Origin of the sequence: Halpernia frigidisoli, from assembly GCF_900113805.1 — a bacterium.
In the GTDB taxonomy this organism is placed as follows: Bacteria; Bacteroidota; Bacteroidia; order Flavobacteriales; family Weeksellaceae; genus Halpernia; species Halpernia frigidisoli.
The window spans coordinates 288,358-346,028 of sequence record NZ_FOQT01000004.1; the positions used below are offsets into that span (position 1 = coordinate 288,358).

Consider the following 57,671-nt stretch of genomic DNA (forward strand, 5'->3'; position numbering starts at 1 on the left):
TTTCTAACATTAATTTTTCTTAAAATATTATAAAATTTCAATTAGAGAAAAATTCTAATATTCAAAAAAATAAGGTGATTAAATTTTTGATATTTGAAGTATTTAATGTGATATGCTTATATTTTCTAATTTTAGCTATATTATTTATTAATGTAATAAACTTTATACTAAATTAAGCTAAAAAAATAAAGGTTTAAGAGTATGATTGATTTGCATTTTTAAAAATTTTAACTTTAATTTACATCTTCAAACAATTAAAATAACAATTTATAATTTAGTTAAGTATGGAAATGAATGTTTCAAACAACGAAGAGCAATTAGTCGCTAAAAAGGCAGGCGGTCTTAATCCTGCATTTATTATTCCTATTCTATTATTGGTGGGAATTGGTATTTATCTATTTATTTTTGGAAATCCAAGCAATTTTAAAGATCCGGAGCAGTTCCAAGGTGCAATGTCGGTGGCTTTTTCAGATGTTGAGTCTAAAAAAATTGAACCACCTCAAGGCGGAATTATTGGAACAATTTACAAAGGTGGATTTATCGTTCCTATCTTGATCACATTCATGATTACAGTGATTGTATTCTCTATTGAAAGAGCTTTAGTACTAGGAAAAGCGTCTGGAAAAGGTAACATTGATACATTCGTATTAAAAATCAGAAGTTTATTGAACCAAAATAAAGTTGATGAAGCATTAGCAGAATGTGATTCTCAAGAAGGTTCTGTAGGTAATGTTGTAAAAGAAGGGCTTACAACTTATAAAGCTTTGGCTCATGATACTACTCTTAATAAAGAGCAAAAAATGGTAGCATTAAACAAGGCAATAGAAGAAGCAACTACATTAGAGATGCCAATGTTAGAAAAAAACATGATGATTCTTTCTACTTTAGGTACAGTTGCAACATTAGTAGCGCTTTTAGGAACAGTAATTGGGATGATTAAAGCATTTGCTGCTTTAGGTGGCGGTGGAGGTACTCCGGATGCTGCTGCACTTTCTACAGGTATTTCTGAAGCATTAATTAACACTGCTTTGGGTATTGGTACTTCTGCAATCGCAATTATTCTATATAACTATTTTACTTCTAAAATTGACGGATTAACTTACAAGATTGACGAAATCGCAATGAGTATCCAGCAATCATTTGCAGAATTTCACTAAGAATTTAGATCGAATTTTGATTTCGTTTTTATTTAAATGGAATTTAGCAAATTAAGAGTTTAATTTAACAAATAAAGAACGCAATGGCGAGAATAAAACCAAAAAGACACGGCGTAGTGACTGACATGACAGCAATGTGTGATGTCGCGTTTCTACTCCTTACATTCTTTATCTTGACAACTCAGTTTAAAAAACCTGATGTTGAACAGATAAAACCGCCGTCATCCATATCAGAAAAATTATTGCCAGATGCAAGTTTGATGACAATAAATATTACTCCAGCAGGAAAATTTTATTTTCAGCCTGTGACGAACGCTTCAGAAAGACTTCAGTTGCTGGATAACATGGGTAAGAAATATGGTTTGACATTTACTGATAAAGAAAAGGCATCTTTCCAGAAGGTACAGGCGATAGGGACACCGATGACAAGATTAAAAAGTTATCTTGACCTTACTGACGATAAACAAAAGGAATATAAAGATCCAACCGGAATTCCAATTGATAGTATTGACAAGCAGATGATTGATTGGGTACAGCAAAGTTTGGCCGTAAATCCAAATTATAAATTAGCAATCAAGGGTGACGTAAGTACGAAATATCCTAAAGTGAAAGATTTGTTTGAAGGTTTAAGAGATATTGATTTTCTTAAATTTTGGCTGATCACTTCACAAGAAAAAAGTAACGAATAAACCGACAAAAGACATGGCAGAAGTACAGGTAAAAGAACAGGGCGGAAAAGGTGGCAAGGTTCGGTCGAAAAAGCAGAATACCAGAGTTGACATGACACCCATGGTTGACTTAGGATTTCTTTTAATAACATTTTTTATGTTTACCACGACATTTAGTAAACCTAATGTAATGGATTTAGGTCTTCCAGCAAAACCTAAAAAAGAACAGAAGCAACCGGATACTGAGATTAAACTTTCTAATTCGATTTCTCTTTTAATAGGGAAAAACAACAGAATATTTTGGCATCAGCAAGACAATACAAGTCTTACAGATGAAACACTTAATGAAACTACTTTTGACAGAGAAGGAATCAGAAAAATTATACAGCAGGCGAAAGCCAGAGCAGCAGATCAAAGTTTGTTTACTGTGATTATCAAGCCTACTGACGATGCTGTGTATAAAAATTTTGTAGATATTCTGGATGAAATGGCCGTTACAAAAAGTGAGCGATATGGTGTGACCGATGTTAAACCATGGGAAAAAGCTATATATGAGAAAAAAGTAGGTGGTTCAGCTCCTGCTGCAGCTCAAACAAAATAATTTATAAAATTAAATTAATTATGTCAGATGAATCTTTAAATCAAAATTATACTCGTTCACTGGATGAGATTGTTTTTGAAAATAGAAATAAAAGTTATGGAGCTTATGATTTAAGAACCTCCTATTCAAGATTACTTACAAGATCTTTCTTAATTGGAACTTCTCTATTTTTAGTTGCTGCTTTATCACCATTTATTTACCAAAAAATTAAAAATGCATTTGCTCCACCAAAGACTGAGGTAAAAGCTGAATTGGTTAATATTATTCAGGAAGATAAAATAATTGAGCAACCAAAAGAAAAAGAACCACCTCCACCTCCGCCTCCAAAAGAGGAAAAGCAGGAAGTAATTCAGAATGTTGTTCCTGAACCAAAAAAGGCACCGAAGATTGAGACTCCACCGCCACCAATTTCTAAACAATTGGAAACGACAACTGGGCTTCAAAATCAGGAAGGTATAAAAACACCAACTTATACGCCACCTCCGCCGCCACCGTCTTCAGGTAAATCTAACACGGTAGAAGTAAAACCACCATCTAATGAAGTATATGAAACGGTTGATCAAACTTCTGAATTTCCAGGAGGTATTAATGCATTTAGAACTAAGGTTTCAGGTGGATTTGATACATCTGTAATGAGTGGTGATGAAGGTACTGTGAAAACTGATATTACATTTGTTGTTGAAAGAGATGGAAGTATCACTGATGTGAAAGCAAGTGGAAAAAATTCCGATTTTAACGCAGAAGCGGTAAAAACTATCAAAGGAATTAGAAGCAAATGGACACCAGCAAAAATAAATGGACAGCCGGTTAGGTCTCGATATAGACTGCCATTATCAATGCAGTTTGCTTATTAAAATTATTGAATTTTCTAAAAGAGAGGCTTTTGCTTCTCTTTTTTTTTATATTTTTGTGTACTATGATTTCAAACTGGATTTCTTTTGTAACGGGTTTTTTCTACATTGCTTTAGGCATTGTAGTAATAATCTACAAATTTTTCATAATTACATTGGAGCCAAATGTGGCATATCCTCTAGGTGGACTTTTGGCTATTTATGGAATTTTTAGAATTGTAAGAGCGCTGATAAAAATTAAAAATATTAAAAATGAAGAATAGTTTTTTTTGTATGATTTTTATTTTTTTGGCTTTTTCCTGTAATAAAAAAGCAGAAAAGCCTGTAGATGACCCACATCGGGGTTACATAAAGATTGAAGCCGACGAGTCTTTTAGTAGCGTTATACAGTCTCTTACGGAAGCTTACACAAATCAATATCCATCAACGAAAATTGATTTTGTAACAAAAAAGGAAGATCTCGGTTTTATGGATCTTTTAAACGGAAAAATCCGAGTTGCAGTAATGTCCCGGGAATTATCACCAGCCGAGAGAGCAGCTTTTGAAAAGAAATTTGAATGGCAGCCTGCTAAATTTGCAGGTGATGGAGTTGTATTTATTGTTCCTAAAAATTCAGAAAAAAGTTCAATAACTTACGAAGAGATTCAAAATGAATTAAATTCAGAAAAGAAAAATATCATATTTGATGGAACCAACAGTAGTAATTTAAATTTTGTGGCGCAAAATCTGGGTAAAAAACCATCAGAGCTTCAATTTTCAGTAATTTCAGGTAACACAAATCTTATTGAGCAACTTAATAAATTTCCTGATAAAATTGGTGTAATAAGTTTAAATACCATTAGCAGACCTTATGGAGCCGAAGCTGAGAAGTTACGTGGTTTAATAAAGATCCTTCCTGTGGTGAAAGATGGAAAGACCTATGAACCAAGTCTTCAAAATATCAAAAATATGTCTTATCCCTTTACAAGAATTTTATATTTTCTGACAAATGAACCTTATTATGGTTTGGGGAATGGATTTATAAGATTTTCTTGTACTCAAATAGGTCAAATTATTGTTGATAAAGAAGGTCTGCAACCATATAATACTTATAAAAGGGAAGTTCAGATGAAGTAAAAATTTTAAGAGTAGATTTATTTGGTCTAAAAATTGATTTTAAGCTGGTAGTATTATTTAATTTAAAAATTTTAAAATGAAATATATAATGAATGTAACGAAGAAATCAGCGATAGGTATTGCTGCAGTATTTTTAGTAAATTTTTCTTTTGGACAGTCAATTGAACAGGGGATTGCAAGTGTAGATAGTCAGAAATATGCGAAAGCAAGAGATATCTACAATCAAATGATTACTCAGGCACCTACTGAAGCAGAAAATTATTTTTATTTAGGTGACACATATTTAACGCAATTTGAGCCAAATTTTGAAAAAGCATCTGAATATTTTAATAAAGGGGTGACTTTAGATAGAAAAGCTTATTTAAATAAAATTGGTTTAGCAACAGTAAAATTAGGTAAAGGTGATAAATCTGGGATTACAGATATCCAGGCCATAGTCTCAGACTCGAGAGAGAAAGATGCTGAAGTTTTGTATAGATCTGCAGAAGCATTAACTATGTTTGACGCGACGAGTGCGCCTGATCTTGCTATTGATTATTTAAATAAAGCGATCGCGAGAGCTGATAGAAAAGGTGTTCCCGCATATTATTATTACACTTTAGGTGATGCTTACAGAATTAAAAAAATTCCTGGTGATGCTATGAATGCTTATGATAAAGCTTCAGCAGTTGCTCAAAATAAAGCTTCAGTTTTCACAAGAATGGGAACATTATGGATGGCTGCAAAACAGTGGAAATTAGCAAAAGAAAAGATCGATCAGGCAATTGCCGTAGATCCAACATATGCTCCGGCTTACAGAGCTTTGGCAACTTATGATATATTTTATCAAAAAAACGCTGAGGCCAACGCTGCTTTAATTAATTATGCAAAATACGCAGATGAAGATCCTTCTACGCAGTTAGAAATTGCTAAATTGTATTTTACAACAGATGATTACGCTAACTCGAAAATGACTTTAGATAAAGTTTTTGATAAAGTGGAAGATCCAATTAAATTTAAATTAAGAGCTTACTTATTGTACCAGGAAGCAAATTATGCAGGTGCAAAACAAGATCTTGATGTGTTCCTTCAAAAAGCTGAAAAAAGCAGAATTCTAGATGCTGATAAAGGTTTGTCAGGTTTAATTGATGCAGGTTTGGCTAAAACAGAAACTGATCCAACTAAAAAAGCAGCATTACTTGCCAGTTCTGCTAAAAACGTTGCGGCTGCAGTTGCTGCCAAAGATGAAACATTAGACTGGAATTTAGAACTTGCTAAAATTAACGGTACGGCGATGGCTGCCTCCAGTGTTGATGAAGGTGCAACTACCCCTGCAATTGAAGCTTTAAAAAAACAAGTACAGGCAAATCCTAAAGACACTGATATTTTATTCAAACTTGCAACAAGTTATCAAGAGGCAAAAAACTGGACAGGAGCAGTTCTAACTTGGCAGAAAATGAGTAATTTGATTCCAGATTGGGCTCCGGCATATTACAGTCAAGCGTATGCTTACCAGCAGGCAGAGAAAAATGATCTTGCGGCAAATTATTATCAAAAATATATTGACAAAGTGAAACCGGCTGAAGTTGAAGCTAATAAACAAACTTTATCATACGCTTATTTTGCGGTTGCTTTTTTCGATAAAGATTCTGATCTTGCAAAAGCAAAAGAGTATGCGGCAAAATCTGTTCAGTTAAATCCGAATTATGAAGATGCAGTAAAACTTAATGCGCAATTGAATGCTGGTGGTGCTTCCACAAGCGGTACAATGCAAAGTACAGATACTACTAAAAAAGCAATGGACTCTACTGTTGCTAAATAGAACAATAAATTATTTTCAAAAAATCCCGGATTTTTATCCGGGATTTTTTTGTTTTATATTCTCATTTTTAATTTTCTCAATCTATTCGTATCTTTGCAATCCAAGAAAAATTTATGTCAAAATCACTTATACCAAAATTAGAAGCAATTAAACAACGTTACAATGAAGTAGCGGAATTAATTATTCAGCCTGACATTATTTCAGACCAAAAAAAATACTCCACATTAAATAAAGAATACAGCGATCTGGGAAAAATTGTGGCTGTGTTTGATCAATATCAGCAGGCTTTAACCACAATCGAAGAATCTGACGAAATCATTGCCGATGGATCTGATAAAGAATTCGTTGAAATGGCGAAGGCTGAAAAAAATGAATCTATAGAAAAGATTCCAGGTTTAGAAGATGAATTAAAAGTTTTACTCATTCCAAAAGATCCTACCGATGATAAAAACGTCATAGTGGAACTTCGTGCTGGAACTGGCGGTGACGAAGCCGCAATATTCGTTGAAGATGTTTATCGTGCTTATGCCATGTATTTTAAAACAAAAGGCTGGAAACATGAAATTACAGATTCAAGTGACGCATCAAAAGGCTACAAAGAATTAATCGTTCGCGTTGAAGGAACAGGCGTTTACGGAATTATGAAATTTGAATCCGGCGTTCATCGCGTTCAACGCGTTCCGGAAACCGAATCTCAGGGCAGAGTTCATACTTCCGCAATTACAGTCGCAGTTTTGCCCGAAGCCGAAGAAGTAGATTTTGAACTAAATCCTGCTGATGTAGAAATGCAGACTTCCCGTTCCGGTGGAGCAGGTGGGCAAAACGTAAATAAAGTAGAAACAAAAGTGCAGTTGACGCACAAACCGTCTGGAATGGTTGTAATTTGTCAACAAGCACGTTCTCAGCTTGCCAACCGTGAGTTAGCAATGGAAATGTTGCGTACTAAATTATATGATATAGAATTACAAAAAGCAGTCGGAGACATCGCCGCCCAACGTAAAACAATGGTTTCTACGGGTGACAGATCTGCGAAAATCAAAACATACAATTATCCGCAAGGTAGAGTGACCGATCACCGTGTTGGAAAATCTACTTATAATTTGGATGCTTACATGAACGGCGATATTCAGGAAATGATCGACGCTGTAATTATGGCAGAAAATGCCGAAAAAATGAAGGGCGAGGAAGAAAGTGTTTAATATTTGGGCGCCAATTTCCGTCTTCCGTTCCCGCTTTTTTAAGATTATAGCGGCGCCAAAGGCGCCGCTATAATCTTAAAAAGAGCTCCACTCAAGCCGGGGCGCGTCACCATTTTTTTCCTTCGTGAAAAATTTAATTGGGTGAAATCAAAATTGTTTATCTTTAAACTAAAATTAAAACTCTTATTTATGAAAAAGACATTTATTTCAGCACTACTTTTTAATCTTTTGCTAATGACTTCCTGCACAAAAGAAACCACCACTATAAACTCGACAGGAGATTCTACAACAACAGTAACAAAAATTGGAATTGACAATCCAAAAGTTGATTCAGCAAAAATAAAAGTCAATAACGGAATTGACAAAACTGGTGATGCCTTAGAAAAAGGTGCCAAAGACGTAAAAGAAGGTTTAAAGAAAGTAACGGCAGACGCCGCAGCTGCAGTTGAAAGAGGTGCAAAAGATGTAAAGGAAGATGCAAAAAAATAAAATTTTGTCTACAACTCGTTTTAGGTAAAAATTTTGCAATGAAATATTTATGTAATAAAATATAATTTTATTTAGTAATAATTTAGATCAAATTGTTTTTAAAAAGTTCGAGGATTTTTTGCTGGTAGATAAATTTGCTCAAAATATTATTTTCATTTGGCAACTGCAACTTTCTAATAATATTACTCCTGTGGTTTTCTACCGTTTTCTCACTAATAAACAATTCTTTTGCAATATTTTTTGTGTTAAAATCTGAGGATATTAAGCTTAATATTTTCTTTTCAGAACTACTAAGAAGTGCAATATTATGCACTTCTTTTTCATATTTTCCTTCCACTGTTTTTTCCTCTAAGCGCGGACTGAACCAATTCTCATTTTTCAAAATTTTTTCTATGCAAACTGCAATCTCTTCCAGCGCAAATTCTTTTAAAAGATAGCCGTTCACCCCCAAAGTTTTTGCCTTTTCATAGATGAATTTTTCATTATGCATTGTGTAAACGATCACTTTTATCCCGGGTTCTTCTTTCTTAATTTTCTAAAACTTCCAATCCGGAAAGTATGGGCATGTTAATATCCAAAATTTGAACATCTGGCTGCATTTTTTTGGCGTTCAAGTATGCAGATTCACCATCGGTGTAAGCACCAATAACTTCGTAACCAATATCTTTTAGATAATTTTGCATTCCCAAAAGCGTCATCGAGTGGTCATCTGCAATAATAATTGTGTTCATTAGTTAGCCATTTTTATTAGAATTTCAGTTCCGGAATCATCAGATTTTAAATCCAAATTTGCACTCATTGCCTGAGCTCGTTGTTTAATTCCCTGCAAACCGAAAGAATCTTTACTTTTTGTTTTCGACGCAACATCAAAACCTTCACCGTTGTCTTTTACACTTAAATGTAAAAAATTTTCATCACTTACTATTTTTATTTTTGCAATAGTTGCATTTCCGTGTTTCAACGTGTTATTTAATGCTTCCTGAATAATTCGGTATAGATGCAATTCTTTATTTTTCTCAACTTTATTTTGGTAATTGATTTCTGTGGTTACGAATAAAGTAGTTTCATTCGAAAAATTTTCAGCCAGACTTTTCACGCTTTCTTCCAAACCAACTTTTTCTAAAATAACGGGATAGAGATTTCGGCTAATTTCCCGTACTTCTTCTATAATATTGGAAACAGATTCGCTTTTAATTTCTTTTTTACTTATGATCGAATTTTTTAAAGTTAACAAAGAATGGTTTACACTATCATGGAGTTCGTAAGCAATTCGGTTTCATTCAACTTCTACATTTTCCAATAAATCAAATGTAAACTGCTCATTTTTATTTTTTTCTTCAATTATTTTTCTTCGTTTAAGTTTATTTAAATATAACCAAACCGATAATATTAAAACTGCTAAAAAGAGAAGTAATGCAATGATGTTAAAATAGTTAGTTTGAATTTCGCTTTTTTGTGCTGCAATCTGTTTTTCGCGTTTTTCACTTTGATACTTTTTATCAAACTCAAATAATTTTCCGTCTGCATTTTGTTTTTGAACAATTTCCAAATATTTAATTTCCAGATCTCTAAACTTAATGGCGTTCTGATAGTTTTTATTTTTTAAAGCATCCTGATAAAGGAGATTATACATTGTTGCAGCTATCTGATGATCATCATTTTCAATGGAAATGTCTGCCAGTTCTTTGGTCCGTTTTGAGTTTTGTAAATAACCGTATTTATAAAAAAAAATTCTTTCTCCCGTTGTTTTATAATTTTCTAAAATTTGTTTATTATCTATTTTTTTAAAATAATCTATACCCAGTTCATTAAAAAATTTTGCAGAATCGTAATTTTTTTTCAGTATATATTTAAAGGTGTAAATATCATTGACGTACGCCTGTGTCATTTCTGAAGGATTTTTATATTTTTTAAATATCTGATCAGTTGGTACTATTAGGTTAAGGGTTTTTAGCGTATCGTGCTCAGTTTCAAAATTATTTAGGATATAATTCGCCCTTATTGCCAGATAATTGGCTGTATCTTTTCGAAGTAAAAATTCGTCACAAGCTTTTACATAAAATTTTTCTGCCTCTTTGTAAGCGTAAAATGACAGATAGCAAGAGGCCAGATTATTATATAAAGAACCTAATCTACGATGATTATTATCCTGCTCTGCTTTTCTAATTAATTCAATAAATATCGGCACGGCTTTTTTGTATTCGCCAGTGTACGTGTAAGTTGTGCCTAGCAAATTTTGTGAATCCGTGTAAACATCGCTGTCAGGTGAGTATTTTGAAAATTCAATTGCTTTTTTTGCGTAGATAAGGGCGCTGTCCAGATTGTAGTTATATTGTAATTGTAAGCCGTTTAATAAATACAAATTTGCATAAAGAGTATCTTTTTTAACTGGATATTTCATTTTTATAAACTGTAATGTCTTGGCGTAAATGAAAGAATCCAAAGCATCCTGATCTATTATTGTTTCTCCATATTTTATAAGTGTCTCCTCAGCATTTCTATATTCCTTTTTCTCAATATAATTTTTATAATTTTTCTCAAAAAATAAAACGTACTCTTTTTTATTTTGATAATTATCTTTAGAGCTTAAATATTTTAAAACTGCAGAATGTTCTTTATTATCAACGATTGGCTTTTTGTTACAGCTCCAGCTGCTGAAACTGATAATAAATAGGACTATAATATATTTAAACATCTGGAAAATTTTGTCTAAAGTAATTATTTATTTCGTTCTTAAGTTATCTTTTTATTTAATAATGTTTTAGAAAATTGAGGGGCAGCCCCTATTGTATTGGCATTTCTTAATATTTAAATTTGTATCAGAATAAAAACAGAATTAGAAAATTTTTAAGAATTATGAATTTTATCGATAAAAGTTGATTAGAAAATTTATTAATATTTCAAAATTCAAAAAATTACTTCAAACTAAACTTATAAATTCAGAAATAAAACACAAATGATGAATTTAGGAAACGGAAATCTATATTTCCGTTTTTTTTTGCTTTTGAAGTAATAATTTAAATTAATTCAATATATATCTTACGATAAATATACTTTATCAGTTATTTTATTATTTTGTTAAAAAGATAAAAATGGGGGTGAATACCTATTGATTAAGTCCCATTTATTCTATATGTTTGCATTTAAATAAAAACTAGTTAACTATGAAAAAGTATTTACTACTTGTGCTTACAATCCTGATTTTTTCCTTTGCAGGTGCTCAGGAATATTGCGCGTTTGATCAAAATCAGGCAAAACTAGAAAGAGCAGATCCTGCTGTGAAAAAAGCACGTGAAGAAGCAGAGGCTAAATTAATGGCAATGGATATTCAAAAATTTCTGCGCGAGAATGGTCATGGTTCTAATCTTGGAAGAGCAGAAACTATTTATGAAATACCTGTAGTTGTTCATTTAATGAATGATGGCACTACGCCAATGAGAACTGATGCAGAAATTATCACCTGGATAGATAACTGTAATAAGTTTTACAGCACTACTTTCGGGGGTGCCTGGTACACAACTGCCCAAGGTGGAACTGTTATTCCATTCAAATTGGTTTTAGCAAAAAGATCGCCTTCATGTACTGCAACTACAGGTATAAACCAAATAAATGTAACAGCTACTTATCCTGTGTATTCAACTAAAGGACTAAACAGCTCGAATTCAGATGGCGTTTCTGCAGATCAATTAAGAGCATTATCGAGATGGGATCCACAATCTTATTACAATATCTATGTTGTAAATACTTTTGACTCTGTCGCTTTGGCACAGACCGGTGGTTTACAAGGTTATGCGAGTTTTCCTACGAATCCGGATGCGTCTTACGATACCTTTATGAAAAAATCAGTCGTAATTAATACTAATGATCCAACTACATTGCCTCATGAATTTGGGCATTCTTTAGGATTAAATCATCCATTTAATACGGGTAGCGAAACAGCTTGTCCTACTGTAACTTCTGGGGGATGCTCCGCAGATAATGATATGGTTTGTGACACGCCATCTACAAAAAGTCTTCTAGGAGTAAATCCATTACCATCAAATTCAGACACAAATCCTTGTGATGCAGCAGGTTGGAATAATGTGCAATATAATGTGATGAATTACACAAATTCTAATAGATTATTTACTCAAGGGCAAAAGGATAGAGGTTTAGCGATGTTCTTACAGAGCAGAAAAGGTCTTACAACTTCTTTGGGTGGCACAGCTCCGTCGGGTAATCCTACTACACTTGTTGCGGCATCTTGTACGCCAAATGCAAGCAATACAACAACTGGAAACTTTAATTTTGGACCTACTTTGGTTAAAATAGGAACTATTGATAATGCCTCGGAAGGAAGTAGCGTATCAAATGGAAATAAAACGTATTACGATTATTCTGCTTTAACTTGCAGTAATACAAAATATTCAACAAATTTATCCTTAAGCCAAAATCCTCAGACTATCAGTCTGGCTTGTCTTACAAATCAGAATACTTTTAATGTTTATATCGATTATAATAACGATGGTGTTTTCAATGAAACAAATGAAAAAGTTGTTACATCATTCGTTGTCGCTGCCAATGCCACAGGAAATACTACTTTTACTATTCCGTCAAGTGGTGTAACATTAAACACAACTTTAAGAATGCGGGTTGTAGCTGGATATGTTAATTACATGAGCTGTTCTCAAAACGTTCAATATGGACAGATTGAAGATTATGCAGTCAATATTTCTAGTGCAACTTTAGCGGTTTCAAATGAAGTGGCTAACGATAAAAAAGTTTCAATTTATCCTAACCCGTCTAAAGATGGCGTATTTAGTATCAAACTTAATGATGCATCTTCAAATGAAGTTAAAGTTGAGATCGTTGATATGGCAGGAAGAGTTGTTTATCAAACTAAAGGATTAGTTAATAATAAGACTTTAAATATAAACTCCAAACTAACTAAAGGTACTTATATTGTGAAAGTGAATTCCGGTTCGAATGTATCAACAGAAAAATTAATTATTAAATAAATTAACTTAAAATATTTTTAAATTTGGGTGATCTATTTTTAGATTACCCATTTTTTTTAAAACTAATTAAATATGTAAATTGCCTATCTAATTAAAATAATTATGTTTAAATCTTTGCTCTACCTTTTTGTATTTTTATTATTTACACAATGTAATTCGCAGAAAACAGTAAAACTCATGCAGCAAATCCCATCATTTGAAAATATTGAGCAACTTGAAGGCAATTGGTATTTGATTAAAAAAACAACGCAACAAAATGATGTTGTAAATAGCTTAGAAATTCAATGCTTGGGGAAATTATACTGGGAGATCTCAAAAATTAATGGCAACTACAATCTTAAAAAACATTTTGCCAGTGGTAAAAATTGTGAAACACATGTCATAAAAACAGACGGTTTGAATTACGCAAACGGAAGACTTAATTATAGGGAAGGAGACATTGTGAAAAGTGAATTGCTGGAAAAATTAAATGAAAAAGCATTTAAAATTACAGAAAAAAGTTTTGCAAATGGCGAAACCATTTTGATAGAAACCTTTTACGAAAAACGATAACGTAAGTTTTTTTTAAATTTTTAAAAATTTTCTTTTAAAGATTTACTTTCATTTTCGTGTTTTAAGGTAAATTCCTGAAATTTTGTAACTTCACGTTCTACAAAAAATGCACAATGCGCCAAGAAATTCAAAACACAAATCCTGATTTTTCCTTAAATTTTCCTGAAAATATTCCTTATTTTTTTGAAAAAGATGGACTGGAAATGAAATCTTCGTACACCGAAAAAGACGAGATCAGAGAAGATATTAAAACTACTTCAGCGGGAATTGTGCCTTTTTTACGCGGTCCATATTCTACCATGTTTGTTCAAAAACCTTGGACGATACGTCAATATGCTGGTTTTTCTACGGCTGAAGAATCAAATAAGTTTTATAAAAAAAATCTTGCTGCCGGACAAAAAGGTTTGTCTGTTGCTTTTGATTTGGCAACGCATCGTGGTTATGATTCTAATCATCCAAGAGTGGAAGGTGATGTGGGAAAAGCTGGTGTTGCAATTGATTCCATTGAAGACATGAAGATTTTGTTTAATGAAATTCCATTAGATGAAATCTCCGTTTCGATGACGATGAACGGCGCAGTTTTGCCAATTTTGGCGTTTTATATTGTCGCTGCAGAAGAACAAGGCGTTTCGCAGGAAAAATTATCCGGAACTATTCAGAATGATATTTTAAAAGAATTCATGGTGCGGAATACTTACATTTATCCGCCAACGCCTTCTATGAAAATTATTGCGGATATTTTTGAATACACTTCGAAAAATATTCCGAAATTTAATTCGATCTCAATTTCCGGTTATCACATGCAGGAAGCTGGCGCCACGCCTGTTTTAGAAATGGCTTATACTTTAGCCGACGGTTTGGAATATGTTCGCACCGGTATAAAAGCAGGAATGAACATCGACGATTTTGCCCCAAGATTATCATTTTTCTGGGCAATCGGGATGAATCATTTTATAGAAATTGCAAAATTACGTGCTGCGAGATATCTTTGGGCAAATCTTTTAAGTCAGTTTGAACCAAAAAATCCAAAATCTTTAGCCTTAAGAACACATTCCCAAACTTCCGGTTGGTCTTTAACGGAACAGGAACCATTTAACAATATAACAAGAACGACGATTGAAGCCTTATCTGCCGCACTTGGTGGAACACAATCTTTACATACCAATGCTTTAGACGAAGCCATCGCTTTGCCGACAGATTATTCCGCGAAAATTGCCAGAAATACTCAGATTATTCTGCAACAAGAAAGTGGCATTTGTAATGTTGTCGATCCTTTTGGCGGAAGTCATTTGGTAGAAAGTCTGACGCAACAAATGATTGATGAAGGCATGAAATTCATCAACGAAATTGAAGAAGAAGGCGGCATGACAAAAGCCATCGAAGCCGGAATTCCTAAAATGAGAATTGAAGAAGCAGCGGCAAAAAAACAGGCAAAAATTGACAGTGGTGAAGAGTTTATTATCGGTGTAAATGCTTTTAAATCCGTTCAAAAACAAATCGATTTGGATATTTTAGATATCGATAATACAGAAGTTCGCAGGTCTCAAATTGAAAGATTAAACAAAGTAAAATCTGAAAGGAATCCCGATTCTGTGATAGAAATTTTAAATAAATTAAGAGATTGTGCTAAAACCGGCGAAGGAAATCTTTTAGAATTGTCCATTGAAGCCGCGAGAAGAAGAGTGACTTTGGGCGAAATGAGTGATGCTTTAGAAGAAAGTTTTGGCAGATATAAAGCGAATATTAGAACTATTCAAGGAGTTTACGCTATGAATGCAAGCAAAAATGAATATTTTGAAAAAGCCATTTCTTTAACCCAAATGTTTGAGGAAAAAGAGGGACGCAGACCGAGAATTATGGTCGTAAAGATGGGACAAGACGGTCATGATCGCGGTGCAAAAGTAGTTGCGACGGCGTTTGCAGATATGGGTTTTGACGTTGATGTTGCGCCACTTTTCCAGACACCTGAAGAAGTTGCGATGCAGGCAGTGGAAAATGACATCCATATTTTGGGCGTTTCTTCTTTGGCAGCAGGACATAAATATCTCGTTCCGGAAGTTGTTTCAGAATTAAAAAAATTAGGCGCAGAAAATATTACCATCGTTGTTGGCGGCGTAATTCCGAAACAGGATTATGATTTTCTTTACCAAAATGGGGCGGAGTTTATCTTTGGTCCTGGAACTAATTTACCGAAATCTGCGTGTGAAATTTTGGAGAAAATGTTGAAATGATTTTCAAATTAATTTCCCAATTCAAAAAATATCCTATATTTGCACGCAATAATTTTGTAAAAATTTAAAAAAAGAAGTCATGTTCAAAGTTAATTATAACATAAAAAACAAATTACCGCTTTCTGTGGTAAGGCTTCGCGTTTTTGCATTTTCTTAAAAAGAATTTTTTCTAATGAAATATCAAAACCCGAAGTTGCAAAATTTCGGGTTTATTTTTTGATATTTTATCAGCACTTATAATTTCCCCGAAATATTAAATTTAAAAAAGTCTCAAATTATTGTGAGATCGGTTTTACTGCATTTTGCAGATTTAAACCAAGAAAAATTCTATTAAAATTAAAAAAATTATGGACACCATAAAAAATAAATACTATTTCACGGCTTTAGACAATTTTCCTTATAATATGGAAGAATGTATTGAAGCCTTGCAATATGCCCTATCTTATGATTCTTGCGATGTTGACGCATTGTGCTTGATGGGAAGGGTTTACAGCGAATTACTCACCGATTATGAAACGGCAAAACTATATTTTCAAGAAGCCATAAATTGCGATGTTACCAATTTAAACACGCCGAAATTCTACATAAAATGCCTTTTAGATAATGAAGACTTTGCAGAAGCAGAAAAACTGATCAACTATTCTTTAAACATTAAGGGTATTGATAAAACAAGAATTCTTTTGCATAAATCTTTGTTTTTCGAAATCCAACTTGATTATGAAAATGCTTTAATACCTTTAAAAGAAGCGATCCATTTTAGTTATGATAAGGAAATGCTGGATTATTTGAAGCAAAGGCAAAAATTTATTAAATCTAAAATGCCGAAAATCGACAAAGAAAAGAAGAGTAAAAAAGTCGTTTTAAAGGCGAAAAGAAATAGGTTTTCGCTTCATACAATATTTGGCAGAAAAAAAACAAATTAAACAAATTTTAAAATTATAATTTTTACCTATTTTTGATTAAAATATTTTTTAAAAATAGAGAAACTTAAGGAATAGGTAATTTTTTAATTTAATGATTTTAGACAATGAAACTTTAGTAAAAGGCATAAAATCCGGCGATAAAAGATTGCTCGGTAAAGCCATTACTTTGGTGGAAAGTAAAAAACCTGAACATAGAATTCAAGCAGATTTATTATTAAAGGAAATTTTACCGTTCAGCGGAAATTCGATTAGAATTGGAATAACCGGGGTTCCCGGTGCAGGGAAATCTACATTTATAGAAAATTTTGGAAAACTTGCGATTGAGAGTGGAAAAAAAGTCGCTGTATTGGCAATTGATCCAAGTTCATCTTTAAATAAAGGAAGTATTCTTGGTGATAAAACCCGAATGGAAGAATTGGCGCGGGAGAAAAATGCGTTCATCAGACCAAGTCCAAGTTCGGGATTTTTGGGCGGCGTTGCCAATGCGACTTTTGAAAGTATGTTGCTTTGTGAAGCGGCAGGTTACGATTTTATTTTAATTGAAACCGTCGGCGTTGGTCAAAGTGAGGTTTTAGTTTCAGATATTACGGACGTTTTTTTATTTCTAAAAATAATGGGCGGCGGTGATGAATTACAAGGCATAAAACGTGGCATTATGGAAATGATCGACGTGGTTTTCATTAACAAAGTAAATGATGAAAATCTGCGTAAAGCAAAAACTGAGAAAGTTGATTTGATGCGCGCTTTACATTTTATGCCTTCGAAAGAAAAAGATTGGAAAATCCCGGTTTTGCTTGGTTCTGCTATAGAGAATAAAGGTTTAGATAAAGTTTTTGAGGAAATAAATAATTTTATTGATTTAAAAAAACTGAATCAAAATTTTGAAAAAAACCGTCACTTACAAGCAGAAAAACGTTTTGATTATTGGGTTCAAAATTATATTTTAGAAGAATTAAAAACGAAAGAAAATTCTGAAAATGAATTTAAATTACACAAAAAAAATGCTTCAGAATTGAAAAGTAATCCAAGTTCTGAAGCACGTTTGTGGGTAGAAAAAATTTTTAAAAAACTTTGATTATTTTGTAATCTCTTTATTTTTCATAATGTAACCATCGTAACTTATCGATTGTCTATCATTTGAAATTAAATTAGCATATGATTTTCCATTAGAAAAAACTGAAATATTTATTGTAATTTGACTTGGTTGGTCATTCGTTACCATTTTGTATTCCCAATCGCCTTTTTTATTTTGTGTTTTATTTAAAGTAAAATCTTTTGATGTAAAATTAAAATTATTTTTAGTTGAGTCAAAATTTGGCGTGTACATACGTCCGAAATAGGGAAGATCAACTTTTAATTCTTTATCTTTTAAAGTGATGACGTAGCCGTAATCCAAAGTTAAGAATCTTTGTGACCCAGCGCCAGGAAAGCTATTCATTACATTTATCACATCGAAATTTGTGGGATTCGCCCTCTCTGCCAGAAATGTAAACTGATCTGTATTTATTAGTTGTTGAACATTAGCTGTGGAATTATAAATTTTTTGGCTGCAGCTGGAGAAAGAAACTACAGCAATTATGCAAATTGAATATATTAAATTTTTCATTATTTTTTTAAATAATACATCAATTTTGGTGCTAAAAGTTAGTTTTTTAAATATGAATTTAAAATTGGAATAGAAATTGTAAAATCTAAAAAAAATTATTATGAAAATTAAAAGTATTTTAGGATTTGGATTTATTGGTATCAGTCTTTGGGCATGTACAACTAATCCAATCACAGGTCGTTCATCACTCCATTTGGCAAATGACCAGGAAATCGATGCGATGGCGCTTCAGGAATATAAGCAAACACTACAAACGGGAAAAGTGATCAGTGGAACGACTTCCGCCACTTTAGTAAAAACTGTTGGTAATAGAATAAAAAATGCTGCTGTAAAGTATTATACAAGTCTTGGAAGACAAGGCGACATTGCAAATTACCAGTGGGAATTTAATTTATTGCAGGATGCCCAATTAAATGCATGGTGTATGCCTGGTGGAAAAGTAGCTGTTTATTCAGGTATTTTGCCGGTAACGAAAGATGCAACTGGTTTAGCAGTAGTTTTAGGTCATGAGATTTCGCACGCACTTGCAGGTCATGGAAACGAGAGAATTTCTCAGGCCATGGTTGCTCAATATGGTGGTGCAATTTTAGGCAGTTCAATTTCAAATCAGCAGGTTGCTGCAATATTTTCAAGAGCTTATCCAGTGGGAGCACAGGTTGGTTTATTGGCTTATGGTAGAAAACAGGAATTGGAAGCTGATGAAATGGGTCTTTATCTAATGTCAATGGCCGGATATAATCCTCAACAGGCGCCAATCTTTTGGGAAAGAATGGAAAGTTCTTCAGGTAGCGGAAACAGATCGCCGGAATTTCTTTCAACTCACCCAGCGCCAGAAAACAGAAGAGCTGATTTATTGAATGATATGCCAAAAGCATTAGAATACTACCGCGCAGCAGGCGGAAAATAATCTAAAAATAATATAGAATTTTCCAAAATTTAATTTATTTTGGAAAGTTTTTTTTAAATATAAAAACAATTACCATGAAAAATTTAACATTTATTGGAATCATTCTACTAGCTTTAGCTTTCCTTTTATATTATTTAATGCCGGAATTTTCTTTTATTAAATTGTTTGAACCCATAAATCTAATGGGAATTCTTGCGGGGATTGGCATAGGTTTGATTATCGGAGGTTTAGTCGGCTATGTAAGTAAAGGTTCATCCATTCGAAAATCTAACCAGAGAAAAGATTATATTCAACTCGAAAAAGAAAAGAAAGCACTGGAAGTCCAGGCTGCCATGTTAGCAAACAATCAGTCGGTTACTAATGAAGATTTACAACAAAAAAATATGCAAAATCAACCGTGATTTTGCATATTTTTTTTAAATATTAAAAATTATTAAAATTTGTAGCCTAAACCTATTAAAACAAGATTTGGTCTGTTGTCATAACGAATTGTAGTTTGTTTGCCTGCCACATTGCTGATGAATTTGCGCTGATCCTGAGAGAAAGCACCTTCATATCGTGCATTAAGAATCAACTTTGAAATTTGAACCTGTGCGCCAAACTGATATCCTACAGTAAATTGTTTTTGAGCATTCTCCTTAAAATCCTGAAACTGATCATCTTTAGATAAATTGTAACTGGCAACTGGTCCTACAAAAACGCCAAGCGTTTCTCCCAAAACATTGTATCCAACTAAAACCGGTACATCTACACGATTATATTTTGCCTCTAATTTTACATTTGTTACAGGTTCTGTAAAACTATTTTTAAAAGTAGTGTAATAAATCTCTGGCATTAAAAATAATGATGTAGGCAGAGAAATTTTTGCTGAAAGACCAACATTGAAACCGGCGATATTTTTACCCGATTGATCGTAAGCACTTGATGCTGTATTTGAAATATCTTTCCATGAGGAAGAATTTGTTGGGAATAATGCATTTGCTTTGGCTGAAAGTGTTAGCTGCGCGCATGCTAATTCGGAAATTCCTATTAAGGCTAAACTAAAAATCTGTTTCATTTTCTGGTGGTTTTGTTATGATGTTTTCGATCATTGTTTTATCAGTTTTCAGAAAATATTCCCGAAGTTCTTTAAACAACTCTGATGAATAAACGAAATCTATAAGATTTTTATTGTTAGCGTTAATTAAAATATCTTTTGTTCCTTCCCATTCCTTAATACCAAGTCTTAAATAAACGATCTTTTCACCAACCGTCATTACAGAATTCATATCATGGGTGTTGATAATTGTTGTCGTATTATATTCTTTGGTAATTTCAAGCAGTAGATCGTCGATAATATTCGAAGTATAAGGATCCAAACCTGAATTAGGCTCATCACAAAATAAATATTTTGGATTATTCACAATCGCTCTGGCGATCGCAACCCTTTTTTGCATTCCACCGGAGATTTCTGAAGGATATTTGCGGTTTGCTTTTCCTAAATGTACTTTGCCAATAACGTCCATTACACGGCGTTTTTTCTCTCTGTAAGTTAAATCACTGAACATATTTAGAGGAAACATAATATTTTCATCAACGGTCATTGAGTCAAAAAGTGCACTTCCCTGAAAAACGGTCCCGATCTCAGATCGCAAAGTTTGCTTTTCGTCACGTGACATTTTATTAATATCTCTGCCATCGAACATGATTTCACCGGATGAAGGTTGGTAAACATTTAATAGACTTTTTAAGAATACAGTTTTTCCTGAACCACTTTGCCCAATGATCATATTGACCTTTCCGGTTTCAAAAGTAGTGGTAATGCCTTTTAAGACTTCAACGTTACCAAAATTTTTCTTTAAATTTTTTATTTCTATCATTAACTTAAAAACATTTGGGTGAGTAAAAGATTTGCCATAATAATTGAAACAATCGTCCAAACCACGGCTTGTGTACTGGCGCGGCCAACTTCCAGAGAACCTCCTTTTACGTTAAAGCCAAAATAAGCCGGAACGGTGGCAATTATAAATGCAAAAACTGCAGTTTTAAAGAAAGCGTACCATATAAATGAGAATGGCATATACATTTGAATTCCAGTGATATAGTCTGCTTTGCTCCAGCTTCCCGTAGCAATTCCGGCTAAATAACCACCGTAAATTCCAAACACGATACTGATCGCAATTAACAACGGATTAAAGATTACACTTGCAATAATTTTTGGTAAAATTAAAAAATTTGGTGAATTAACGCCCATAATATCAAGTGCATCAATTTGCTCAGTAACCCTCATTGTTCCTATACTTGAGGCAATATACGAACCAACTTTACCTGCTAAAATAACAGATATAATTGTGGGTGCAAATTCAAGTATTAAAACTACTTTGGTCGCGTAACCAATAAAACTTAGAGGAATTGGGAATGAAGAAGCGGTAAAGTTATTAAACATCTGTATGGCAACTACGGCACCAACGAAAGTGGACGTAAATAATACCAGACCGAAGGAATTAACTCCTAAATCTGCAATCTCTCTAAAAAATAATTTCACAAAGACAGCAGTATTCTGCGGCCTTTTCATGGCTTTTCCCAAAAGCAGAAAATATTCCCCAATGGAAGTAAACAGTCTTTTTAACATAGCGCTAAATTAGTGTTTTTTTATGTTATCAAATTGATTAATGAGCGTTTTTATCACCTTTTATTAACAATAATATCGTTTTTAAAGCAATGACAAGATCTAAACTTAATGTCCAGTTTTTAACATAAAAAGAATCGGATAAAATTCTTTTTTGCATTTCAAAATCAATATTTTCTCCGTCACCACGCAGGCCATTAACCTGTGCTAAACCTGAAATACCTGGCTTCACATGACTTCTAAGGGAGTATCTTATAATTTTTTGTTTAAAATGATCATCTACAAGCAACATATGAGGTCGCGGTCCAATGATCGACATTTCTCCTTTTAAAACATTTATGAACTGCGGTGTTTCATCGAGGCTTGTTCTACGTAAAAATTTACCGATAGAAGTTATTCTTTTATCATCGATTGAAGTGGTTTTTTCATCACAGGAATTATTGATCTTCATAGTACGGAATTTCAAACAGGTGAATATTTTGTCATGATAACCATAACGTTTTTGCTTAAAAATTGCAGAACCTTTGCCTTGAGATTTTATTAAAAGTGCAATGAGCGGAAAAAGCCAAAGACCAATCACAAGTAAGAAGATCAGCGAAAATAAAATGTCAAAAACTCTTTTGATCAAATAATTAGTTAAATAATCCAATGGAAATTTAAATTGTGTCAAAATCGGTTGCATTCCAACATATTCAAGCTCATACTTTAAAAAAGCATTTTGAATAATATTGGGTACTAATGATATTAAAACCTTGTTTTTTTCTGCAGCGTTAAAAATTTCAGATTCTAGATTTTTGTCTATTTCAGAATTTTCAGAAGGTAAAATTAAAGTATGAATTCCGTTAGTTTTCCAGAATTTTTCCAGATTTTCTACCGTTGGGTTTTCTTTGAAATTAAAAAATTTAAAACCATAATCTTTTCTTTCTATAAGGACACTTTTCAAATAATCGGTAGAATCGTTTTCCGATAAAAACATAATATTTCTATGGTTAAAACCAAAAGTCCGAAGATATTTTAAAGTAAAAAAAGAGATACTTTTTATAATTGACAGTGAAACAAAAAGAGAGACACCAACCTGAAAACGGTCTTCCTTTAAAAAAGGGTTGTTGCTGACTTTTGCCAGCAAAATAACGCCTACTATAAAAAGAAAAATATGCGTGATGATTCGCTCGAGATAAATCGTGAAAGTAAGATTACGCGGAATAGAGTAAAGTTTTGTCCTTCCACTGAGCAAAATCCAGAAAGAAATCAGGATTATAAGTGAGATAATATTTAGCTCAGAAATGCCATCATTTTCGTTAAAATCTGTTTTTCTCCAAAATAAATAAATAAAAACAACTGAGAGCACGACAATATCCAGCGTGATAAATGTACTTTTGAAGTAGCGCGAATATCGAAGTCTCTGCATCTAAATTTTATTTGAAAAATAAATTTACGGAATATTTAAATACTTGTGGGTTTGCACAGAAACCTGCCATTTTGGATTTTTCATCACAAAATCCGTCATTTTCGGATACATTTCATCGCGTTTGCTCCACTCGCTTTGAAGGTATAATTTGCAGTTATCATTTACTTTTTCAGCTTGTTCCGCAGCAAAAATAAAGTCATTATTATTAAAAATGATTACTTTTAATTCATGAGCTACTTCATAAATGTCATTTTTGGGAAGACCTGTCTTCTTTGGAGAAAGCGTTATCCAATCAAGAATGCCGCTCATTTCGTAAGCACCAGAAGTTTCAATATGAATAGTGCAGCCTAAATTTTTTAATTGTTGTGTTAAAGGATTAAGATTCCACATCAGAGGTTCACCACCAGTTAAAACTATTGTTTTGCAATTTGAGGCAGCAATTTCTGCAATTTGTGAAGTTTCCATTAAAGGATGTTTTGCAGGATCCCAACTTTCTTTGACGTCGCACCAGTGACAGCCAACATCGCAACCGCCCAATCTTATAAAATAGGCCGCTTTTCCTGTGTAGGCACCTTCACCTTGAATGGTATAAAAATGTTCCATCACGGGAAGTAATTCGCCGCTTTCTAATCTTATTTTTTCTAAATCTGTCATTTGAAATTAAATATACCGCGCTTTATCAGCGGCACTTTCTGTTTTTGGAATAAATATGTTTTAATTCCTTTTTATTATTAAATTTATTTAAAAAAATCAATCATTATAGACTGATGTTTTATAAGCTAAAAGAGTGTTTTTCAATAGCATAGCGCGAGTCATCGGACCTACGCCACCAGGAACGGGTGTAATCCACGACGCTTTTTCTGCGCAACTTTCAAAATCAACGTCGCCTGCTAAATGATAACCTTTTACTGAATCGTCATCAACTCTAGTGATCCCAACATCCACAATAATTGCATCTTTCTTGATCATTTCACTTTTCAAAAAACCCGGATCACCTAAAGCAGTGATCACAATATCAGCACTTTGAGTGAATTTTTCAATATGCGGCGTATAACTGTGGGTAAGCGTCACCGTTGAGTTTCCTGGAAAATCTTTTCTTCCCATTAATATACTCATTGGTTTTCCCACAATTCTGCTTCTCCCGATAATTACACAGTGCTTGCCTTTGGTTTCAATACCATAACGTTCTAGTAATGTGAGTATTCCGAAAGGTGTAGCCGGTAGAAAAGTATCCATTTCCAGTGCCATTTTACCAAAATTTTCCGGGTGAAAACCGTCGACATCTTTCCGTGGATCGATCGCCATAATAATTTTTTCCTGATCAATTTGTTTTGGCAAAGGAAGCTGAACAATAAAACCATCAACAGATTTGCTTTGATTTAATTCTTCAATTTTTTCTAAAAGTTCTGCTTCAGAAACAGTCGCCGGGAATTTTAGTAAACTTGATCGGAATCCAACATCCTCACAATCTTTCACTTTGCTGTTAACATACGCCTGGCTAGCTCCGTTGTTTCCAACAAGAATTGCAACAAGATGCGGCGCTCTTTTTTTATTATCAAGAATTTTTTCTACTTCAGCTTTTATTTCGTGTTTTATATCCTTTGAAATTTTAAGACCGTCAAGTATTTTTGCCATAATTTTTATTTAATTAATTTCCGTTTTTTACACTAATTATTTATTGTTTTTATAATAATTAACTAAAGCATTAGTAGAAGAATCATGTGAAGTTACTTGCTCATTATCAAGGAGTTTCGGTAGTATTTTTCCTGCTAAAACTTTTCCTAATTCTACACCAAATTGATCAAAACTAAAGATGTTCCAAATAATTCCCTGAACAAATATTTTGTGCTCATAAAGCGCAATTAACTGTCCCAAAGAAAAAGGTGTTAATTCTTTAAAAAACAAAGAGTTCGTAGGGGAATCTCCTGTGAAGACCTTATAAGGTGAAAGTTTAGAAATTTCTTCTTCTGTTTTACCTTCTTTTTTTAATTCTTCAATCACTTCATCCTCTGTTTTACCAAAAGCCAAAGCTTCTGTTTGTGCGAAAAAATTAGCGAGTAATTTCGGTTGATGATCACCTAAATTGTTGCAGGATTCAATATAAGCTATAAAATCTGCAGGTATTAATTCTGTTCCCTGATGGATAAGTTGGTAAAAAGCGTGTTGTCCATTGGTTCCTGGTTCGCCCCAGATTACCGGTCCGGTTTCGTACTCAACAAAATCACCGTTTCTGTCTACACATTTTCCATTACTTTCCATATCTCCCTGTTGTAAATAGGCTGCAAAACGGTCTAAATACTGAGAATAGGGAAGAATAGCAACAGTTCCAGCGTCGTAAAAATTACGGTACCAGATTCCCAATAATCCCATTATTACAGGAATATTTTCAGAAAATTTTGTAGTTTTAAAATGAATATCGGTCTCGTTTGCACCTTTTAACAGTTGTTCAAAATTTTCATAACCCACAAATAGAACTATGCTCAAACCTATGGCACTCCACAAAGAATATCTGCCACCTACCCAATCCCAAAACTGGAAAATATTTTCTTCAGCTATTCCAAATTCTTTTACAGCTTTGATATTAGTTGAAAGGGCAACAAAATGTTTCGCAACGTCATTTTCTTTTCCTGCTTTTAAAAACCAATCTTTCGCAGAGTTGGCATTCGTCATTGTTTCCTGCGTGGTAAAAGTTTTTGACGCTACGATAAAAAGTGTCGTTTCGGGATTAAGATCTTTTACCGTTTCAACCAAATGATTACCGTCAATATTTGATATAAAATGAACATTTAATCTTGTTTTGAAATGTTTCAATGCCGAACAAACCATAACTGGTCCAAGGTCAGAACCGCCAATTCCGATGTTTACGATATCTGTAATTTCTTTTCCGCTAAAACCTTTGTGATCGCCAGAAATGATCTTTTCTGAAAAAGTTTTCATTTGATCTAAAACTTTTTTGATCTCTGGTTTTATATTTTCGCCGTCCACCAAGATAGGCTCCGGGGAAAAATCTCTTAATGCAGTGTGAAGAACTGCGCGATGCTCTGTTTCGTTAATAATTTCACCAGAAAACATTGCTTTTATTGCTTCTTCAAGTTTGCATTCTTCAGCTAAATTTAAAAGAAGTTCAAGCGTTTTTTTGTCAATTAAATTTTTAGAAAAATCGAATAAATAATCTTCGTGCTGTATTGAAAATTTGGAAAAACGTTCTGAATCATAATTAAAAAGCGAGCGCATTTCAAAATCATTTGTTGCGAAATGTTCTTGTAAATTTTTCCAGGATTTAGTATTTAAAGGATTTATTTTTGGTAGCATTTTGTGATTTTAAATTAAAAGCATTTAAATTTTTAGCAAGTAGAAATAGTTGCAAATTTAATGAAAAAAAAATGCTTATTTATGATTGTTCACATACTATTGATTTATAATTAATGTGAATTTTTCTTTAAAAAAATTATATATTTACCTTAATATTTTTAAATAATATTAACATTTAATATATTTAATGAAGAAAATAGGTTTCATATTTTTACTATTTAGTATTGTATTACAATCACAAAATAAATTAGATTCAAAAATCAGAGTTTTATATGTGTCAAATTATTTGGAGAGTAAAAAGCCAAATCTCCAAAAGATTGATAAAACGGTAGTTTTAATTGCAGGTACGGATGAATCAGTTTTTCTGACAGCCAATTCATATACATCTGATTCACTAAAGCTTGAAAATAGAGGTATTGAGGAAGTCATGAAATATTATGAGCCACAGTACCAGTATGAAATTTTAGTGAATAAGCGTGAAATTAACTTTTATGATTCTATTTTAAATACTGAAATTGGTTATAGTGAACCAAATAAGATGAGTTGGACTTTAGAAAAAGAGTATAAAAATATTTTAGGTGTGAAATGCCAAAAAGCTACGTTGGCGAAATATGGCAGAAAGTGGATCGCTTTTTTTAGCATGAATTATCCCTTTCCCTTTGGTCCCTATAAATTCAATGGACTTCCAGGTTTAATTTTAGAAGTACATGATTTAGACAATGAATTTAATTTTACAGCGGTTGAGATTAAAACTTTTAAGAAAGATTATCCAATTTCAAAGGTCATCAATGTAAAAAAATTTTCTAAAGATGATTTTTTAAAAGCGAAAAATAATTTAGAAAGTGACTTCACTTTTGGAGGCAAAATAAAATTGGCACCAGAATCTGCAAAATTATTTACCGACAAATATAAAGAAAATAGAAAATTTGAAAATCCTATTGAGATTAATAATTAACTGTTAGTAGTGTTATTCTCACAAAATAAAAACCTCCGAAAATTTATCGGAGGCTTTTTTATTTTGGGTTCAAGTTCTAATTATTTCTTGCATTAAATCTTTCTGTCATAGTGCTTTCCGTAAAACGTTCCCGGCCATCATCGCTTTTGAATATTGGTGAGAAATCAAGCATAACAGATAGTTTATCGGTTGGCATATTGGGATTAAAATTATTTTTTACCCTTTTGAAAGAGCGGATCAATGCAAATTTAAAGTCATCACTGGTTTCAGGAAATACTTTTGGATGCTGAATTTTGCCATCTTTATCAAGATCAAACGTTAAAATAAATTTACCATTAACCTGATAATCAGAGGAAAATACGCCAAAACTATTTTCAACGTCTTTTTTAAATTGTGCGTCACCTCCTTTGTAAACCTCGTTTAAATCTTTACTTTCCGGCGTCGCCACAACCTGAGCTGAAGCAAATGAAGCACATATCAAACTTATTAATAATACTAACTTTTTCATGATATTTTAATTAATGTAAATTTAAGTTTAATTCTCTAACTCAGTGTTAATTCTCTTACTTTTTTTAAAGCCTCTTTTTTTCAAATAAATATAAATCAAAGTAAAAATGAGAATCAATGTCCAGATTGACAGTAAACCGATAACAATTTTCTGAATTAAATAAAAGCCTTCTACAAAAGCATTTTTCACATCAAACAGAAAGTTGATTTTGTATTTATTGTCAATATTTTTACTATTTGTTATGGCAGTTTCTGCCACTCTAACTTTTGGTTCTTTTAAATAGATAGTAACATTGCTGTATTTCAGATTGTCGTCCGTTACGAAATTTGCAGTTTTTTGATAATTATTTTCCGATTCAGTTTCATTCGATAATTTTACTTTCTCGATATTCGTCTTTAAGTTTGAGATCTCTTTTTGATTTTTTTCAAGTTTTGAAGTTTCTAATTTTGCCAAATGCATGTTTGCCGTGATATCTTCCGCAGATATATTTCTTTGATTTAAAAATAGTTTTTGTTTATTGATAAATTCAAGAAAGTCACCTAACTTTTCTGTGGGTATTCGAACCTCCATTGTATTTTCTGTTTGAAATTTTCTCACCAGAATTGCATTTGCATCGGAAGTATTATAAGTTTCATCGGAAATAATATCAGAATTTAATTTACTTAATGTGACAAATCCTCCATTATTTTTTAGGTATTTTTCGATGTCGACGGTGGATTTATAGACATCTTGTACTTCCATATTTACGTCAGCAGATCTTACAAATTTCTTTCCTTCAATGTTTTGTGTGGCGGCGGAAGATATTTCGGCAGACGCACTATCCGTAGCAACCATCGCATCATTTTGAGAATAACCTGCGTCAGCCGTGTTTACCGATTCAGTTTTTTTGCAGGAATTTAGAAAGAAAATTGCTAAAAAAATTAAAGCAGTTTTTGAATTTAAATGTTTCATAATATTTGGTTTTAAAATTATGAAAGTAAATTTCTGAAACTTGTTCTCCGTTCTTTTGTAAAATAGTTGTTTAAAGTCTGTAAAAACTTAATTTAATTTAAACATTTGATATTCAAAGGTTTGTAAAAAAAATACCCTTGAAATAATTTCCAAAGGTATTTTACAAAATTTTAAAGAGCGAACTTATTTTAACTAAAAATCGCTTTCAGTTTATGTTTGTTATCAAGCAGAATCCAGATGTTAATAATAAAAAGTGCCACAGAAATGCCGATTCCAACGGCAGCCGGTGCAACCGTGAAATTATGGGCTAAAATGCCAATTATCACCGGCAATAAAATGATTGCGCCCAAAGTTCTTGTTTTTGGAAAAAGTACTAAAATACCGCCAACAACTTCCATTAATCCAACTAAAGGAAGCAACCACGGCACTTGCATAAATGCTGCAAAAGCTTTTTTTGCTTCTTCCGGCATATCCGTCTGCATTGGCATGTAATGAAAAAATTTGTCGAGTCCTGCGTTAATGAACATTAATGCAAATAAAATGAATACAATTGTTTTTAAAATTTTCATGGTTTTAGTTTTTAAGGTTTTCTTTTAGTCTTTTTCTTCCAAAGTAATTTTTTTACTGATCTTTAATCTTCTTTTTGGGCGCGTGGTCACTACTTCTTCATCGCCTAAAAGTTCGCCCCAAGGTTTTAAAGTATCTATTCTTTCTAAAATTATTTTTAAAATCGCAAGAAAAGGAATTCCCAGAAACATACCGGAAATACCCCATAAACTTTCACCTATCAAAATAATGATAAACGAAAAAAGTGCGTTGATTTTTACTTTTGAACCAACTACAAAAGGCAAAATAATATTGCTGTCAATAAGGTGAACGCCAATATAACCCATTATCACGAACAAAAACTTTGATGATCCGCCCATTGCAAAACTGATGAAACTTGCGAAAATAGCTGCGATAAAAATTCCCACGTAAGGAATGACATTTAAAATCCCCGTAAGAACGCCGAGTAACAAGGCATATTTCACATCTAAAACGGTCAAAACCAAACTCGTCATTGCAGCGACGATGAAAATCTCTATGAATAAACCTGTGATGTATTTCTTAATAATTTTTTGAACTTCCTTTGTGATGTCTTCAACTTTACTGCGGTGCTCGTCCTGAAAAACATTCGTGATAAAACCATAAAGAACGCGGCGATAATTTAAAATAAAAATAAAAAATATCACACTAAACACGAAAAAAGCCATACTGGAAGAAAAAACTGCCAACGTAGTTCCTAATATTATAGTACTGGAGGAAATCAGTTTGTCACCGGCTTCATTTAAATATTTTAATTGTTTATTAAAATTTATATTAAAATTGTGAGAAACATAAGTTTGAAGTTGACCAAAGGATTGAATCACCTGCTTTTGCAGTTTTGGCCAATCGTCACTTAGATCTGAAAACTGAGCACCAAAAAAATAGATAAGTCCTCCCAAAAATGAGATCATAATTAAAACAGAAACCATGGTAGAAAGGCTTCTGTTGAATTTCAACTTTCTTTCCAGAAAATTGGCAAACGGCAAAAATAAAAGGGAGATCAACAACGCAAAAAATAGCGGCGCTAAAATAATTTTACCAACATCCGCCAGATAACCAATGCAGATGATACTTACAAGAACTAAAGCGAGTTTGAGGAGAAAAGGTAGATTTATTCTTTGCAGCATATTTATATTTATTAAAGCAAATATACTTTAAATAAGCAAAAAAAAACCACTGCAAAAAAATTATTTAGGCAGTGGATTTTAGAGGTTTTTCTAAAAGAATTATTTTTCTAAAGCAAGGTCAATTACTTCGCTCATTCTTTCTATATAATTGATTTTTAGGTTTTTAAGATAATCTTTTTTAATTTCTTCCACGTCTTTTCTGTTTGCCTCACAAAGAATTATTTCTACGATTCCAGCGCGGTTTGCAGCAAGAAGTTTTTCTTTAATACCGCCAACAGGTAAAACTTTTCCACGGAGAGTTATTTCGCCCGTCATCGCAAGGTGGGATTTTATTTTTTTATTTTTAAAACTGGATACAATTGACGTAAGCATTGCAATTCCGGCAGACGGACCGTCTTTTGGCGTCGCACCTTCCGGCACGTGAACGTGGATGTTTTTTTTCTGCAGATCTTCCGCAGAAATGCCCAGTTCATCGTGTTTTGCTTTTATGTATTCTAAAGCAATTGTGGCAGATTCTTTCATCACATTACCAAGATTTCCGGTCATCGTCAGATTTCCTTTTCCTTCACTTAAAATACTTTCGATAAACAAAATATCGCCGCCAACGCTCGTCCAGGCTAATCCTGTCACAACACCGGGAACACTTGTGATTTCTGATAGATTTTTTGGTCTTGGAACGCCTAAAATTTCGTCGATTTTTTCAATGGTAATTACTGGATTATACGCTTTCTCCATGGCAGTTTGCAAAGCGACCCATCGGCAAATTGAGGCGAGTTTTTTCTCTAAATTTCTTACGCCACTTTCAGACGTGTGTGCGTCAACAATATGCTTTAATTCTGCGTTGCCAAGTTTTAAAGATTTAATGTTTAAACCGTTTTCTTCCAGTTGTTTTTTGATCAAATGGCGTTTAGCAATTTCAACTTTCTCCTCTAATGTATAACCTGCAATTTCGATGATTTCCATTCTGTCCAAAAGCGGCGTTTGAATAGAAGAAAGTGAATTTGCTGTTGCGATAAACATTACTTTAGATAAATCATAACCCATTTCTAAGAAATTATCATAGAAACTGTTATTTTGTTCCGGATCCAAAACTTCCAGTAAAGCTGAACTCGGATCTCCATGAGCGCTGCTTGTAATTTTGTCGATCTCATCTAAAACAATCACCGGATTTGAAGTTCCTGCTTTCTTTATTGATTGCAAAATTCTTCCCGCCATCGCACCAATGTAAGTTTTTCTGTGTCCACGGATCTCACTTTCATCGTGAAGTCCGCCTAACGAAACACGCACATATTTTCTGCCTAAAGCATCTGCAATTGATTTTCCAAGTGAAGTTTTTCCAACTCCGGGAGGGCCGACCAGACATAAGATCGGCGACTTCATGTTATTTTTCAATTTTAAAACCGCCATGTGTTCTAAAATTCTTTTCTTGATATCTTCTAAACCAAAATGTGCCTTATCTAAAACTTTTTCCGCTTTTATAATATTAAAAACATCTTTTGTGTAAGTTTCCCACGGAAGATCTGTGAAAAAATCCAGATAATTTCTTTGTACGTTATAATCCGGTGAATTTGGATTTTGACGCTGAAGTCGGTTTATTTCTTTCTGAAAATGAAGTTCAACTTCTTCATTCCATTTGGTGTTTTTCGTTTTAAGCAACAATTCTTCGACATCAGATTCCGGACCGCCGCCTAATTCTTCCTGAATAGTTCTAATTTGTTGATTTAAAAAATATTCTTTTTGCTGCTGATCGAGATCTTTGCTGGTTTTTTGATGAATTGCATTTTTTAACTCAAGTCTGCGGAAATCTTCATGCATTAATTCATAGCATTTTTTCGCGCGAAGCATCAGACTTTTTTCTTCCAGTAAAACTTGCTTAAGTTTTGATGTGAAGTTGGCATTTGTACAGATGAAATTGAGAAGATCCTCATTTTCATTCATGTTTTTAATGGCAAAGTTTGCGGCATTTGGAATATTTGGATCGAGCTCGATCATTTTGATAGCTAAATCTTTAATATTGTCGATCAAAGCTTCAAACTCTTCTTTATCTTTGGGCAAAGCATCTTTTAGTTTTGTGATCTCTGCCGTGAAAAACGGTTTTGTCGCCACATAGTTTTTCACTTTAAATCTACCAACGCCGCGTGTGATTGCCGTTATATTCCCTTCTGGAAGTTTAATGATCTTTAAAATCTTTGCGATCGTTCCGACAGTGTAAAGATCTTTCTCTAAAGGATTTTCAATGTCGCCATTTCTTTGACTAATAATTCCGATCAGTTCATTATTTTCCTGCGCACTTTCCAGCAAATTTTTTGAAATCTGTCTGCCTGCCGTAATAGGAATGACCACTTTTGGGAACATTACCATATTTCGAACGGGCAAAATCGGGAATATTTTTTGGTTTTTATCTGTCGGAGTTATGTTTCTCTCGTCAATTTCCTCAGCCACGATGCTGAATCCATCTTCTAAAATATCTGTGAAGTCTATATCTTCAAATTCTTCCATAGTAAGTTTGAATGACAAATTGTCATTTTTTAATTCTTGTTAATGCCCTTTTAAAATTTTGAATTTAAAAAAAGCCTGTGATTGTTTCAAATTATATTTTGCCAATTCCTATGCCATTCAAAATAGTAAAAAATTATGGGTCAAAATTTCCAGTTTTAAAGGTTAATCCTTTTTAAATATAAAGAAAAAACCGCGCAAATTTCAAATGACGAAACTTTTTTGATAAAGATAAAATGCAAATTTAAATACTATATTTTTAAAAAAGAAAATAGTGTTGGAAGGTTTTTGGGTAAAAATTTTTAATAAAAAAATTAAAAGTTTTCTAATATTTTAAAAATGTGTATTTTCGCGGATTGATTATCATTAAATAAATACAAAAATGGCAGTTTTAGGAGAGATTAGAAAGAGACCTTGGCTTTTGATGGGTGCGATTGCAGTAGCGCTTTTGGCGTTTTTAGTAAATCCAGCAAGTATTGAAAAAGTTTTCGGCAGAAATCCTGATGTTTTAGGGAAAGTAAACGGAGATGCAATCACAAGGGAAGAATTTAACAATCAGCTTTATGTTTTGCAAAGCCAGGCTCAACAACAGGGGCAAACTGACAAAGGATTAGAAGAACAGGCGTGGCAAATGATGGTGCAATCTAAACTAATTGCGCAGCAGTTTGAAAAAATGGGATTGAAACTTACTGATGATATGTTCTGGAGTCAACTTCAGTTTGATCCTTTATTTGCAAAAAATAAAGAAAATTTTGATGAAAAAGGAAATTTTAAATCTGCAGATATTAAAAAGCAAATTGAAGATTTGGAAACCAGCGGCAATGTTGAAGGTTTAGCAGGCTGGAATAAGATGAAAGGCGCAATACAATACAGAATGATGGCGCGTCAGCTTTTCGCAAATATTTCAAATGGTATTACGGTCAGTAAAAAAGAAGCCGGTCAAATGGTGAAGATGCGTGATGAAAACGCAGTGATCGATTATGTGAAAGTAGATTATGCAGCTTATGCTAAAAAAAATCCGATAAAAGTAACGACTGAAGATCTTAAAGCTTACATCGATAAACATAAAATAATGTTTAAAGCTGATGCTTCCAGAAATATTGGTCTTGTTTATTTTCCTTCTGCTCCAAGCTCGGAAGATGATGCGACTACTTTAAAAGAGATCACAAAACTTTACACTGGAGGGACAGAAAGCAATGGCGCAGAAAACTTTCAAAATACGAAAAGTGATTCTGCTTTTATTGCATTAAATTCTGATCTTCCTTATAATGCGCAATATTTTTCTCAAGAGCAATTGCCTTTAGGTATTAAAGCGCAAGCTGCAACAGCAAGTATTGGTCAATCATTTGGTCCTTATAAAGAGCAATCATTATATGTGGTTTCTAAAATTTTAGATAAAAAACCTTCAGATTCTACGCTTTCAAGACACATATTGGTTTCTTATACAGGAAATCAGGCTGCAGGTGGTGCAACAAGAACGAAGGAAGAAGCTAAAAAACTGGCTGATTCTATAGGAAATATTTTAAAAAGCCAACCGGCAAAGTTTACTGAATTTTTAAAATATTCTTCTGATCCAGGATCTGCAGCACAAGGCGGAAGTGTGGGCTGGACGACACCTGCGACACCATTCGTAAAACCTTATTTAGACTTTTTAGCTAATAATTCTAAAGGTGCAACCGGTGTTGTAGAATCTCAGTTTGGTTATCACATTATTAATATAGAAGATAAAAAATCTGGTGCGATGAGCTATAAATTAGCAAATCTTGTAAAAGAAATTAAACCTTCTGACAAAACTGATAATAAAGTCTACAGTGACGCAACGAAATTTATTCAGCAGGTGCAAGGTAAATCTTTTAATGATTTTGCGAATATTGCCAAAAAGAACAATTTTAATTTTTCCAATCCTAAAACTGTAAAAAGATTTGACGGAAAATTACAGGGAATTGGAAGCGATAAAGATGAAGACGTAATAGCTTGGGCTTTCGATAAAAAAACTAAAAAAGGTGATAGTGACATCTTTTCAATAGAAGGAACAGGTGGCAAAATTGTGGCATTTGTAAATGGAGTACAGGAAGCGGGAACAGCAGATCCGGAATCTGTAAGAGACCAGATCGAGCCAATAGTAATGAATGAATTACTAGGTAAAAAAATTGCTGAAAAAATCGCGAATGCAAAACCATCTTCATTAGATCAGGTCGCTAAAATGTTTGGCGTAGCAAAAGCAAATGCGCAGGTTAATGTTTTAAACCCAACAGTTGGCGGAGCAATGGAGCCAAAAGTGGCAGGAGCAGCATTTGGTGTGGGTAATAATAAAATTTCAAACGCGGTAGAAGGAATGACAGGTGTTTATGTTGTTCAAAGAAAATCGATCACTACGAATAAACAGCCAGGCGATGAAAAACAAATTCTTCAGGCAATTACACAGCAAAATTCTCAGCAATTTGGTCAGGCTTTTCTAAAAAGTTTGCAGGACAACTCTGATATTAAAGATTACAGAATAGAGGTTTTTGGTAAAGTACAGGAACAGCAGTAATTTTTTTAAAAATAAAAAAAAGCGACTTTTTAAAAGTCGCTTTTTTTGTGCATCAATCATACTAATTTTGAATTGAATTAGTGAAATTATACTATATTTGTTAATTCAAAAAAAATAAATGAAATTTTCAAAAGAACTTAAAGCAGGCCTTATCGCCTTACTAGCTATAATTGGCTTCGTTATACTTTTCCAGTTTATGAAAGGTAAAAATCTGTTTTCTACCAATGATACTTATTATGTAAAATACGGCAACGTAGAAGGGTTAGCAAAATCTAATCCTGTGTCCATTAATGGTTTAAAAGTAGGGCAGGTAGATGATATTATGCCGATTACTTTGCCTGACGGTAAAATTTATTTCGTCGTTAAATTAAGCATGGATGATGGATTTAGATTTTCAAAGAAATCTGTTGTGGAAATTTTTGAACCAAGTTTAATGGGTGGCAAAGAATTACGTATTAATCTGGCTTACGGTGAACCTGTTGCAAAGGATGGTGATACTTTATCCGGGAATTTTAAACTTTCTATGCTCAACAGTCTGTCATCACAGATCGGCCCGGTAAAAGATCAACTTCAGACGGTATTAAAAAGTGTAGATTCTGTTGCAAACAGTACTAATCAATTGCTAAACGCGCAAAACAGAGAAGAAATAAAAACATTGCTGCGAAATCTTAATAGGACAGTTTTGTCCTTTGAAAGTACTTCTAAATCTACTAATGCGCTTCTGGCGGATAATAATCCAAAATTAGGTAAGGTTTTAGATAACGCAAATTTGGCGACAGTTGGTGCCAAAAGTACTATTGACAAATTTGGAAATATTGCCCAAAATGTAGATGTTAATAAGTTGAACAATACTATTGATAAACTTAGTGTAACTGCAGATAAATTGAATGGTGTAATTTCAGGTATACAAAATGGTGAAGGTTCTTTGGGTAAATTGACCAAAGATGAAGAACTTTACAACAATCTTAAAAAAACATCCGCGAATTTAAATACTTTAGTTGAAGATGTGAAAGCTAATCCAAAACGCTACATTAATTTTTCAGTTTTTGGTAAAAATAATAAAGATTAAAACCATAATCAGATATGGAATATATTGTTAATATTATTTTCTTTATTGCAATAGTAATTGGTTTCGGATTATTTGCTAAAAGCTTACGCGAAATTTACCGTAATATAAAATTAGGAAAGGCAATAAACAGAAGTGATAGACCTGCTGAACGATGGGCTGTGATGGGAAAAATCGCTTTGGGGCAAACCAGAATGGTGAAAAGACCAATTGCAGGAATTCTTCATGTGATAGTTTATGTCGGTTTTATCATAATTAATCTTGAGCTCTTAGAAATTATTATTGATGGTCTCTTCGGAACACATCGTTTCTTAGCTGAAATTTTAGGTCAAAATATTTATGGTTTTTTAACCGCAACTTTAGAGATTTTCGCGGTTCTAGTACTTGTAGCTGTTGTTTTATTCTTTGTTAGAAGAAATTTCTATAGTATCAAAAGATTTCAGATGAAAGAGCTGTTCGGGTGGCCGAAAGAAGATGCAAACTGGATTTTAATAATTGAATTTGCTTTGATGGTAGCTTTTTTAACCATGAATACCTCTGATTTGGTTTTGCAACAAAAAGGAGCATTTCCAGCGCATGGAAATTTTCCATTCAGTTCGAATTTTTTAGCGCCGCTATTTACAGGTTTTAGTGTAAATTCTTTAGAGATCATTGAAAGATCTGCCTGGTGGTTTCATATTCTTGGTATTTTATTTTTTATGAATTACCTCTATTATTCTAAACATTTACATATAATTTTAGCCTTTCCAAATACATGGTATGCGAAATTGCAGCCGACTGGTGAACTGGATAATTTAGCTTCTGTGACAAAGGAAATTAAATTAATGATGGACCCTAATGCAGATCCATACGCAGCTCAACCGGATGTTGATCCCAACGCAATCCCTGAGAAATTTGGGGCAAGTGATATCTTTGATTTAAATCAGGTACAGCTTCTAAATGCTTATACCTGCACAGAATGTGGACGATGCACCTCTGTTTGTCCGGCAAATATTACAGGAAAAAAATTATCTCCGCGGAAAATAATGATGGATACGCGTGACAGACTTGAAGAAGTTGGAAAAAACATCAATAAGAATGGAAAATTCGTTGATGATGGTAAAAAGTTACTAAATGATCATATTTTACCGGAAGAAATCTGGGCTTGTACAACATGCAATGCTTGTACGGAAGCCTGTCCTATTTTAATTGACCCTCTTTCTATAATCGTTGAAATGCGTCGGTTTTTAGTAATGGAACAATCTGCTGCACCGAAAGAGTTAAATGCAATGATGACTAATGTTGAAAATAATGCTGCGCCTTGGCAGTTCAATCAGGCAGATCGCTTGAACTGGGCAAAAGAGTAGTCTAATTTAGATTTTTAAGATAAAGTTAGATGGCAGAGATTATTTCATTTCAGCAAAAATATGCAGACGATTTTAAAAAGTTAAATATCATTTGGTTACAGAAGTTTTTTGTAGTTGAAGATTATGATAATGAAGTTTTATCAAATCCGCAAAAGTATATTTTAGATAAAGGTGGAAATATTTATTTTGCTGTTGAAAATGAGAAAGCCATTGGAACATTCGCATTAATGTATAATGATTACGGCGAGTTGGAATTTACGAAAATGGCAGTTTTAGAGGCTGAAAAAGGAAAAGGCTTCGGAAATTTATTAATGCAGCATTGTATTGAGGAAGCAAAAAAAATGAACTGCGAAAATTTATTTCTATATTCAAATACGAAATTAGAACCTGCAAACAACCTTTATAAAAAGTTTGGCTTTACAGAAATTCCCGTAGAAAAATCAGAATACGCAAGATGTAATATTAAAATGATAAAACATTTAAAATAATAATTAAAAATCTATCATTTAAAAATGGATTTCAATATAAAAACAATGGCAGAATATGCCGCGGAAGGAAAATCACCTGAAGTTCTATTTTTTGTAGGCTGTATGGGAAGTTTTGATGACAGGGCAAAAAAAATTACAAAAGCTTTTTGTAAAATTTTACATAAAGCAGAAATAGAATTTGCGGTTTTAGGACAAGAAGAGAGTTGCAACGGCGATCCCGCAAAACGCGCCGGAAACGAGTTTGTTTTTCAAATGATGGCTTTTACCAACATAGAAATCCTGAACAGCTACGGCGTAAAAAAAATTGTGACAGCTTGTCCTCACTGTTTTAATATTCTCAAAAATGAATATCCACAATTAGGTGGAAATTATGAAGTTTTGCACCACACGCAATTTTTAAGCAAACTTATTGAGGATGGAAGATTAAAAATTGAAGGCGGAACATTTAAAGGAAGAAGAATCACATTTCACGATCCTTGTTATTTAGGACGTGGAAACGGTGAATATGAAGCGCCGAGATTACTTCTGGAAAAACTGGATGCTGAACTTGTAGAAATGAAACGCTGCAAAAGTAACGGTCTTTGCTGCGGTGCCGGCGGTGCGCAAATGTTTAAAGAACCGGAAAAAGGTGATAAAGATATCAATATTGAAAGAACGGAGGAAGCGCTGGCGGAAAATCCAAAAATTATTGCGACCGGTTGTCCTTTTTGTAATACGATGATGACAGATGGTGTAAAACATTTTAATAAGAATACCGAGGTAGAAGTTCGCGATATTGTTGAACTTTTAGCCGAAGCAGAAGATCTTTAATGAAAAAAAATGCACCGTATATTTTGATGATTTCGGGGGTTATTTTATTTATTTTAAGTCTTTGGTCCGCACATTTTATCCTGTCTGAAATTAATTATTATAACGCTGCAGCGAGTGTATTAATAGTTTTATTAGGTTTTGTTGAATTAAATAAGAAAAAGAAAAATGAAAATTGATGAGTCAACAATTGTAGAAACGAATGACTATCGCGTCATCGTTTATCCTGCATCCAGACCTTTTTCTGCACGAGAAAGTAAAGTTATCACAGAGAAGATCTATGATTTTTTGGCTTCCTGGGCAGCGCATGGCAAACCACTTTCTTCATCATTTAAGATTGAAAAAAATCAGTTTATAATAGTTTGTGTTGATGAAGAAAAAGAAGCGGCTTCCGGCTGTTCCATTGATGCTTTAGGAACAGTAATCCGAAAGCTTGATCAGGAATTTCAGCTTGGTTTATTTGACAGAATGAAGGCAAGTTTCGTCGAAAATGGTGAAGTAAAAACTTTAAAATTGCAGGATTTTCGTAAAGGTTTAAAAGAAGGAGAAATTTCTGAAAATATTGAAGTTTTTGATTTTTCTAAAGATTCTTACATCAGTTTTTTAAGTGATTTCTTATTACCTTTAAAAAGAAGTTGGGCTAATATATACTTGCCATAATGCAATAATATTTAAATTTGAAGCTGTTTTTATTTAAAGTAAATTAAAATTTATGTTTAAAAATTTCCGTTTTTGAAATATAAAATTCTTTTTATATCATCCTGGTTTCCGAATAAGCTAGAACCAACCAACGGAAATTTTGTGCAAAAGCACGCTGAAGCTGTGGCACTTTACAATGACGTGGAAATCCTGCATGCTGTTGGAGATTTTTATCAGAAAGAAAAATTTTTGATCGACGATAAAACGGTTAATGGATTGCGCACGCTTATCGTTTACTACAAAAATACACACAATCCACTTCTTAACTTTGCGCGTAGAATGTCAGCGTATAAAAGGGGTTTTGGCAAACTCCAAAAGCCTGATCTTGTTCACGCAAATGTTTTACATAATTCAATGCTTTTCGCGATTTATTTAAAGAAAAAGCACAAAATATCTTTCATAGTTTCTGAACACTGGTCGGCTTTTCGTAAGGAAGCCTATTATAAAACTCCAACAAATATTAAATATTTTGCCAGAAAGATTGCAAATGAAGCGGCCATTATTTCACCGGTAAGTAATGATTTAAAGAAGGGACTTCAGCATTTGGGCATAGATGCAACGTATAAAGTTGTTCCTAATACGGTTGATACCAGTTTGTTTTACCCAAAGAGTTCAGATAATCCGGTTTTTACTTTTTTACATATTTCTAATCTTGTACCTTTAAAAAATGCTGATAAAATTCTTTTGGCAGCTTTAAAACTTTTTGAAAATGGCTATAAATTTAAGATCAAGATCGGTGGTGACGGGACAGATGTTCAGCTTTCAACCCTAAAAAAAATAGCTGAATCTTCAAATTTTTCTCAAAATATTGAAATTTTTGGTTTGCAGAAGTCTTGTGAAGTTGCTGAAAAAATGAGAAATGCAGATTGTTTTATTCTTTTTAGTGATAATGAAAATCAACCTTGTGTTATTCCGGAAGCTTTTGCAAGCGGTATTTCGGTCATTTCTACTAGTGTTGGCGGAATTTCTGAATTTTTTCCTAAAGGATTTGGAATTTTACTCGATGAGCCTAAACAAAAACTTTTGCAAAATGCTATGGTGGAAATTATGAACAAAAAGACAGATAATGCTCAAAAAGAAATTATGGTTGATTATGTTAAAAATAATTTTTCTCTGGAAAAGATTGGCGTCAGTTTTAGTGAACTTTACAGTCAAATTTTAAAATAATTGAAAAGTTTACAACAGTTCATTAAAGATTTTTTTACCAATGAAGGGCATCACGTTTTTTTATCTCTTTTAATTGCAAAAATTTGCGGTTTTCTAGGCTCACTTTTTATCATTCACCTCTTATCGGAAAGTGATTTCGGACGCGTAAGTATTGTAAGCTCTGTTTTTTTTATTTTTTTAGCATTCAGTGGTTTTGGAAGTCAGCAAATTTTATTAAGATATGGTTCTGTAGCGCAAGATTTAGAAGAGAAAAACGCGCTTTCAAGTTATCTTTTTAGAAAAGGTTTTTTTTACCAGCTTTTGCTCAGTGTGCTTTTTTTTATTGTAAGTGTTTTCTACATCACCCGTTACGAAGATATTTTTTTTATTTTTTTGCTATTTAATATTCGTCTGATCGGTTCATATTTTTTAATTCATATTCAATGTGAGTTTCGTATTTCCGGAAAGAATAAAGATTTTGCAACAGTTAGTAATGCCGTGAATATTCTAGGTCTTATTTTGCTTTTTGTTTTATCTAAATATTTTGGACTAAATGGTTATTTGTTTGCCATCGCATTTACGCCATTTGTTTCTCTTTTTTGGTTAAAAAAATCACCTAAATCAATTACATTAAAATCATTTCGGTTTAAAAAAAAAGAACTCTGGAATTTTGGAATTTTAGCAGGCGGTAGCGCACTTTTATCGGATATGCTTTTCTCTGCGGATGTCTTGTTGCTAAGTTTTTTAATGACGGAAACAGCAGTTGCCAATTATAAAGTAGCAATTTTAATTCCGTCAAACATCACTTTTTTGGCGGCGACATTTATGCAGACCGATTATTCTCTTTTAGCAAAAAATAGTAAAAATAAAAGCTTTTTAAAAAATTATATTTTAAATTTCTATAAAATATTTGTGCCTGTTTCTGCCGTCATTTTTTTGGTGGGTTTTATATTTAAAACAAAAATCATTAGCTTTTTTTTTAGTGAGAAATATTCCGGAAACGAAATGGTATTTGCTGTTTTACTTGCTGGTTTTTCGCTGAATATGCTTTTACGAAATCTTTATGGAACGCTGATTTCCGCGGTTGGTTTGATGAAATTTAATACATTTATCTCACTTCTGAATATTATTTTTCTGGTGATTTTTGCTTTTATATTTGTAAATAAACTTGGGATTTTAGGAATGGCGGTAAGTTTGTCCTTAAGTATGTTTCTCAGCGGTATTTTATTTCTGATTTCGTTTCATCTTTATTGGAAAACTTTAAAATAAAATTATCTTTGCATCAATGAAATCATTTTTTACAAGATTTTCGACTAAACCATCTATTATATTTGGGAAATACTGTTTTAAGAAAGATAACAGTAGAAATTTTTATTTAAAAAATGCAATATCTATTGCTCTGATCTGTTCTTTATTATTTGTTTCCTGTCGTGGCAATGAAGAGGATTTGCAACAGGTTGACCAGATCATCAACTTATATTACAAAGATGTTTCTGGCAAAGATTTGCTGAACACAGAACTTCCGGGAACTTTCACATCGGTAAGATTTTTAGATTTAAATGGAGCTACTGATCAAGTGCCGATCAATTCGTTTTCCCTTAAAAAGACGGTTGATAATATTAATTATATAGATTATGATTCCGGCGCTGTTCGAGTTTTGAAGGATTCTTTAAACCCACAAAATAAAACTTACCAGTCCGATTTTATTATTAGTTTAACCAGAAATATAGATGCTACAACGACTTCCACAATTCAGGATACCGTTAAAATAGAATATTCCTGGACGCCAACTTTATTTCAAATCTCTAAATTTTATTACAGTAAAAATTTAGTTTTTACTAAAGTTCAAGGGCAGCCTAATAATATCACGATCATTAAATAATACCACGTTGCAGGAAAATCTTACATTATTCTGCTAAAAATAAAATTCAGTTATGTTACAAGTCAGTTATTTAAAGGAAAATAAAGAAGCCGTTTTAGAAGGGTTAAAAAAGCGAAATTTTAAAAATCCCGAACTTGTTGATCATGCAATAAATGAAGATCAAAAGCGAAAAAGTGTGCAGTCGAATTTGGATGAAAATCTGTCGGAAATGAACAAAATTTCCAAAGAGATCGGTATTTTAATGAAAGATGGTAAAAAAGACGAAGCTGAAAGAGCAAAATCTAAAACAGCTGATTTTAAGGAAAAAATCCAGGTTTATCAGCAGGAACTTAAAGATTCTGAACAAAATTTATTAAATATTTTATACCAAATTCCAAATATTCCTTATGAAAAAGTAAAAGCCGGAAGCTCTGAAACTGATAATGAAATTATTTTTCAGTCGCAGGAAGTAGAAGCTTTGGGTGAAGGAGCTATTCCACATTGGGAACTAGCAAAACAATACAATATTATCGATTTTGAACTGGGTGTAAAAATCGCCGGCGCAGGTTTTCCCGTTTATTTGGGAAAAGGCGCGAGATTGCAACGAAGTTTGGTTCAATATTTTTTAGATAAAAACACGGACGCAGGTTACTTAGAAGTAAATCCGCCGCACGTTGTGAACGAAGCGTCTGGATATGGAACCGGACAATTGCCTGATAAAGAGGGACAAATGTATTTTATTGGTGAAGATCAATTGTATTTAATTCCAACTGCGGAAGTTCCGGTTACAAATATTTATCGCGATGTGATCGTTGATGAAAAAGACCTTCCAATTATGATGACCGCATTTTCCCAATGTTACAGACGTGAAGCGGGCAGTTACGGCGCTCATGTTCGTGGTTTGAATAGATTGCATCAATTTGAAAAAGTAGAAATCGTACGTTTAGAAAAACCTGAAAATTCTTACGAATCTTTAGAAGGTATGGTAAAACACGTGCAAAGTATTTTGGAAGATCTGGAATTACCCTACAGAATACTTCGTCTTTGCGGCGGCGATACTGGTTTTGCAGCGGCAATGACTTATGACTTCGAAGTTTGGAGCGCAGCACAGGAAAAATGGCTGGAAGTTTCTTCAGTTTCAAATTTTGAAACTTTTCAGGCAAACCGTCTAAAATGCCGTTACAAAAGTGAAGGCAAGACCCAATTGGTTCATACTTTAAACGGTTCTGCTATGGCTTTGCCACGAATTATGGCAGCCTTGTTAGAGAATAATCAAACTGAAAATGGGATTAGAATTCCTGCGAAAATTGCGGCTTATACAAAATTTGATTTTTTAAATTAAATCAATATTTCAAATAAACTGAAAATGACCGCAGTTCTAGTGTGGTCATTTTTTATTTAATATCTTTTATAAAAAGGTAATTAAAACTTTCCTTTAAAATTCCAAAACCATATTCTAAAGAATTTTTAAAGCTGATACTGCTGGATTCTTCCGAATAAATCGTCGGGCAGGAAATCTCGCCAATTGAAAATTTATTTTTTATAATTGCCAGTAAAAATTGGTTGTCAAAGATAAAATTGTTGCTAAATTTTTGATAATTAATTTCTTTCAAGACATCAATAGAATAAGCTCGAAAGCCGGTATGGTATTCTGAAAGTTTAGAATTGGTAACTAAATTTTGAAGTAAAGTCAAAGTTCTGTTGGCGATATATTTGTAAATGGGCATTCCGTTTTTAACCGCGCCGGAAGTGATAATTCTGGAAGCAATAACTACAACATAAATCTTTGTGCGAAGCATTTCGGCAATTGGTCTGCACAATTCCGGAGTATATTGTCCGTCGCCATGAACCATTATGACATATTTAAAAGCAGAATTTTTCGCGAAATCATATAGAGATTTTTGATTTGCGCCATAACCTAAATTTTGTTCGTGTTCTAAAATATTAATTTTAGGAAAAGATTTTTTTATCAATTTTAAGCCGTTATCTGTCGAGTAATCATCGCAAATAACAATGTTTTCAAAGCCTTGATTTAAAATTTTTTCAATGACTTCTAAAACTGTTTTTTCGCCGTTGTAAAGAGGAATTACAATTAGAAATTCGCTGTACATTATTGTAATTTTTGTAGTTCTGAAATGGTTTTTGCCATTTCCTGCTGTTTGTTTTGAGCGCGGTAATTTTCAATCAGAAAATTTAATGTCCTCTTGGATAATTCTTTCTTTTTTGGATCATCATCCGACATCATTTTGTTGATTTTTACGACTTTTAAAAATAATTTTTCTGACTCATTTAGTTTGGATAAAGGAAGTTTTCCCGCAAAGACAAACTTCTGAACGATCAAGGCATAATTTTCCACATAATCGCGATTTTTAGGATCATTTTTGTAGGCTTTTTCGGTATAAAAAAAAGACTTTTGCTGATCTTCTTTCATATTATAAGCCGTTCCCAAAAGAAAATCTGCGTAAGAATTTTTTGCATCTGTTTTTTCGGCTAAAAGAAGATATTTCAGCGCTTCGTCTAAATTATTGAAATCCTGACCATAAATTTTTCCTAAACTTGAATATGATAGACTTTTAAAGGTATTTAGGTCATTCAAATATTGCAAAGGTTTATAAGTGTCTGTGATTTTATAGGCGGCTTCTGCGGTTTTTAAATATTGAAGTCTTTCATTTGCAGTAAAAGATTCTTCGTCACCAAGCATTTTATTTGTTCTCGCCAGATTAAACCAAACCAAACCATACATCGGATAAATATCTAAGGCTTCCTTGTAATATGGAAGTGAAGATTTCAGCAGTTCAATATTTTCAAACTTTTCATCTGATGTTAATTCGCGCTGTTCTTCTTTTGCAAGTACTAATTTATTAATTACTTTTTCTAAAACAATTTCCCCATAATCTGACTTTACTTTTGCGCTGTTTTTTGAAATTTTAATGTCGTGGGAAAATAAAGTAAAATTGTCTCTCCAATCGAAATTTCTTTTAAAAGTAATTCCAATAAAAAATGAGGATAAAATAAAAACAGCAACTAAAATAATTTTAATGCCAAATTTATCCTTTAAAAAAACGATCAAACTTGAAAACGCAATGATAATTCCCAAAGATGGCATAAACATAAAACGCTCGCCCATATTTGTTCCGATCGGGAAGAACAGATTTGAAACGATTGAAAATGTGATGAAGTAAAATAAAATGCCATAACTGTAAATCCGTTTTTTTCTAAAACCAAGAATGGCGAAAATTATTAAACCAAAAATGGCGAAAAGTCCGAACAAAACACCAATATCTGAAAATGATTTCAGTTCAATTTGCCGTGGATAATAATCGTAGGTTAACGGTGTAGGAAGAATTAATAATTTTAAATATTTTCCATAAGTATAAATATTGGTCGCCAGTTCATTTTCATAAGGCATTTTCTGAATACTTTCTAAAGATGGATTTTGAAGAACTTTTACGTCAGAATTTTCCAAAAGTGTTTTAAATTCTGCGTTTTCATTCATTATTAAAAATGGATTGTTCATTAAATCCATATTCTGGGCAGTTTTTAAGTTTAAATTTCCTGTGGCATTAATTCTTAAACCTAAATAAACAGCGAATGGAATTAATAAAATTCCAAAAATTAAAACTATTTTCGACAGTTTTAGATTGCTGAAAAACCAAATCGTAAGCGGAATAATTGCGATAAACATTATCGAATTTTCTTTTGCTAAAAAACCTAAAAAAAGAAACCCTGAACCGATAAAAATTTCAAGAATTTTTTTCGACGATTCTCTAGTAAATGCCTTAAAAAAATAAGTCGCAGAAAGCAGAGAAAAGAGAAGTGATAAAATCTCATCACTTCCTTTCACATTTGCTACGGCTTCGGTATGAAGCGGATGAACCGTAAAAATAAGCGCGGCTAAAAATGCCAAAAGATATCTTTCCTTCTGGAATTCAAAAATTAAAATCAGAAATTTATATAAGATAAAACACAGTAATGCATATAAAATAATATTTAAAATGTGCATTAAGTTCGGAAAAGTAGTGCGTTCGCTTAAGTCGTTTAATAGATTTCCTTTCTTATCTTTTTGTATTTTTCCAGTTAAAATATTGACGTTTGGTCTAGCGAAGATTTCCGAAAAAACAGCGTAAATCATCGGTGTAAGCGGTCGCCATCTTCCGCCGGAAACGGCGTTGGTATTATTTCCCGAACTTCCGTACATGAAATCGTGGGTGAAAATATCAGGAATGCCGGAAATCCCGCGCTGTACCAATTGGTTTTTATGAATGACAACAACATCGTCAACTGCCCATTTATTGGGAATCGTATTCGCATAAATAATTCCAGCAAGAACAGCAATGAAAATTCCTGTTCGTTTAGTGTTGCTAATAAAATCCAATAATTTATTCATTATTTTATTTGTCGAAGATTATTTCTTTTATGAAAGAAGATTAAAATTATAAGCAGGAAAGCAGAAATTAAAGAAATAGAGATTCCCGATTTTTTGTAAGACGGGGAAAATTTAAACTCAATTTTGTGGTTTCCTTTTTCTAAAAACAAGAAAGTGAGTCCACCAAATGCTTTTTTTAAAATCACTGGTTTTCCGTTGTCTTTTGCTTCCCAACCTTTATCAAAAGGCATCGACAAAAATAAGAATTGATTTTTTGGTAAATTTATATTTCCTGAAAAATTGTTGTCTGAAAACTTCGACAGGTTTAAATAGTTTTCTTTTCGGTTTTCTAAATCTTCATTAAACTTTGTTTGCTTATGATCGTAAACGTAATTTTTAAACTGATTCAAATCTTCATTATCAACAATCAAAGTTTTCAAAGAAAATTCTTCTTTTTGATTTTTTGTTAAATTTTTAAACTCATTGATTCCCAGCACAGAATCGAAACAGACGCCAAACGGTAAGAATTTGGAATCTTTTAAGGTTTTAAAAATACCGTTGTCATCAACTTCAGAAAAGCCCAAAGGTTGAAGATAATCGCCTTTATTTTTTGCTGAAAGAAAATATTTGACGGAACAAAGTTTCATTAAAATTGGTGAATCTTCAATGCCTTTTACAAATCTGGATTCAATCTCATTATTGGGTTTTATAACATCAAATAATTTTAAAAAATTGATATAATTATTATTGTTAAAAGAGTTGTAAGCCGCAGAAGAATTATAATTTTGAATTTTCGCCTCATTGTAAGAAGCGTAAACCGAAACTCCGGAATAAAAATCTTTTTCCAAACGAAAAAACGAAGGATCATTTTTATTTATTTCTGAAATGGTTTTAAAAGAAGAATCTTTGTAGCCTTTATTTTCTATGTCATTAAAATTGCAAATTTCCCTTTTGGAAAGAATTTGTGAGGAAGACAGAAGCAATTCAATTCCTAAAAAAATGATCAAAATAATTCCGAAATTTTTTGTTGAAAATTTGTCTTTAAAAAGAAAAGCTAACACGTAAATTATAATAAAAAATATTGGTATTAGAAAAGAAGACTGGGTTTCGATTTTCAAATTTAAATAGCCTAATATCAAAATAAATATCATTAAAACACAAAAAATTAACAAAGGTTTTAAAGAAAATTTATTTTGCGAAAGAATTTTAGAGAAAATAAAAGAGGAAATTAATATTAAAATCAAGGCAAAAAATGAGTTTAAAATTCGATAATAATCGCCGGAATTTATCCAAATTAACTGTCTTAAAACCGGAAAAATAAAAATTAAGACCATTCCCAAAATTGCATAGAGCGAAATGATTTTTGCTTTTTTATTCAAAATAGAAATCTGAGAAAGCAGAATTAACGTGAAAATACTGCAATATAAAAATGGCGCTTCAAAGTAATTTCTGTATTCTGTGAAATGATTAACGTCTCCCAAAATATTAGGTGAAAATATTCTGTAAACGAAGGACAGGAATTCGCCTTTTGAAACCAAGATGTCTGATGATTTTTCAAAACTCGAAACACTTCCAGAACCTCTCGGACTTTGAAACATTAAATCAATACTGCTGAAAAGCATCCAACTGCTTAAACCTATTCCTAAAATTGTGTAAAGTACTGAATAAAGAAATTCTTTGTAAACTAATTTTAAAGAATTATTTTTTAGATAATTGATAATGAGGAAATAAACGCAGAAAATGATCAAAGAAAAATACAAATTAAGCGGATAACTCACGCCAATTAAAAAGAAAACCAGGCTTAACCAAAAATATTTTTTTTGACTAAACGCTTTTTCCAAAGCAAATAAGAGAATCGCAAAATGAAAAGCAACGGGCGAAAATAAGGTAACCGACCACGACGCGCTTAGCAGAAAATAACCCGAAAATGCCCACGCTAAACTCCCAAAGATCTTTGCATAGAAATACAAACGATGTTCATTTAAAAATAAAAACATGAAAAGTCCGGCGAGATAAATATAAACCAACGGTAAAATCAGCATCATCGTTTCAGGCGAGACAGAAGTGATTTTAAATAAAAACCAGGAAATTGGTTCGAAAGAATAGGGATAAAGATTTTCTCCCAAACCATTATGAAGAGACCAGCCGGGAAGAAATCCTTCTTTGGCAGCGAGCATTCTGTTGTAGAGCAAAGGATATTCGTTCACGTAAGAATCTGAGCCAAGATCTTTAAAAATAAAGTGAAGATCACCAAAGATAAATTCCCGGAAAATTAAAATTTCCAGAAATAACATTAAAAAAGTAAAGAATAAAAGTTGTTTAGATTTTACCATGAAAACTTAGAAAACACCTCAAATTTAAATAAAAAAACCGCACCTCAAATGTAAAATCAAGGTGCGGAAATTTATTTGAAAAATCTATTTTATTTTTACAATTTTAATGTAACTAACTTTAGAAGCAGCTAGATCGACACCTATAACTGTACTTCCAGATCCTGCGCGTACAAGGAAAAAATCATTTGCATTCATGTAAACCAGGCGCTGTAAAGTTCCTCTCTGTTTATGGGGTACCTGATTTACGGTTGAACCGTTTGCACCCACTCCGTAATAACTGGTTTCAACATTCCCCAAACCGTTAAAATCTAACATTGGATAAGAAAACATTACATTTCCTACTAACTGAATATCTACAAAGTATAAACCTGCTGTAGTTGCGGTAAATTTACTGATATTCGGATTCATCGTACCAGCCTGCTGAGTCTGTGCTACATTTGGATCTGTAACTGTAGTAAATGTGTTATTACCAGTAAGCGTAGCCGGCGACGTGTTGGAAGAAAACACAACACCCGATGGTAAATTGAGTGAACTTCCCACGGCGGTTGTTTGTGCTACTGTAATTGTTGCATAAACCTCATAACTTGCACCGCCGGAAGAAGAATTTCCCCAGGAAAGATTGGCGCCATCAGTTGTTAATACTTTTCCGGCGTTACTTGTTTGATCGGGTAGAGTTGTGCCGGTTGCAGGCGTTGTCCATTGTGCGTTGTAATTTGTACCGTCAGTTTTAGACAAAACCTGTCCTGTAGTTCCGCCTGTTGGTACACCGTTTTTTGCATTTAAAGCATAAGGAACGCTAAGTAATTGCTGTGTGCCGGCAATGTTGTAATTGGTTCCGCCTGCAGGATCTATTTCTGTTTTAATGAAATATTTGTCAGAAGCCCAGTCGATGGTAGAAAAAGTACCGCTTACAACTGTTCCTGCGCCTAATTGTGCATCTACAAGACCGTTTGCGTTGGTGGTTTTCGTCTGAGTTTCAGAGTAAACTACTGTTCCCGTCGTTGTTGTTTTTAGAACAGAAAATTTAATCCCGACAGATTGGTTTTTTACCACATCGTTTGTAGAATTTCTTACGATTGATTGGTAACTTACTAAGTTTGGCGTTTGTGCGAAGATAAATGTCGCTACAAATAACGCGGCGAGGGTAAAGATATTTTTCATTTTTATTTAAATTATTTCTTGATGATTTTATAAGTTTTTATAATTGTTCCGTTTTCTTTTACAGAAAATATGTATAAACCCGCCGGGTAAGAAGACATTTCTACAGAAGAATCTGCGCTTAATGTTTTTTTAGATTGAATTTTTGAACCTTTTGCGTCAAATAACTCATAACTATAATTTTGTAAGTTTTTGGCGTCAATTTTAAGATTCAGTTTGTCAGTAACCGGATTGGGAAAAACCGACATTTGAAGATTTATAAAATCATTTTCAATACCCAAAGTAGAGGTGATCTCAAAAGGAATCTGTGTCCCGGAAATTGTTGAACCTCCCGAGCCTGATTGCGGCTGGTAAAAAACATTGCCAAACGCATAACTTGCGCTTCCGCCGCTACCGGTGAGATTTCCACCCGCGGTAATTTCTGAAGTTTGTGCGTTGATGGCGCATATTCCCATAACTGGAAATAGTAGGAGTAAAATTTTCTTTTTCATAGTATAGATTATTATATATTTATTATAAAAGCCTCCAGGACTTTAGAAATCCTGAAGGCTTAATTTTCGTTATAAAATAGTTGTTAAAATCTGAAATATTTTTTTTTAAAAATTCTTTCAATATTTTATTTACTTTTTTCTAAAACTTAATTAAGATAATTTCATCATTTGTGTTTTACGAATTCTTAATTATGTTGCAAATTTGTACTTAAAATTTGTTAATTAGGCTATACCTTGGTATAGTTTTTCTGTAAAAAACAAAAAAAACTATCAATTAGATAGTTTTTAAGTGGTTATTAAATATTTCTTTATTAATAGACTAGCTTTTTGAAAAGTGCTTTCTTGTTTCTTAATTTAAAATATAACAGATCTTAATAGCTTGATATTTCATAGTAATTTTTGTAATAAAAAGTTTTCAGCAATCTGTATAATATTTCATCCTTCAGAAATTGTTGTTGAAATAGATTTCGTTTACTTAGTTTTTAAAATAATATTTTGCTCAAAAGTAATTTGATTAAAAATTTTAAAAACACTAAAAAGCTTTTCATGAACCTAATAATAGTAAATCCAAAGGAATAGGAAATTAATTAATTTGATGGATTTGAAGACAATCGCACTAGAGATTTATTAGATAAAATGAAAGTTAATATCTAATAATTTATGAATTATAAAATTGATTTTGATCTTTCAATTTTATTTATTACGGAAAGATTAATGGCACATTTCACCCATTTTCATCGGTGAATTTTTATCATGAACGTGAAGCGAACTCGCTGCGGGAGAAATGTAAGGAATATTTAATTCCAATCCTCGAAGGATGAATAATCCGCCTAAGATGATCATTACAAAAGGAATCACCTTTAAAACTTTAATTCTAAAAGCGGTTGTCATTAAATTACCTACCAAGACTATGGCAAACATAAAAGGCAAAGTTCCTAAACCAAAAAGTGCCATAAAACCTGCGCTTTGCAAAATTCCTCCTGCGGCCAAACTTGCCGTTAAAGCCATATAAACCATTCCGCAAGGTAAAAATCCATTTAGAATTCCTGTTGAGAATCTCGATCTGTAATCTGCTTTTTGTAATAATTTACCCAAATTCATCTTTACTTTGTATAAAAATTTAGATAAAAAAGGGATTTTTGAGGCGAAGTCTTTTCCGCCAAAAGAAAAAACAGCCATTGTAATTAATAATATACCAACTAAAATAGTGAGATAAGATTGAAAACCAGCAAGTTTAAAACTTTGCCCAACGATTCCTAAAACAGCGCCCAGAAAAGAATAAGTAGTGATTCTGCCGAATTGGTAAGTGAGATTTTGCAGGTAGTAATTGGTGGCCTGTTTTTTCGTTAAACCCATAGAAAGTGCAATTGGACCGCACATTCCGATACAGTGGAAACCGGAAGCAAATCCCAAAGCCAAAGCCGAAAACATCAAGGTTATTTCCATGATACATCGTAATCTACCTGATAATTTATTTTATCTTTTATCCATTTTAACTTCAAAGTGTAAGAGCCAACCGCTAAGATCTTCGCAGGAATTGTGAAAGAGTGAAAAGAGGAAAGTTCCAGATCTTTTTTTACATCAAGATTAGCATCGTTGGTACGAAAAAGCAAGTATTGCACTTTGTCATCATTTGGTTTTATATTCTCCGGAAAAGTAAGCGTTATGCCCTGTTTATCCTGAGAAAAAGAAGGTTTTGCAGCAAGTTTATCAGCATTATTTTTAGCGTTAATGACATCCTGATAAGCAAGCTCATCTTCATAATAATGATCTGAAACAACTTCTGCGTTTTGCTGCCCATGAGGAAAAATCAAGATCATTAAAGTAATAAAAATTACGAAAGACGCCAAAGCCAACGCGATACCGTGTCCCCAGTTAAATTTTTTGAACATAATTTTTAAAATTGAAGTTTAAAAGGACCTTCAAAATAAGTTTTAAAACTGTCTAAAAGTTTTCCATCCCTATCATAAACGCCAATGGTGATATTCTGCTTTGAAGCGGTAATATCTTTTAGAGGAAACGCAATATTAACAGAACCTTTCGTCATTTGATCTTTTTTGAGTAAGATTTTAGTGCTGTTACCTGAAGTTATAACGCCATTTACCGGTTCAATTATTTTGATGGAAACCAACTGGTCTTTATTTGCTTTATTTAAAAAAGTATAATTATAAATATTACTGATCTCACCGTCGCGTATAAAATAACTTGACCCGGAAGGTTTAATAAATTTCGCCTCCATATCGCCTCTGCTGTAAAGTAAAAACCCTAAAAATCCGACCAACAAAAGTAAAAGAACAGAGTAAGCCTTCATTCTACTGGAAAATTTAAAAGGAATTTCGTCTTCAATTTCCTGTTCAGTAGCGTATCGAATTAAACCGGGCGGAAGTCCAACTTTTACCATAACATCATCACACGCATCGATGCATGCAGTGCAATTTATACATTCCAATTGCTGCCCGTCGCGGATATCAATTCCTGTGGGACAAACCACAACACATTGGTGACAATCAATACAATCTCCTTTGCCTTCTGCTTTTCTGTCTTCACCTTTTCGGTAGCTGGCGCGGTTTTCACCTCTTTTGAAATCGTAATAGACATTAATAGTTTGTTTATCTATCAATACGCCCTGCAATCTGCCGTAAGGACAAACCATGGTGCAAACCTGTTCTCTGAACCAAGCAAAAACGAGATAAAATGCGGTCGTGAAAACAACCATTACCAAAAAATTTGTTGGATTTTCAATTGGGCCTTCCTGCATTATGCGGAAAACTTCTCTGTAACCAACAATATACATGAACATTAAATGGGAAATCACCAGCGAAATAACGATGTAGATGCTCCATTTAAGCGCACGTTTCATTATTTTTTCTGAATTCCACTCTTGCTTATCAAGTCTGATCTGTTTATTTCTGTCGCCTTCGATTAGGTATTCAATTTTACGGAACACCATTTCCATAAAAATTGTTTGCGGACAAACCCAACCACAGAAGATCCTGCCAAAAACGACCGTAAAAAGTATCACGAAAATCATTCCCGTGATAGTTCCTAATGCGAGAATGAAAAAATCCTGAACGTAGAAGGGTTGACCTAAAATGAAAAATTGACGGTCGAGAACATTAAATAAGAAAAAAGGATTTCCATTAATGGTGATAAATGGCACAGCAAAAAAAACTATGAGTAAAAAATAACCCACCAACATTCTATAGTTGGTAAATTTTCCGGAAGGTTTACGCGGGAAAACCCACTTTCTCTTCCCAGACTGTTCCATTGTACTTACTGAATCTCTAAAAGTTTCAGCATCTACAACCTGTCCCTGTCCGCCTCTGTATTGTTTTTCTGTTTCTGACATTTTTTTACCGTATTTATTATAAATATAAAAAATTCGGTCTTAGTTTTTATTTTTGCCAATTGGCAAGCGTACCCTGAGGTTTCGCACCACCTTGTGCAACTGTGATTGGTGCCTGTTCCTGATTGATGTGGTAAACGTATGCTGCTACTTTTTCTATGTCATTACCGGAAACGACACCATTTTTTCCCCAGGCCTGCATTGCGGAGTTATTTGGTGAACCATTTTCTACCATCCAGAATATATTTTTAAATAATGTTTTTTCCGGTTGATTGATCCAAAATTTATCAGTCAAATTTGGTCCGATGCCACCTTTTCCACCTTCACCATGACAGGAAACGCAGTTTGTTTGAAAAACTTCTTTACCTGCTTCCCAATTGTCTTCAGAGAAGACTGCTGTTTCTAGTGTAGCTTGTGGCACATTTTTCATATATTCTGCTACAGATGCAGTTTGCTGTTTGTATTCATCATCATATTCTTTTACCGGATGAGCAAAATCTGTTAACCAATAAGAAGCCATATAAATGATACAAAATGCACAGCCAAAATAGAAAAGACCAAGCCACCATTTTGGGAGCTGATTATCCAGTTCCATAATCCCATCAAAACCGTGGTCAATAAGAATATCTTTTTCTTCGCTTACAGATTGTTGCTTGAAAGCACTTTGGTATAAAGCGAGAAAATAATTTTTCTTTTTTTCCTCTAAATAAACTGCTTTTTCTTCGTCAGTTAATTTGTTAAATTTCTGATTCTCGATGAGGTCACCAATTGCGCTTTGTATCAGAACTAGTATTGCACCGATTACTATAGTTCCCCAAAATAATGGTGAACCTAGAAAACGATAATTTTGCACAAGTAAATAAAATGCAATAATTACGAGCACTGAGACGATTATTATCGTAATATATACTGGATTTCTTTGTTTCATAATGGCTTAATTTTTTTTAAAAAATGGGTCATTTTCGTCTGTATCATCTTGTAAAGGAGCATTTGCTTCTTCGTCATAATGTTTCTTTGGTCTTGAAAAAACGTAAAATATTAATCCTAAAAAACATGCAAGGAAAATAAACATCGATATTGTTTGGTATAAACCAACATTTTCCCCGCTAGATAAAATATCTTTAAAGTTTTGAGGTATCATTTTTACTTTAATTTAACGGTTAGTTTGTACTTGCAGTTTTTACTTCAGTTGTTTTAATATCCGTTCCAAGTCTTTGAAGGTATGAAATTAAAGCAACAATCTCTCTTTTTTCTAAAGGAACAAATTTGGATCCTTCTGCTAATTTCCTTTTTGCAAATTCACCTTTTACGTCATCGGCCTCATTATAGATCTGTTTTACAATATGATTTGCCTGATTATCTGCCCATACATCTGCTGTATCAATTTCAGCTTTAGTGTAAGGCACATCATAAACGTCTTTCATATACTGGATTTTTGTCACAAGCTGACTTCTATCCAAAGTATTTGAAATTAACCACGGAAATCTTGGCATAATTGATCCGGCGGAGGTTACTCTTGGATTAAGCATGTGCTTAAAATGCCAGGAACTCGGTCTTACGCCGCCTTCACGCTGCAAATCTGGTCCAGTTCTTTTGGAACCCCAAAGAAATGGTCTGTCATAAACAAATTCTCCTGCTTTGGAATATTGTCCGTTTTTACCGTTAAATCTTACAATTTCATCACGGAAAGGTCTGATCATCTGGGAGTGACAGGCATTACAACCTTCACGAATATAAAGATCTCTACCCTCAAGCTCTAATGGGCTGTAAGGTTTTACCGCAGAAATCGTAGGTACGTTTGATTTTATTGTTAAAGTTGGAACAATTTCAAAGAAACCTCCAATTGCAACTACAAATAGAGACATTACAGTTAACAAAACCGGCAATCTTTCGATCCATAAATGGACACCTTCACCTTCTTTTCTTTTATTTGAAATTTTAGCCAAAGCCGGCGCTTCTGCAGGAACATCTTTTTGAAATGAACCTTGTCTTACTGTTCCAACAACATTTACACACATCAAGACTACACCTGCAATGTAGAAAAAACCACCCACAAATCTCATTTGATAATAAGGAATGATCGCTGAAACTGTATCTAACCAGTTTTTGTATAAGAGTGTTCCGTCCGGGTTAAACTGTTTCCACATCAAACCTTGCGTAAAACCAGCAATATAAAGTGGCACTGCGTAGAAAATAATTCCTAAAGTTCCCAGCCAAAAATGCCAGTTTGCCAATTTAGTAGACCATAATTTCGTTCTCCACATGATTGGAAGCAAATAGTAGATCATACCAAACGTCATGAAACCATTCCATCCTAATGCACCAACGTGAACGTGACCAATTACCCAATCAGTAAAGTGACCAATTTTATTTAAAGTTTTTGTTGCTAAAAGCGGTCCTTCAAAAGTCGCCATACCGTAGCATGTAAGCGCAACTACGAAAAATTTCAGCACCGGATTCTCCCGTACTTTATCCCAGGCTCCTCTTAAAGTTAATAATCCATTAAGCATTCCACCCCAGGATGGCGCGATTAGCATTATCGAAAATCCTGTTGCCAAAGCTTGTGCCCAAGCAGGGATTGCTGTGTATTGTAAATGGTGAGGTCCTGCCCAGATATAAACGAAAATTAAAGACCAAAAGTGAATAATTGACAATTTATAGGAAAATACAGGTCTGTCTGCCGCTTTTGGTAAAAAATAGTACATTAAACCAAGAATCGGCGTCGTTAAAACAAATGCAACAGCATTGTGACCGTACCACCATTGAACTAAAGCATCTTTTACACCTGCGTATGCAGAATAAGATTTCCACCCGCCAAATGTTAACGGAACTTCTAAGTTATTGAAAACGTGGAGCATTGCGATCGCAACCCAGGTACCAATATAGAACCAAATGGCTACATAAAGGTGACGGACACGTCTTTTTGCAATGGTCATGAACATATTGATTCCAAAAACCAACCAGATCACCAATATTAAAATAT

56 protein-coding genes (2 of these 56 only partly in view) are annotated in these 57,671 nt (G+C 33.2%); 28 read left to right on the forward strand and 28 right to left on the reverse strand.

Annotated elements, in window-relative coordinates; all coding sequences use genetic code 11:
- The 10 genes from BM238_RS11645 to BM238_RS14305 all read left to right on the forward strand — a co-directional run.
- A protein-coding gene (locus tag BM238_RS11645) for a leucine--tRNA ligase (RefSeq protein WP_090081152.1) crosses the window boundary here: on the forward strand, positions 1 to 7 show its 3' portion. Its footprint begins 3,020 nt before the window's first position; the window shows 7 of its 3,027 coding nt (coding positions 3,021-3,027); its start codon lies beyond the left edge, outside the window; it ends in the stop codon at positions 5 to 7.
- Positions 8 to 284: 277 nt separating this feature from the next.
- Complete coding sequence (locus tag BM238_RS11650; protein ID WP_090081154.1) at positions 285 to 1,157, forward strand: MotA/TolQ/ExbB proton channel family protein; 873 nt, start codon at positions 285 to 287, stop codon at positions 1,155 to 1,157.
- An 83-nt stretch (positions 1,158 to 1,240) separates the two neighbouring features.
- Positions 1,241 to 1,846 (forward strand): ExbD/TolR family protein, encoded by a 606-nt coding sequence (locus BM238_RS11655; RefSeq protein ID WP_090081156.1) that lies wholly within the window; start codon positions 1,241 to 1,243, stop codon positions 1,844 to 1,846.
- Between the two features lie 13 nt (positions 1,847 to 1,859).
- Entirely contained in the window at positions 1,860 to 2,426 is a 567-nt protein-coding gene (locus tag BM238_RS11660) for an ExbD/TolR family protein (RefSeq protein WP_090081158.1), read from the forward strand.
- 20 nt (positions 2,427 to 2,446) lie between these two features.
- Positions 2,447 to 3,280, forward strand: coding sequence for an energy transducer TonB (locus tag BM238_RS11665; protein ID WP_090081161.1), 834 nt, complete (start codon positions 2,447 to 2,449; stop codon positions 3,278 to 3,280).
- A gap of 62 nt (positions 3,281 to 3,342) precedes the next feature.
- Complete coding sequence (locus BM238_RS11670; protein ID WP_177205465.1) at positions 3,343 to 3,540, forward strand: C4-dicarboxylate ABC transporter; 198 nt, start codon at positions 3,343 to 3,345, stop codon at positions 3,538 to 3,540.
- Entirely contained in the window at positions 3,530 to 4,393 is an 864-nt protein-coding gene (locus BM238_RS11675) for a PstS family phosphate ABC transporter substrate-binding protein (protein WP_090081164.1), read from the forward strand. Before BM238_RS11670 ends, BM238_RS11675 begins: the two co-directional genes overlap by 11 nt.
- A 76-nt stretch (positions 4,394 to 4,469) precedes the next feature.
- Complete coding sequence (locus tag BM238_RS11680; protein WP_233741955.1) at positions 4,470 to 6,194, forward strand: tetratricopeptide repeat protein; 1,725 nt, start codon at positions 4,470 to 4,472, stop codon at positions 6,192 to 6,194.
- Between the two features lie 113 nt (positions 6,195 to 6,307).
- Positions 6,308 to 7,393 (forward strand): peptide chain release factor 1, encoded by a 1,086-nt coding sequence (prfA, locus tag BM238_RS11685; protein WP_090081167.1) that lies wholly within the window; start codon positions 6,308 to 6,310, stop codon positions 7,391 to 7,393.
- A gap of 189 nt (positions 7,394 to 7,582) precedes the next feature.
- A complete protein-coding gene (locus BM238_RS14305; protein ID WP_143093384.1) occupies positions 7,583 to 7,882 on the forward strand; it encodes a hypothetical protein in 300 nt (99 codons plus the stop codon).
- Between the two features lie 82 nt (positions 7,883 to 7,964).
- Here BM238_RS14305 and BM238_RS11695 read toward each other — a convergent pair whose 3' ends face one another.
- Genes BM238_RS11695 through BM238_RS11710 form a run of 4 tightly spaced genes read right to left on the reverse strand, consistent with a single transcriptional unit; the run spans position 7,965 to position 10,577 of the window.
- Positions 7,965 to 8,387 (reverse strand): LuxR C-terminal-related transcriptional regulator, encoded by a 423-nt coding sequence (locus BM238_RS11695; RefSeq protein WP_143093385.1) that lies wholly within the window; start codon positions 8,385 to 8,387, stop codon positions 7,965 to 7,967.
- Between the two features lie 22 nt (positions 8,388 to 8,409).
- Positions 8,410 to 8,613, reverse strand: a complete 204-nt coding sequence (locus BM238_RS11700) for a response regulator transcription factor (protein ID WP_090081172.1) — start codon at positions 8,611 to 8,613, stop codon at positions 8,410 to 8,412.
- Positions 8,613 to 9,116: a sensor histidine kinase gene (locus BM238_RS11705; RefSeq protein ID WP_177205466.1), complete on the reverse strand. Its 504-nt coding sequence runs from the start codon at positions 9,114 to 9,116 to the stop codon at positions 8,613 to 8,615. Before BM238_RS11705 ends, BM238_RS11700 begins: the two co-directional genes overlap by 1 nt.
- A 42-nt stretch (positions 9,117 to 9,158) precedes the next feature.
- Positions 9,159 to 10,577, reverse strand: coding sequence for a tetratricopeptide repeat protein (locus tag BM238_RS11710; RefSeq protein WP_090081177.1), 1,419 nt, complete (start codon positions 10,575 to 10,577; stop codon positions 9,159 to 9,161).
- Positions 10,578 to 11,046: 469 nt separating this feature from the next.
- On the opposite strand from BM238_RS11710, the gene BM238_RS11715 reads away from it, so the two are divergent.
- The 5 genes from BM238_RS11715 (at position 11,047) to meaB (ending at position 17,660) form a co-directional block, all read left to right on the forward strand.
- Entirely contained in the window at positions 11,047 to 12,879 is a 1,833-nt protein-coding gene (locus tag BM238_RS11715) for a M43 family zinc metalloprotease (protein WP_090081180.1), read from the forward strand.
- A 177-nt stretch (positions 12,880 to 13,056) separates the two neighbouring features.
- A complete protein-coding gene (locus BM238_RS11720) occupies positions 13,057 to 13,431 on the forward strand; it encodes a hypothetical protein (RefSeq protein ID WP_090081183.1) in 375 nt (124 codons plus the stop codon).
- A gap of 113 nt (positions 13,432 to 13,544) precedes the next feature.
- The gene (scpA, locus tag BM238_RS11725) at positions 13,545 to 15,662 is read left to right on the forward strand and encodes a methylmalonyl-CoA mutase (protein WP_090081185.1); all 2,118 of its coding nucleotides are present in this window, start codon (positions 13,545 to 13,547) and stop codon (positions 15,660 to 15,662) included.
- A gap of 347 nt (positions 15,663 to 16,009) precedes the next feature.
- A complete protein-coding gene (locus BM238_RS11730) occupies positions 16,010 to 16,585 on the forward strand; it encodes a hypothetical protein (RefSeq protein ID WP_233741956.1) in 576 nt (191 codons plus the stop codon).
- A 91-nt stretch (positions 16,586 to 16,676) separates the two neighbouring features.
- The gene (gene meaB / locus BM238_RS11735; protein WP_090081189.1) at positions 16,677 to 17,660 is read left to right on the forward strand and encodes a methylmalonyl Co-A mutase-associated GTPase MeaB; all 984 of its coding nucleotides are present in this window, start codon (positions 16,677 to 16,679) and stop codon (positions 17,658 to 17,660) included.
- On the opposite strand, the gene BM238_RS11740 is transcribed toward meaB, so the two are convergent.
- Positions 17,661 to 18,191 carry a DUF4251 domain-containing protein gene (locus BM238_RS11740; RefSeq protein WP_090081193.1) on the reverse strand — a complete coding sequence of 177 codons (531 nt, stop codon included), beginning with the start codon at positions 18,189 to 18,191 and terminating at the stop codon, positions 17,661 to 17,663.
- A gap of 100 nt (positions 18,192 to 18,291) precedes the next feature.
- Here BM238_RS11740 and BM238_RS11745 point away from each other — a divergent pair, with 100 nt between their 5' ends.
- Entirely contained in the window at positions 18,292 to 19,098 is an 807-nt protein-coding gene (locus BM238_RS11745) for a M48 family metallopeptidase (RefSeq protein ID WP_090081197.1), read from the forward strand.
- Between the two features lie 74 nt (positions 19,099 to 19,172).
- On the forward strand, positions 19,173 to 19,499 hold the full coding sequence (locus tag BM238_RS11750; protein ID WP_090081201.1) for a hypothetical protein: 327 nt from the start codon (positions 19,173 to 19,175) through the stop codon (positions 19,497 to 19,499).
- A gap of 32 nt (positions 19,500 to 19,531) precedes the next feature.
- On the opposite strand, the gene BM238_RS11755 is transcribed toward BM238_RS11750, so the two are convergent.
- The 7 genes from BM238_RS11755 to pgi all read right to left on the reverse strand — a co-directional run bounded on the left by BM238_RS11755 (position 19,532) and on the right by pgi (position 26,426).
- On the reverse strand, positions 19,532 to 20,155 hold the full coding sequence (locus BM238_RS11755; protein ID WP_090081206.1) for an outer membrane beta-barrel protein: 624 nt from the start codon (positions 20,153 to 20,155) through the stop codon (positions 19,532 to 19,534).
- Positions 20,139 to 20,957 (reverse strand): ABC transporter ATP-binding protein, encoded by an 819-nt coding sequence (locus BM238_RS11760; protein ID WP_090081210.1) that lies wholly within the window; start codon positions 20,955 to 20,957, stop codon positions 20,139 to 20,141. The genes BM238_RS11755 and BM238_RS11760 overlap by 17 nt, the downstream gene beginning before the upstream one ends.
- Positions 20,957 to 21,709 carry an MlaE family ABC transporter permease gene (locus BM238_RS11765; protein ID WP_090081214.1) on the reverse strand — a complete coding sequence of 251 codons (753 nt, stop codon included), beginning with the start codon at positions 21,707 to 21,709 and terminating at the stop codon, positions 20,957 to 20,959. The genes BM238_RS11760 and BM238_RS11765 overlap by 1 nt, the downstream gene beginning before the upstream one ends.
- 37 nt (positions 21,710 to 21,746) lie before the next feature.
- A complete protein-coding gene (locus tag BM238_RS11770) occupies positions 21,747 to 23,114 on the reverse strand; it encodes an exopolysaccharide biosynthesis polyprenyl glycosylphosphotransferase (protein WP_090081218.1) in 1,368 nt (455 codons plus the stop codon).
- 24 nt (positions 23,115 to 23,138) lie between these two features.
- The gene (locus BM238_RS11775; RefSeq protein ID WP_090081223.1) at positions 23,139 to 23,768 is read right to left on the reverse strand and encodes a 7-carboxy-7-deazaguanine synthase QueE; all 630 of its coding nucleotides are present in this window, start codon (positions 23,766 to 23,768) and stop codon (positions 23,139 to 23,141) included.
- A gap of 96 nt (positions 23,769 to 23,864) precedes the next feature.
- Positions 23,865 to 24,749 (reverse strand): bifunctional 5,10-methylenetetrahydrofolate dehydrogenase/5,10-methenyltetrahydrofolate cyclohydrolase, encoded by an 885-nt coding sequence (locus BM238_RS11780; protein ID WP_090081227.1) that lies wholly within the window; start codon positions 24,747 to 24,749, stop codon positions 23,865 to 23,867.
- 36 nt (positions 24,750 to 24,785) lie between these two features.
- Positions 24,786 to 26,426 carry a glucose-6-phosphate isomerase gene (gene pgi / locus BM238_RS11785; protein ID WP_090081231.1) on the reverse strand — a complete coding sequence of 547 codons (1,641 nt, stop codon included), beginning with the start codon at positions 26,424 to 26,426 and terminating at the stop codon, positions 24,786 to 24,788.
- Positions 26,427 to 26,613: 187 nt separating this feature from the next.
- On the opposite strand from pgi, the gene BM238_RS11790 reads away from it, so the two are divergent.
- Positions 26,614 to 27,381, forward strand: a complete 768-nt coding sequence (locus BM238_RS11790; RefSeq protein ID WP_090081235.1) for a GLPGLI family protein — start codon at positions 26,614 to 26,616, stop codon at positions 27,379 to 27,381.
- A gap of 76 nt (positions 27,382 to 27,457) precedes the next feature.
- Here the strand turns inward: BM238_RS11790 and BM238_RS11795 are convergent, their stop codons facing one another.
- From BM238_RS11795 to lon, 5 genes are all read right to left on the reverse strand, one after another.
- Positions 27,458 to 27,889, reverse strand: coding sequence for a hypothetical protein (locus tag BM238_RS11795; protein WP_090081241.1), 432 nt, complete (start codon positions 27,887 to 27,889; stop codon positions 27,458 to 27,460).
- Between the two features lie 27 nt (positions 27,890 to 27,916).
- Entirely contained in the window at positions 27,917 to 28,840 is a 924-nt protein-coding gene (locus BM238_RS11800) for a DUF4349 domain-containing protein (protein WP_090081244.1), read from the reverse strand.
- Positions 28,841 to 29,028: 188 nt separating this feature from the next.
- A complete protein-coding gene (locus BM238_RS11805) occupies positions 29,029 to 29,409 on the reverse strand; it encodes a DoxX family membrane protein (protein WP_090081247.1) in 381 nt (126 codons plus the stop codon).
- Between the two features lie 24 nt (positions 29,410 to 29,433).
- A complete protein-coding gene (locus tag BM238_RS11810) occupies positions 29,434 to 30,552 on the reverse strand; it encodes an AI-2E family transporter (RefSeq protein WP_233741958.1) in 1,119 nt (372 codons plus the stop codon).
- Between the two features lie 99 nt (positions 30,553 to 30,651).
- Positions 30,652 to 33,051, reverse strand: a complete 2,400-nt coding sequence (gene lon / locus BM238_RS11815; RefSeq protein ID WP_090081250.1) for an endopeptidase La — start codon at positions 33,049 to 33,051, stop codon at positions 30,652 to 30,654.
- A 379-nt stretch (positions 33,052 to 33,430) separates the two neighbouring features.
- Here lon and BM238_RS11820 point away from each other — a divergent pair, with 379 nt between their 5' ends.
- From BM238_RS11820 to serS, 10 genes are all read left to right on the forward strand, one after another.
- Positions 33,431 to 35,581: a peptidylprolyl isomerase gene (locus BM238_RS11820; protein ID WP_090081252.1), complete on the forward strand. Its 2,151-nt coding sequence runs from the start codon at positions 33,431 to 33,433 to the stop codon at positions 35,579 to 35,581.
- A 118-nt stretch (positions 35,582 to 35,699) separates the two neighbouring features.
- Positions 35,700 to 36,650 carry an MlaD family protein gene (locus BM238_RS11825; protein ID WP_090081255.1) on the forward strand — a complete coding sequence of 317 codons (951 nt, stop codon included), beginning with the start codon at positions 35,700 to 35,702 and terminating at the stop codon, positions 36,648 to 36,650.
- Positions 36,651 to 36,664: 14 nt separating this feature from the next.
- Complete coding sequence (locus tag BM238_RS11830; protein WP_090081257.1) at positions 36,665 to 37,993, forward strand: 4Fe-4S dicluster domain-containing protein; 1,329 nt, start codon at positions 36,665 to 36,667, stop codon at positions 37,991 to 37,993.
- Positions 37,994 to 38,022: 29 nt separating this feature from the next.
- Positions 38,023 to 38,481: a GNAT family N-acetyltransferase gene (locus BM238_RS11835; protein WP_090081260.1), complete on the forward strand. Its 459-nt coding sequence runs from the start codon at positions 38,023 to 38,025 to the stop codon at positions 38,479 to 38,481.
- 24 nt (positions 38,482 to 38,505) lie between these two features.
- Positions 38,506 to 39,291: a (Fe-S)-binding protein gene (locus tag BM238_RS11840; RefSeq protein ID WP_090081262.1), complete on the forward strand. Its 786-nt coding sequence runs from the start codon at positions 38,506 to 38,508 to the stop codon at positions 39,289 to 39,291.
- A gap of 165 nt (positions 39,292 to 39,456) precedes the next feature.
- The gene (locus BM238_RS11845) at positions 39,457 to 39,948 is read left to right on the forward strand and encodes a hypothetical protein (RefSeq protein WP_090081265.1); all 492 of its coding nucleotides are present in this window, start codon (positions 39,457 to 39,459) and stop codon (positions 39,946 to 39,948) included.
- Between the two features lie 72 nt (positions 39,949 to 40,020).
- Entirely contained in the window at positions 40,021 to 41,154 is a 1,134-nt protein-coding gene (locus BM238_RS11850) for a glycosyltransferase (protein WP_090081267.1), read from the forward strand.
- Positions 41,155 to 42,402, forward strand: a complete 1,248-nt coding sequence (locus tag BM238_RS11855) for an oligosaccharide flippase family protein (RefSeq protein ID WP_090081270.1) — start codon at positions 41,155 to 41,157, stop codon at positions 42,400 to 42,402.
- 16 nt (positions 42,403 to 42,418) lie between these two features.
- Positions 42,419 to 43,015 carry a hypothetical protein gene (locus BM238_RS11860; RefSeq protein ID WP_090081274.1) on the forward strand — a complete coding sequence of 199 codons (597 nt, stop codon included), beginning with the start codon at positions 42,419 to 42,421 and terminating at the stop codon, positions 43,013 to 43,015.
- 52 nt (positions 43,016 to 43,067) lie between these two features.
- Positions 43,068 to 44,336 (forward strand): serine--tRNA ligase, encoded by a 1,269-nt coding sequence (gene serS / locus BM238_RS11865; protein WP_090081275.1) that lies wholly within the window; start codon positions 43,068 to 43,070, stop codon positions 44,334 to 44,336.
- Between the two features lie 52 nt (positions 44,337 to 44,388).
- Here serS and BM238_RS11870 read toward each other — a convergent pair whose 3' ends face one another.
- From BM238_RS11870 to ccoN, 11 genes are all read right to left on the reverse strand, one after another.
- Positions 44,389 to 45,105 carry a glycosyltransferase family 2 protein gene (locus BM238_RS11870; protein ID WP_090081278.1) on the reverse strand — a complete coding sequence of 239 codons (717 nt, stop codon included), beginning with the start codon at positions 45,103 to 45,105 and terminating at the stop codon, positions 44,389 to 44,391.
- Entirely contained in the window at positions 45,105 to 47,381 is a 2,277-nt protein-coding gene (locus BM238_RS11875; RefSeq protein ID WP_090081280.1) for a hypothetical protein, read from the reverse strand. The genes BM238_RS11870 and BM238_RS11875 overlap by 1 nt, the downstream gene beginning before the upstream one ends.
- The gene (locus BM238_RS11880) at positions 47,381 to 49,693 is read right to left on the reverse strand and encodes a YfhO family protein (protein WP_090081283.1); all 2,313 of its coding nucleotides are present in this window, start codon (positions 49,691 to 49,693) and stop codon (positions 47,381 to 47,383) included. The genes BM238_RS11875 and BM238_RS11880 overlap by 1 nt, the downstream gene beginning before the upstream one ends.
- An 84-nt stretch (positions 49,694 to 49,777) precedes the next feature.
- A complete protein-coding gene (locus tag BM238_RS11885) occupies positions 49,778 to 50,854 on the reverse strand; it encodes a hypothetical protein (protein ID WP_090081285.1) in 1,077 nt (358 codons plus the stop codon).
- Positions 50,855 to 50,865: 11 nt separating this feature from the next.
- Positions 50,866 to 51,342, reverse strand: a complete 477-nt coding sequence (locus tag BM238_RS11890) for a T9SS type A sorting domain-containing protein (RefSeq protein WP_090081286.1) — start codon at positions 51,340 to 51,342, stop codon at positions 50,866 to 50,868.
- Positions 51,343 to 52,053: 711 nt separating this feature from the next.
- Positions 52,054 to 52,788, reverse strand: a complete 735-nt coding sequence (locus BM238_RS11895; RefSeq protein WP_090081289.1) for a sulfite exporter TauE/SafE family protein — start codon at positions 52,786 to 52,788, stop codon at positions 52,054 to 52,056.
- Positions 52,779 to 53,234 (reverse strand): FixH family protein, encoded by a 456-nt coding sequence (locus BM238_RS11900; RefSeq protein WP_090081291.1) that lies wholly within the window; start codon positions 53,232 to 53,234, stop codon positions 52,779 to 52,781. The genes BM238_RS11895 and BM238_RS11900 overlap by 10 nt, the downstream gene beginning before the upstream one ends.
- A gap of 5 nt (positions 53,235 to 53,239) precedes the next feature.
- Positions 53,240 to 54,691, reverse strand: a complete 1,452-nt coding sequence (gene ccoG / locus BM238_RS11905; protein ID WP_090081294.1) for a cytochrome c oxidase accessory protein CcoG — start codon at positions 54,689 to 54,691, stop codon at positions 53,240 to 53,242.
- A 46-nt stretch (positions 54,692 to 54,737) separates the two neighbouring features.
- Complete coding sequence (locus BM238_RS11910; RefSeq protein ID WP_090081297.1) at positions 54,738 to 55,616, reverse strand: c-type cytochrome; 879 nt, start codon at positions 55,614 to 55,616, stop codon at positions 54,738 to 54,740.
- Positions 55,617 to 55,622: 6 nt separating this feature from the next.
- Positions 55,623 to 55,829 carry a cbb3-type cytochrome oxidase subunit 3 gene (locus BM238_RS11915; protein ID WP_090081301.1) on the reverse strand — a complete coding sequence of 69 codons (207 nt, stop codon included), beginning with the start codon at positions 55,827 to 55,829 and terminating at the stop codon, positions 55,623 to 55,625.
- A gap of 19 nt (positions 55,830 to 55,848) precedes the next feature.
- Positions 55,849 to 57,671 carry the 3' portion of a cytochrome-c oxidase, cbb3-type subunit I gene (ccoN, locus tag BM238_RS11920; protein ID WP_090081304.1) on the reverse strand. 457 nt of this gene lie beyond the right edge of the window, so the window shows 1,823 of its 2,280 coding nt (coding positions 458-2,280); its start codon lies beyond the right edge, outside the window; its stop codon occupies positions 55,849 to 55,851.

Excerpts from the sequence above, each read along its gene's own strand:
- BM238_RS11650 (WP_090081154.1), top strand. The coding sequence starts at position 285 with ATGGAAATGAATGTTTCAAACAACGAAGAGCAATTAGTCGCTAAAAAG.
- BM238_RS11655 (WP_090081156.1), top strand. The coding sequence starts at position 1,241 with ATGGCGAGAATAAAACCAAAAAGACACGGCGTAGTGACTGACATGACA.
- BM238_RS11660 (WP_090081158.1), top strand. The coding sequence starts at position 1,860 with ATGGCAGAAGTACAGGTAAAAGAACAGGGCGGAAAAGGTGGCAAGGTT.
- BM238_RS11665 (WP_090081161.1), top strand. The coding sequence starts at position 2,447 with ATGTCAGATGAATCTTTAAATCAAAATTATACTCGTTCACTGGATGAG.
- BM238_RS11670 (WP_177205465.1), top strand. The coding sequence starts at position 3,343 with ATGATTTCAAACTGGATTTCTTTTGTAACGGGTTTTTTCTACATTGCT.
- BM238_RS11675 (WP_090081164.1), top strand. The coding sequence starts at position 3,530 with ATGAAGAATAGTTTTTTTTGTATGATTTTTATTTTTTTGGCTTTTTCC.
- BM238_RS11680 (WP_233741955.1), top strand. The coding sequence starts at position 4,470 with ATGAAATATATAATGAATGTAACGAAGAAATCAGCGATAGGTATTGCT.
- prfA (WP_090081167.1), top strand. The coding sequence starts at position 6,308 with ATGTCAAAATCACTTATACCAAAATTAGAAGCAATTAAACAACGTTAC.
- BM238_RS14305 (WP_143093384.1), top strand. The coding sequence starts at position 7,583 with ATGAAAAAGACATTTATTTCAGCACTACTTTTTAATCTTTTGCTAATG.
- BM238_RS11700 (WP_090081172.1), bottom strand. The coding sequence starts at position 8,613 with ATGAACACAATTATTATTGCAGATGACCACTCGATGACGCTTTTGGGA.
- BM238_RS11710 (WP_090081177.1), bottom strand. The coding sequence starts at position 10,577 with ATGTTTAAATATATTATAGTCCTATTTATTATCAGTTTCAGCAGCTGG.
- BM238_RS11715 (WP_090081180.1), top strand. The coding sequence starts at position 11,047 with ATGAAAAAGTATTTACTACTTGTGCTTACAATCCTGATTTTTTCCTTT.
- BM238_RS11720 (WP_090081183.1), top strand. The coding sequence starts at position 13,057 with ATGCAGCAAATCCCATCATTTGAAAATATTGAGCAACTTGAAGGCAAT.
- scpA (WP_090081185.1), top strand. The coding sequence starts at position 13,545 with ATGCGCCAAGAAATTCAAAACACAAATCCTGATTTTTCCTTAAATTTT.
- BM238_RS11730 (WP_233741956.1), top strand. The coding sequence starts at position 16,010 with ATGGACACCATAAAAAATAAATACTATTTCACGGCTTTAGACAATTTT.
- meaB (WP_090081189.1), top strand. The coding sequence starts at position 16,677 with ATGATTTTAGACAATGAAACTTTAGTAAAAGGCATAAAATCCGGCGAT.
- BM238_RS11740 (WP_090081193.1), bottom strand. The coding sequence starts at position 18,191 with ATGAAAAATTTAATATATTCAATTTGCATAATTGCTGTAGTTTCTTTC.
- BM238_RS11745 (WP_090081197.1), top strand. The coding sequence starts at position 18,292 with ATGAAAATTAAAAGTATTTTAGGATTTGGATTTATTGGTATCAGTCTT.
- BM238_RS11750 (WP_090081201.1), top strand. The coding sequence starts at position 19,173 with ATGAAAAATTTAACATTTATTGGAATCATTCTACTAGCTTTAGCTTTC.
- BM238_RS11755 (WP_090081206.1), bottom strand. The coding sequence starts at position 20,155 with ATGAAACAGATTTTTAGTTTAGCCTTAATAGGAATTTCCGAATTAGCA.
- BM238_RS11760 (WP_090081210.1), bottom strand. The coding sequence starts at position 20,957 with ATGATAGAAATAAAAAATTTAAAGAAAAATTTTGGTAACGTTGAAGTC.
- BM238_RS11765 (WP_090081214.1), bottom strand. The coding sequence starts at position 21,709 with ATGTTAAAAAGACTGTTTACTTCCATTGGGGAATATTTTCTGCTTTTG.
- BM238_RS11770 (WP_090081218.1), bottom strand. The coding sequence starts at position 23,114 with ATGCAGAGACTTCGATATTCGCGCTACTTCAAAAGTACATTTATCACG.
- BM238_RS11775 (WP_090081223.1), bottom strand. The coding sequence starts at position 23,768 with ATGACAGATTTAGAAAAAATAAGATTAGAAAGCGGCGAATTACTTCCC.
- BM238_RS11780 (WP_090081227.1), bottom strand. The coding sequence starts at position 24,749 with ATGGCAAAAATACTTGACGGTCTTAAAATTTCAAAGGATATAAAACAC.
- pgi (WP_090081231.1), bottom strand. The coding sequence starts at position 26,426 with ATGCTACCAAAAATAAATCCTTTAAATACTAAATCCTGGAAAAATTTA.
- BM238_RS11790 (WP_090081235.1), top strand. The coding sequence starts at position 26,614 with ATGAAGAAAATAGGTTTCATATTTTTACTATTTAGTATTGTATTACAA.
- BM238_RS11795 (WP_090081241.1), bottom strand. The coding sequence starts at position 27,889 with ATGAAAAAGTTAGTATTATTAATAAGTTTGATATGTGCTTCATTTGCT.
- BM238_RS11800 (WP_090081244.1), bottom strand. The coding sequence starts at position 28,840 with ATGAAACATTTAAATTCAAAAACTGCTTTAATTTTTTTAGCAATTTTC.
- BM238_RS11805 (WP_090081247.1), bottom strand. The coding sequence starts at position 29,409 with ATGAAAATTTTAAAAACAATTGTATTCATTTTATTTGCATTAATGTTC.
- BM238_RS11810 (WP_233741958.1), bottom strand. The coding sequence starts at position 30,552 with ATGCTGCAAAGAATAAATCTACCTTTTCTCCTCAAACTCGCTTTAGTT.
- lon (WP_090081250.1), bottom strand. The coding sequence starts at position 33,051 with ATGGAAGAATTTGAAGATATAGACTTCACAGATATTTTAGAAGATGGA.
- BM238_RS11820 (WP_090081252.1), top strand. The coding sequence starts at position 33,431 with ATGGCAGTTTTAGGAGAGATTAGAAAGAGACCTTGGCTTTTGATGGGT.
- BM238_RS11825 (WP_090081255.1), top strand. The coding sequence starts at position 35,700 with ATGAAATTTTCAAAAGAACTTAAAGCAGGCCTTATCGCCTTACTAGCT.
- BM238_RS11830 (WP_090081257.1), top strand. The coding sequence starts at position 36,665 with ATGGAATATATTGTTAATATTATTTTCTTTATTGCAATAGTAATTGGT.
- BM238_RS11835 (WP_090081260.1), top strand. The coding sequence starts at position 38,023 with ATGGCAGAGATTATTTCATTTCAGCAAAAATATGCAGACGATTTTAAA.
- BM238_RS11840 (WP_090081262.1), top strand. The coding sequence starts at position 38,506 with ATGGATTTCAATATAAAAACAATGGCAGAATATGCCGCGGAAGGAAAA.
- BM238_RS11845 (WP_090081265.1), top strand. The coding sequence starts at position 39,457 with ATGAAAATTGATGAGTCAACAATTGTAGAAACGAATGACTATCGCGTC.
- BM238_RS11860 (WP_090081274.1), top strand. The coding sequence starts at position 42,419 with ATGAAATCATTTTTTACAAGATTTTCGACTAAACCATCTATTATATTT.
- serS (WP_090081275.1), top strand. The coding sequence starts at position 43,068 with ATGTTACAAGTCAGTTATTTAAAGGAAAATAAAGAAGCCGTTTTAGAA.
- BM238_RS11870 (WP_090081278.1), bottom strand. The coding sequence starts at position 45,105 with ATGTACAGCGAATTTCTAATTGTAATTCCTCTTTACAACGGCGAAAAA.
- BM238_RS11875 (WP_090081280.1), bottom strand. The coding sequence starts at position 47,381 with ATGAATAAATTATTGGATTTTATTAGCAACACTAAACGAACAGGAATT.
- BM238_RS11880 (WP_090081283.1), bottom strand. The coding sequence starts at position 49,693 with ATGGTAAAATCTAAACAACTTTTATTCTTTACTTTTTTAATGTTATTT.
- BM238_RS11885 (WP_090081285.1), bottom strand. The coding sequence starts at position 50,854 with ATGAAAAATATCTTTACCCTCGCCGCGTTATTTGTAGCGACATTTATC.
- BM238_RS11890 (WP_090081286.1), bottom strand. The coding sequence starts at position 51,342 with ATGAAAAAGAAAATTTTACTCCTACTATTTCCAGTTATGGGAATATGC.
- BM238_RS11895 (WP_090081289.1), bottom strand. The coding sequence starts at position 52,788 with ATGGAAATAACCTTGATGTTTTCGGCTTTGGCTTTGGGATTTGCTTCC.
- BM238_RS11900 (WP_090081291.1), bottom strand. The coding sequence starts at position 53,234 with ATGTTCAAAAAATTTAACTGGGGACACGGTATCGCGTTGGCTTTGGCG.
- ccoG (WP_090081294.1), bottom strand. The coding sequence starts at position 54,691 with ATGTCAGAAACAGAAAAACAATACAGAGGCGGACAGGGACAGGTTGTA.
- BM238_RS11910 (WP_090081297.1), bottom strand. The coding sequence starts at position 55,616 with ATGAAACAAAGAAATCCAGTATATATTACGATAATAATCGTCTCAGTG.
- BM238_RS11915 (WP_090081301.1), bottom strand. The coding sequence starts at position 55,829 with ATGATACCTCAAAACTTTAAAGATATTTTATCTAGCGGGGAAAATGTT.